Origin of the sequence: Streptosporangium sp. NPDC002544 (assembly GCF_040295965.1) — a bacterium.
Taxonomy (GTDB): Bacteria; Actinomycetota; Actinomycetes; order Streptosporangiales; family Streptosporangiaceae; genus Streptosporangium.
Map to the genome: position 1 here is coordinate 286,711 of NZ_JBEOWJ010000002.1, position 57,671 is coordinate 344,381.

A 57,671-nucleotide genomic window follows, 5' to 3' on the forward strand; every position below is an offset into this window, starting at 1 on the left:
CCGTCGCCGCTTCCAGTCGATCCAGTCGACCTTCCAGGTCCGCCCCGCCAGCAGCAGCAGGCGCGGCCCCTGCACCGAGGAGGTCAGCAGGCCGGGATCGGTACGGCCGATCTCGACGTTGCCGTGCAACACGGTGAACTCCGGCGGTGCGGTGAACACCGCAGTCAGCTCCATGAAGTGGCGGTGCCCAAAGCGCTGCTCGGCCTCCGGTCCGATGAGCAGCATGCCGCCGTCCCGTTCGAGAAACCCCTCGGTGACCAGGTGGTCGAGTACGGGCTGGGCATGACGGGATTCGAAGGGGGACAGACCGTTCCACCAGTCAGGCCAGAGCGAGTCGCCGATCCTTCCCTCCTGCAGGGTGAGTGCGAGGAGCTGCTGCGCGACGATGTGCCGAGGGTCCGGTGGCGGCTGCACGGGCTCGACATAGCCCGTGCCCCAGAGTCGCAGTAGTCCCGCCGAGGCGAGCAGGTCGTCCCGGCTCAGCGCCAGTAGCAGGCAGTTGCGGGTACCCGCCGAGCGCCGTCCGGTACGGCCAAGCCGCTGCAGGAACGAGGCGACCGACCAGGGGGCGTTGATCTGGATGACCCGGTCCAGGTCGCCGACGTCGACCCCCAGCTCCAGGGTGGAGGTGGAGACGATGACGCAGTCACGGGCCTGGGCGAAGGCCTCCTCGGCGCGGTGGCGTTCGTCGGCGGAGAGTGAGGCGTGGGACAGGAAGGTGGTCACGCCGTGGCCGCGGAGTGTCTCGCCCAGCTCCTCGACCATGCGCCGGGAGTCGCAGAAGACCAGCCGCTTCTCACCCGCGTGCAACGCGGCGATGACACGTGCCGCGTTCGCCACGGAGCCGACGTAGTCAAGCTCGATGTCGGGGGAACGGGAATCGGTGACCGTCTCGGGGGAGATCACCCGCGCGGGCCGGTTCGTACCGGTTCCCTGCAGCCAGGAGAGCAGCTCACCGGGGTTGCCGACGGTGGCCGAGAGACCGATCCGCTGGATTGGGCGTTCGGCCAGGTGGGTGAGACGTTCCAGGACGCAGAGCAGGTGCCAGCCCCGATCGTCCTTGGCGAAGGCGTGCACCTCGTCCACCACCACGGTCCGCAGGTCCCGCATGAAACGCCGGTGGTCCACCCGGGTCCCGATGAGCATCGCCTCCAGCGACTCCGGGGTGGTCAGCAGCACATCCGGCGGGTCACGCAGGATCGACTGCCGCCGCGAGGCGGAGACGTCGCCGTGCCAGAGTTCCACCCGCCTGCCCAGCCAGGTCGCGTACCTCTGCAACCTTGGCAGCAGGTTGTTGAGCAGCGCTTTCAGCGGGCACACGTAGATCACCGACAGGCCGCTCCAGCGCTGCTCCTCCATCATGGAGAGCAGCGGGAACACCACCGCCTCGGTCTTGCCCCCGGCGGTCGGGGCGACCAGCAGCGCGTCCAGTCCGTCCCCGATCGGGGTGAGGGCGTCGGCCTGCAGCGGCCGGAGCCGGGACCAGCCGAGGGTGTTGGTGACGTGGTGGGCCAGCGTCGGGTGCAGCGCGATCACAACAGGTCGAGTTCCACCTCGTCCGCCGACACGGCCCGGGGTACCCGGCGGGTCGCGTTGCGCTCGTCGTCGTTCAGTTCGGTGTCGAGGACGGTCAGCCGGTAGTGCCTGCGGGGGTCGAACTCCTCATGCTCGGCCACCCGGTGCAGCACGTCCGCGACGAGTTTGCGCAGGAACGTCCGCGGTGCCGTGCCCACCCCCAGGTGGCCCGCGACGGCGGTGGCCAGTTCCTTGACGTAGCCGTCGTCGACCAGCGACCTGATCCGCGCCTCGGCGGGATTTCCCTCGGCGTAGAGGTCGCGTACGGCGCAGCCGAGCTGGACGAGCTTGTCGGTGTCGAAGCCTGTGAGCCGGATCTGCACCGCGCGGGCCGTGTCGAACCGGGGGTCGGTGTCGAAGTCGGTGGCCAGCCGCTGAGCCAGCGGCGTGAGCCGCTGTACCCCCTGCTGCCCGTCGTAGAACGCGGGGGTGCCGGTGATGACGAGATAGAGCCCAGGGAACCGGCCCTTGTCGATCTCGTCGATGAGTTGCCGAAGCGTGTTGAGGCTCCGCTCCCGGATGTCGCTGCGCATCCGCTGCAGCGTCTCGATCTCGTCGAGCACCACGAGCAGTCCGGGATGGCCGCAGTCGCGCAGCACGGTCAGCAGGCCCTGCAGGAAGCCGAGCGCGTTCCCCGAGTCCAGGTCTCCCTTGATGCCCGCGTAGCGGCGGACCGCCGCCGCCACGTTCGGCTCGCCGCCTACCCAGGCCAGCAACCCGTCCGCGGTGGCCTGGTCCCCGGCGAGCCTGGCCCGGCGGTAGAAGCGCAGCGCGGTGGCGAAGGAGGGTGCGGTCTGGGCCGCCTTTTCGAGCCGGGACTCGATCAGCTCGTCGACCGCCGAGACCATCGCCCGCCGGTCGTCCTTGGCGATCCCCGCCGCGGCGCTCGCGTCGTCCTCCAGGGTCAGCAGCCAGGTGTCGACGATCTCGCGCAGCGCGCTCGGCGGGCTGCTGGCCGTGGAGAGGCCGCTGATCAGGGCGCGGTAGACGGTTTCCAGCTTGTGCAGGGGGGTCTGGGTGTCCGAGATCTGGATCTCGCTGGTGGCCATCCTCATCCGCTTCGCCCGTTCGGCGAGCCAGCGAGCGAAGAAGGTCTTGCCCGAGCCGTACTCGCCACGGATCGCCTTGAAACCGGCGCGCCCACTCGTCGTGTGGGTGAGCTCCTCGTCGAGCACCTTCTCGAACCGCTCCATGCCGACCGCGAAGAGGTCGAGTCCGTTCTGCGGTACGGTGCCGCGCCCCAGGGCGTCGATGATCTGCCGCCGCCTCGCCCGGCTGACCTTACGTGTCATGGTTCGACCTCCTCGTCGAGAAACTGTTCCTTCAGAAGCCCCAGGTTCAGGTCGACGGCCTGGTCTCCGTCCTTGAGCGTGAGGACGTCGAGGCTGTCGAGGTTGAGCAGCCGCTTCGCCGTGACCATCAGCAGCCGGGTCCTGTCCACCGGCTCGCCGATCAGCGCCGCCACCTCCGTCACGGCGAGGTGGCCGCCCCGTGCCTCCAGTGCGTCGAGCAGCAGGGCCACCTGGCCGGCGGAGATACCGCCGGGGGAGACGGGCTGGCTGGCGAACGCGTCGGACGCGGTGACCCGTTCGCCGAGCGTCAGGGAACGACTCGGCGAGCTGACCGGGATGCTCTTCGTCGGGGGAGACGACGCGGCCTGCGGACCGGATCTCACCGAGGGCGGAGAGGCCGGTATGGACTTCCGGGGAGGGGTTGACGATGTGCCCTGGGACGTGGCTCTCATCGGCGGACGGGAGACCGGTACGGAGTTCCGAGGAGGGGTTGACGGCGTGCCCTGGGACGCGGCTCTCATCGGCGGACGGGAGACTGGTACGGAGCCCCGAGGGGGGTGTGACGACGGTCCCGTCGCGGTGCCGCTCGCCGATGAGCCGATCGGCTCGGGGAGCCGTCGGGGCTGAGGCCGGTTCACGGCAATCCACTTACGGCCGATGAGCGCCTGGAGCCATTCCTTCGCCATCGGGCGAGACCCATGGGGACGCTGTGCCCGTGCGAACAGCTCGGCGACCGCTTCCGCCGTCTGCGGCTTCAACCCGGGAAGCAGCGTCAATGTCTTTCCGGGGCGAACATGGGCGTCACGAGCCAGGATCCGGCCCACGAGCAGGGCGAGCTTGTAGCGGTCGGTGTCCAGGTCGGGGCCGGTGGACGGCTGGAGAGGATCGTCCCAGTCGGGGGTGTGCGCCTGCCGCAGCACGGGCTCACCACCGTGGCGGCGGAAGCCGTCGCAGTCGAGGACGAACAACCGGTACGGCAGGGCCGGCCGCCAGAGCAGGTTACGGAATGAGATGTCACCGAGCACGAATCCATGGCCGTGCAGCAGGTCGATCAGGCGGGTGGCGGCAAGCGCGATCTCGACGCGGCCAGTGATGTCCGGCTGGTGCAGGCTCTGCCATGTGTGGTTGGGCAGGAACAGCAGATACTGCACCTCGATCAGTTTGGACGCGCCGTTGATGGGCCCGAGGAACTCCCCGGGGGCCTCCCGCATCAGGAATCCGGTGACCCGGTCTCCGTCACAGACCCGAGCCATCGGCCACGCGCACTGGTCGAACAGCAGTCGCCGCTCCGAGTCGGGAAGGGCGTGGCCGAAATCCACCAGGTCGGTGAGGGCCGCGTCGTTCACCGTCCCGGCCTGCGGCATGTACTCCTTGTAGACGAGCGGGCCGGCGCCGACCACCCGGGTGACCACGCCCTGGCCCCCCTCACCCAGGGGCTCCTGCTCCAGGGAGAGCGAGGTACGCTGCCGGTCGCGTGGATGGGAGACGAAGGTCACGTCAGACCCTCCACACGCAGATCGCCGTACGGTCGTCGTCGTAGCTCTTCGCACGGAAACTGAACTGCCAGAAGAACTCCGGCAGTGAGGGCGGCTCCGCTCGGCTCCACCAGAGCGACAACCGGTCGCCGACCTCCTTGTTCTGCGTCATCGGTTTGGCGAGCCCGTCCGTGCAGAGCAGCAGCATGTCGCCTGGCTCCAGGTCGTGGACCACGACCTCGACCTGCCCGGTGCCACCGGGAAGCGCGTGGGTGGCCGAGGAACTGATCTCCTGGGTCTCCTCCTCGGGAAAGCAGGAGACCCAGGCGCCCTTGCGTAGCAGCATCGCCGCACTGTCACCGATCCGGATGAGGCGGACCCGTGTCATCGAGGTCTCCTCACCGTGGTCGATGACCGCGGCCAGGAACGTGGTGCTCAGCGAGTCCGCTGGAAACCCGCCCTTGTCAGCCCAGCCATAAAGATCGTCGGCGATGTTCTCGGCGAAGTACTCGGCCGCGGTCGCGATATCGGCGTGTTCGAGAAAATCGGTGAGGTTGCCGTAGGCGGCCTTGCACGCGGCGGCGGATCCGAGGTGCGACATCTCCTTGCTACCGAGCCCGTCGGCGACGCAGGCCAGCAGCCTCGACTCGTCGACCTTCCAGAATCCCATCGAGTCCTGGCGCGGTGTGCCGTAGTAGCGGTGCGCGTCCCCCCGGACGGAGGCGGCACGCATCACCAGCCCGGGTAGCGTGGCACCGTCCAGCACGCTGTCCGGCGGACTCTCCCGCACGGTCGAGGGCGGGCCGGGAAGTGAGCCCAGCATGGGTCTACGGCCGATGACCGGTGGTTCGGGGATTCCGAGAACCGGCTCGTCCGTCGGATTCTGCTGCAGCCATCGCATGTCGATGTTCCCCTGTTTTCTTTTCTGGCCGCGTTCAGACCGGATCCGCAGCCAGCACGGTGTAGCCCTTGATCTGGTCGGGAACGACCAGTTGGGCGCCGCCGGACGAGTTGGACGACGATGCGATCGCCGAGTGGACCACGGAGTTCAGCAGCTGCTTGGCGAACTCGCGGAGCGCGTGGGTGGGAGCGACATCGGGGTCGGCGATGAAGGCCCGGAAGGTCGTCACCTGCTGCAGGGTCGCGAGCTCGGCCTCGCCGAAGCCGAAGGCCAGGATGGTCGGGCGTGCGGAGAAACCGGGATCGGTAAGCCGCTGGTGCTCGGCGTGCCAGTCGTCCGTGGGCTGGCCGTCGGTGAGGAAGAACACCGTTGGGCGGAAGGGCACATGCCCGGCCTGCTTGAGCTCTCTGATGTCCTGCTCGATCGTGGTGCGGAGCCGCGAGAACGCCGCTCCGTAGTTGGTCACCCCCTGGGGGGAGAGCTGCGGGATCGACTGGAGCTCGTTGAGATCGGCGAGGGGAAGGAGCACGTTGGCGGTCGTGCTGAATCCGATGACACCGAGCCGGATCTTGTCGGCGACCACCGGATTGCTGGCGATCTCGCGGTAGATCTCGGGCAGCTCCCGGTTGATGGCGTCGAGCGGCGCGCCCTGCATCGAGTAGGACTCGTCGCAGACCAGGTAGAAGGGGAGTACCTGCTCACTCATCTGATGATCCTCAGTTCTTGGGAGTGGAAGAGCAGCCGTTCGTGACGAAGTAGATCTCCATGGAGATCGAACCGCTGGCGGCGGCGAGGTCGTGGAAGTTGCGGGTCGCGGCCGTTCCGAAGATCTTCGGGTAGGCCGTGCCGAGGGCGGTGTTGACGCGGGTGGCGAGCCGTACGCCCTCTCCGGCGCCCCCGGCGCCGAAGGTCAGCACCATGCCGGCCTGCCGGCCGGCCAGGTGCTTCCTGTAACGCAGGAGCTTCTTCTTCACCTGACCGGTCAGTACCTTGTCACCGGCACCCGGGCTGACCTGGAACGAGACCTTGACCGGCTTCGCCTGGACGCCGCCGACGCGGTTCGCGCAGGGGGACGCGCTCGGGGTAGGGCTCTCGGTGCCTGCGCCGGCCACCGGCGTGACCGGCACGGGAGGTGGCGCCTGGGCACCGAGCATGATGACGGTCAGACCGAGCAACAGGTCGGCGAAGAGCCACCCGACCAGCAGAACCGGAGCGGAGGTCCTTCGCCTGGCGGTCCTCTTTCGCTTGCCGGTCACCACAGCGTCTCCTGGCCGCGACTCATGGCGCCGGAGGCGGAGGAGGTGAGAAGGTCGGACACCTGGTCCACCGAGACGCACAACTCACTGATCGCGTCCTTCAGCCCGGCGAACTCACCTTCGGAGAGCTCCCGCACCTTCGCCGGCAGATCGGCCAGCACCTCGGCGATCGCGGCCGGGAGCCGGTCGAGGGTGGCGCGGGTCTGCTCCAGGAGGGAGATCGTCCTGCCCGAGGTGTCGGAGACCATCTCGATCCGGGAGGCGTGCGCGCCGGCGGTGTCCGCCCAGTCGCCGAGGGCTTCGCGGATCCCCGTGGCCGTGCCGGTGAAGGAGTCGACGACCTGCCCGCCGATGAGGTCGACGGCCTTCGCCGTCGAGGAGCCGACCGAGTCGATCGAGTCGGCCGCGCGGTCGACGGCGTAGCCGATGCTCGCCGTCGCGCCGACCAGCTCGCCGGTGCGGGTGTCCAGCATCGCCTGCAGGGACTTCATGGACCGGGTGAGCTCTTCGGTGAACTCGCGTCGCAGATCGACAGTGGTCCGCGAGATGGTGGTGGACAGCTGGTCCCCGACGCGGGTGACCGCCTGGTCGGTCGTGGACCCGAGGGTGTCGATTGTCTCGGAGGCCTGTTGCACGGCCGCGGTCATGTTCTTGTGGGCGACGCCGGTTTTCTTCACATGCTCGCTGAGGGTTCCGGTAGCGGTCCGTACCTCGGCCGCGCCACTGGTCAGTGTCTCGACGGTCTGCTGGGCGGCCCTCCACGTTCGGGACAGCGCGTCGACCAGCTCGGCCTGCGCCTTGTGCGTCGCCGCACCGGCGAGGTTGATCTCGTTCACCGTCTTGGTCAGTTCGGTCCCGAACCGGGCCGGGGAGGAGAGCCGGACCTGGCCGAGCAGCAGGCTCGTACGGGTCAACGCCCGGCGGAGACGAGCCCGGAGAAGTGCCAGGTCCTCCTCGGAGGTGTCCTCTCGCTGCTCCACGCGGTTCCTTATGCCGTTCTCGATGATGGTCCAGAGAATGAGAAAGGCGATGGCGCCGAGCGTGTAGAAAGCGATGTTGCCGAACTTCAGGGAGTCGGGCAGATGGCCGTCGAAGCCCTGCTGCCACATCTCCAGGAAGGGCCGCCGGGCGGCCTCGGGGTTGGCAAGGAGGGCGTCCTCGTAAGCATCCGTGGCCATCATCAGGCCGAACCAGGTGATGAGGAGCGGGACGAAGATGAGGAGTGAGCTAAGAATTATGCTCGCCCAGCGAAACGACCACCACCCCTTCGTCTCCGCCGGTTCGCTGCTCGGGATGATGCTGTCCTCGGGGGAGAAGGCGGCGAACAGGTCGACCTCGCACCAGCGTTCGGCCTCGTCGGAGTCGGTGATCGCGAGCGCGAGGTCACGCAACTCCTCCTGGCGAGTTGCTAGGCGAGGATCGGCGGCGAGTTCATGCAGTTCGGCGGCGAGCTCGTGGTCCATCACGGGCAACCACCACCCTCTCACTAATAAATACGGACATAAGTCAATAAACATGACGCGCTGCCCAATTTATGCATTTGCATGATTATTGCGGCATGCGACACTTGCGTTAGCGGACGCACCAGAAGGCGGCTGGGTTTACTGCCGTCGTGGGAACGATGCAAGATCGTCGGCTTATGCTGAATATTCCTTGCCCGTGACAGTCGCAGTCCGGTGTCCGACGGCGTTGCCGAATCCTCCTTCGTCGGGTATGTGGCGAGAGGAAGCGTCCGCTCGGTAGTCCGTGGGTGGGCGGGTGTCGTGTCACCCTGCCGCAGCCTAGGTCACTTTCGGCAAAATGTGAACCGAGCACACAGATGCTTATTCTTGTAGACACGAAACACATAAGTGACGTACAGTCCAGTCCCAGCCCTTGACGGAACGGTCCCGGGGCGATCGACTTTGCAGGTCCTTTACTCCCGTCCACCCCCCGGACGGCCACGCCCCCTCGTGATCACGGCATGGCACCCCGGGTGGGGAAGCGGCGGGAGCGCCGCCGACGAGGAGTTAACAGTGACGAGCGCGACCCCCCTGAGCGCGACCCTCCCGAAGGAGAAGCCGGCCATCGGAGCCCTGGTGGAGATCCGAGGGCAGCGCTGGGTGGTCAGCGAGGTCGACGCTGGCGAGCCCAGCACCCTGGTCGGCCTGCAGAGCGTCGAGGACGGCCGGTACGGCGACCGGCTCGACGTCGTCTGGGAGATCGAGCCCGGCCGCCGGGTGCTGCCCAGCGGCTCGCTGCCCGATGTGACCCCCGAGGGCTTTGACCCGCCCGAGCGCCTGGCCGCCTTTCTCGACGCGATCCGCTGGTCCGCGGTGGCCAGTGCCGACGTCAAGACGCTCCAGGCGCCGTTCCGCTCCGGTGTCGCCATCGAGAACTACCAGCTGGAGCCGGTGGCCCGCGCCTTGGACGCGCCCCGGGTCAACCTGCTGCTCGCCGACGACGTCGGCCTCGGCAAGACCATTGAGGCCGGGCTCGTCGCCCAGGAACTGCTGCTCCGCAACCGCGCCCGTAGCGTCATGATCGTCTGCCCGGCGGGGCTGACCCTCAAGTGGCGCGACGAGATGGCGGAGAAGTTCGGCCTGGACTTCACCATCGTCGACACCGAGCGCTGTGCGGTGGTACGCCGCACCCACGGCAGCGCCGCCAACCCGTTCAAGGTCTACCCGCTGACCATCGTCAGCCTGCCCTGGCTACGCGGCCCCAAGGCGCAGCGCCTGCTGAACGAGGTGCTCGACTCCTCGGGACTGGAGCGCCGCTTCGACCTGCTCATCCTGGACGAGGCACACCACGTCGCCCCGGCCGCCCCCAAGCAGGTCTACGCGGTCGACTCCCAGCAGACCAAGCTGATCCGCCACCTCGCCCCGCACTTCACCCACCGGCTCTTCCTCTCGGCCACCCCGCACAACGGCTACCAGGCGAGCTTCACCGCGCTGCTGGAGATCCTCGACGACCAGCGCTTCGCCCGGGGCGTCGACCCCGACCAGGCCGCGGTCAAGGAGACGGTGGTACGCCGCCTCAAGCGGCACATCGTCAACGGCGACGGCAGCAAGCGCTTCCTGGAGCGCGCCGCGCAGGCCATCCCGGTGCACTACCCGGAGGACGAGCGCGAGGCCCACGAACTGCTCAAGGTGTTCGCGGAACTCCGCCGGTCGCGGCTCAACCGGAGCCGGAAGGGCCGCAAGGCCGCCGACCTGGTGACGCTGCTGCTCAAGAAGCGGCTCTTCTCCAGCCCGGCGGCCTTCGCCCACACCGTCGGCGTCTACCTCAGCACCGTCACCACCCGGCCGGTCGAGACGGACGATGACGATGACGCCCCCGAGTGGGTGCAGGACTTCTGGGAGGAGACGGCCGTCCTCGACGACGAGCCGCTGGCCGAGGCCGAGGACGACGCCATCGGCATGGCCGCGCCGCTCCAGGGCGCCGCCACCGAGGCCGAGGTCGAGCTGCTCAACCGGATGCGTACCTGGGCGCTCGACTACGCCGCCGCCCCCGACGCCAAGGCCCGCGAGCTGATCACCTACCTCAAGGCGGTCTGCCGCCCGGACCGGCACTGGACCAACGAGCGGGTCGTCGTCTTCACCGAGTACCGCGACACCCAGCGGTGGCTGACCGAGCTGCTCCGCCAGGAGGACCTGGCCGGGGACCGGCTCGCCATCCTGCACGGCGGGATCGCCGCCGACGAGCGCGAGCAGCTCCGGGTCGCCTTCCAGACCGACCCGGCCGAGCACCCGGTACGGATCCTGCTGGCCACCGACGCCGCCAGCGAGGGCATCGACCTGCAGAACCACTGCCACCGGCTGATCAACTACGACATCCCGTTCAACCCCAACAAGCTGGAGCAGCGGATCGGCCGGGTCGACCGGTGGGGCCAGAAGCACAACCCCGACATTCGCCACTTCGTCGGCACCGGCTGGGAGCGGGCCGTCGACTCCTTCGAGGCCGACCTGGAGTTCCTCTCCCGGGTCGCGCAGAAGGTCGCCCGGATGGAGGAGGACCTCGGCTCGGTCAACGCGGTGCTGGCCGACGCCGTACAGAAGCGGATGCTGGGCGGCATCCCCGACTACGACGTGGAACAGGCACCGCAGTCGCAGACCGTGCAGGCCGAGACCGACGTCGGCGAGCAGGTGCGCAGGCTCCGCGCCAATATCGACGACACGAAACGCGAGCTGGACCTCAACCCGGTCAAGGTGAAACGGGTGGTCGACACCGCGCTCGGCCTGGCCCGCCAGCAGCCGCTCCGTAGGCACGTCGACGACAAGCACCTCGCCGAGGGGCTGTACGACGTGCCGCCGCTCACCGGCTCCTGGGAACGCGCCACCGCCGGGCTCGCCGAGAAACTCCGCAGGAAGGACGAGGTGCCCAGGCAGCGCCCGGTCACCTTCGACGAGCAGGCCACCTTCGATCCGCAGGGCCGGGTACGTGACGACGTGGTCCTCGCCCACCTGAACCACCCACTCGTCGCGATGTCCACCCGGCTGCTCCGCGCCGCCGTCTCCAACCCGGAGATCGACCTGCACCGGGTGACCGCAGTGGTCAGCGACGACCCCGCGCTGGAGACCACGCTGGTCGGCGCCTTCTTCCGGTTCGTGCTGGTCGGCGGCGACGGTGTCCGGCTGCACGAGGAGGTGCTGCACGCCGGAGGCTGGATCCCGGAGAGCGGCCGGTTCCGGCGGCTGGACAGCGTGACCGCGCTCGGCACCCTCCTGGGCCGGGCCCTCGCCGATGGCACCCCCGCCTCCGCCCCGGTACGGCACCGGGTGGCCGCGCTCTGGCCGAAGGTCGGCGAGGCCGTCCTGCAGTCGATCGACTGGCGGGTCAACGGCAAGGACCAGAAACGCGACCAGCTGGAGCGCAAGCTCGTCCAGCGGATGGAGGCCGAGCAGGCCCGGCTGACCGCCAACCTGGCCCGCTTCGAGGGCACGCTCCGCGCCAAGCTCGCCGAGAACAGCGACGAGGACGCACTGTTCAGCCGGATCGAGGCGAGCCGGAACAAGGAAGAGCTCGACCAGTACCGCAGAGACCGCAGATCCTGGGAGGACCGCTTGTCCCGCCTTGCCGAGGAGCGCGACCGCGAGCTCGCCACCATCGCGGCCCGCTACCGCGACCCGCAGCCGCACCGGTTCCCGGTGGCCGTGGTCTTCGTCGTGCCGAAGCGGGAGGCCACCCGATGAGCCGGGGCAGGACGTTCGGCCGGGAGCGGGACGCGGTACGCCAGCACCAGGAGTGGCTGAGTCTTGTCGAGGTGTCGGGCCCGTTCCTCAGCGTGCCGGTGCTCCGCTCGGCCTGGCCGGAGCTCGACTCGCTGAACAGGACGGAGCTCGACCGGCTCCGTCTCGCGCACGCCACCTGGCTGGCCGGCCGCGACTCCAGGGACCGGGCCGCCGTTCGCCGGGCCTGGATCGGCTACGTGCTGCGCGAGCTGCTCGGCTGGGGCGACGCCGTGCGGATCGGCGGCATCGACGAGCTGACCGTCCAGGTCCCCGAGCACGACACCACCCTCACCCCGCACTTCGCGCTGACCGTCCCGGGCGCCGAGTCCGGCCCTGCACCGGATTCGGCCGCGATCGGCGGTACGCCGCGCCTGATCGCGGCCGGGGACGTACGGCTGCTCGGCATGATCAGCAACGACCACCCGATGGTCCGGATGCGCACCTCCAGCTGGGCCGCCACCCCCGTCGACCGGATGGCCCAGCTCTGCCGCCACCATGGCGTCGAGCTTGGCCTGGTCACCGATGGACGCTGGTGGACCCTGGTCTGGGCGCCGAAGGGCGGCGTCACCACCACCGCCGTCTTCGACGCGATCCCCTGGCCGGAGGCCGCCGAGCGCGACGTGCTCCGCGCCTTCGTCTCACTGCTCAACCTCGACCGCTTCTTCTCCGTACCCCAGGCGGAGCGGCTCCCCGCGCTGCTGGTCGCCAGCCTGGACAACCAGGAGGAGATCACCGAGGCCCTCGGCGTCCAGGTCCGTCAGGCCGTCGAGCTGCTGGTCACTGCGATCGGCCGGGCGGGCGTCGGTGACGAGGTCAAGGCGCACGAGGTCTACCGGGGCTCGGTGAGCGTGATGATGCGGCTCGTCTTCCTGCTCTTCGCCGAGGAACGCGGCCTGCTCCCCGCCGACAACGAGGTCTACGCCACCGCCTACTCGGCGAGCCGGCTCTGCGCCGAGCTGGAGCAGCGCGCCATCGAGGGCAGCGAGACCGAGCTGGAGAACACCAACGGCGCCTGGCACCGGCTGCTCGCCGTCTTCGAGGCCGTCTACCGGGGCGTCGACCACCCCCGGCTGACCATGCACCCGCACGACGGCTCGCTGTTCGACCCGGACGCCTTCTCCTGGCTGCCGCTGAGCATCGACGACCGGGCCGTACTGCACATGCTCAAGGCCGTGCAGTACGTCGAGGTCGGTACCGGCAAGAACCGCGAGCGCCGCAGGCTCAGCTTCCGCTCGCTGGACGTTGAGCAGATCGGCTACGTCTACGAGGGCCTACTCTCCTTCGAGGGCTTCCGCGCGGCGGACACCGTCGTCGGGCTGGTCGGCAAGCCGGGCAAGGAGGCCGAGGTGGAGCTCGGCGAGCTCGAAGCCCTGGCCGCCGACTTCGGTGGTACGACGGGCGAGGGCTTCGCCGCCAAGCTCGCCGAGCTGTACCGGGACTCCGGGCTTGGCACGGCGGGCGCCGTCGCCCGAAAACTGACCCCCTTGGACGCGGCCGGTGAACTGGAGGCGACCCGGAGACTGCTCGCGGCCACCGACGGCGACGCCGAGCTGGCCCGGCGGCTGCTGCCGTTCGCCGGGATCATCCGCGACGACCTGCGTGGCCTGCCGCTGGTCATCCTGCCCGGCACGCTGTACGTCACCGAGTCGGCACTGCGGAAGAACACCGGCACCCATTACACCCCGCGCAAGCTCGCCGAGCAGGTCGTGGAGGGGGCACTGGAGCCGCTGATCTACACCGTCGGCCCACTCCAGACCGCCGACCGGAACGAGTGGAAGCCGAAGACGGCCAAGGAGATCCTGCGGCTCAAGGTGGCCGACATCGCGGTGGGCTCGGCGGCCTTCCTGGTCGCCGCGGCCCGCTACCTCGGTGACGCCCTGGTCGAGGCCTGGTCCCGGGAGGGCGACGAGCGCGCGGTCACCTATCTTGAGGGCCTGACCGGCGACCGGGTACGCACCGTCGACGCCGAGGCCGACCCGCTGGTCATCGAGGCGCGTCGCCAGATCATCGAACACTGCCTGTACGGCGCGGACATCAACCCGATGGCCGTGGAGATGGCCAAGCTGTCGCTCTGGCTGGTCTCGATGGACCCGGCCCGGCCGTTCACCTTCGTGGACGACCGGCTGGTAGCCGGGGACTCGTTGCTGGGCATCACCTCGATCGAGCAGCTTGAGGTCATGCACATGGACCCGGCGAAGGGCCGGAAGATCCACCAGGACCTGTTCGGCTGGACGGACGGGGTGCGCGCACAGGTCGCCGAGCTGGCCGAGAGCCGGCGGAGGATCGCGGAGATCGAGCTGGGGGACGACCCACTGGCCGGGCTGGCCAGCAAACGGGCACGACTGGGGGAGATAGAGGCCGCTTCGGCGCAGTTGCGGTTGTTCGCGGACCTGACGGTGGGGGCGGCGCTGGCGCGGGAGATCTATGACGTCAACAGCCCGGACCGGGACCTGGACAGCGACCACGGCCGACACGGCTCGACCGAGAAGAGCCGGAGGATAAGCGCCGACGTCGCCTCGCTCCGGGCCGCCGAGTTGGCCGACGCGGTGAGCCGGAGAGCGGAGCGGGCCGAGCTGGTCGCCCGTGAACAGCGCCGCAGATGGCTGGCCACCGACCAGGTTGACGGCTCCTTCGACCGTCATCCGATCCACTGGCCGTTGGCCTTTCCCGAGGTCTTCACGAGTCATATCGTCGAGATTCTCGAAAACGGGAAAGCCCTGACTCGGCCGAAGCCGGATGGTCCCGGCTTTGACGCGATCATCGGAAACCCGCCTTTCCTGGGTGGTCAGAAGCTCACCGGGACGATGGGGGTCGCCTACCGGGAGTACCTGGTCGAGGCGATAGGCCGTGGAGCCCGGGGGAGCGCCGACCTGGTCGCCTATTTCCTGCTCCGGGCTCATGACCTGCTGAACAGGGGCGGGCAGGCCGGGCTTATCGCGACCAACACGCTGGCCCAGGGGGACACCCGTGAGGTAGGGCTCGACCAGCTCGTACAGGGCGGTGTGGCCATCCGCCAGGCGGTGAAGAGCAAGCCGTGGCCGTCGAGGAGCGCGGTGCTTGAGTACTGCGCGGTGTGGAGCAGTCGGGTTCAGCCCGGTGCCGGTGCCAAACGTTTCGCGGACGGCGTTGAGGTTCCGGCGATCACACCTTCGCTTGATCCCATGTCCCGGGTGACGGGCAATCCTCGACGGCTGCTGGCGAACACGGGGAGGTCGTTCCAGGGCTCGAACATTCTTGGCCTTGGTTTCACGATGGAACCGGACGCCGCGCGGGCGATGATCGAGAGGGACCCCCGCAACAGAGAGGTTCTCTTCCCATATCTCAACGGACAGGATCTGAACTCCCGCCCGGACGCCTCCGGCAGTCGCTGGGTCATCAATTTCCAGGACTGGAGTGAGGGTGCGGCCAAAATGTACGCGGAACCGTACGCCCAGGTTTTGGAGAAGGTGAAACCCGAGCGCGACGCGAACAAATACAGCAAGACGGCACGCGATCGATGGTGGCTGTTTGAGCGTGCACGGCCAGAACTTTATGGTGCTATCGCTGGGCTGCGGCAGGTGGTCGTGATCACGTTGGTGAGCAAGGTCGTGATGCCGGTGATGGTGCCGACCGGGCAGGTGTTTTCACACATGCTTGGTGTCTTCGCGACCGATGACACGGCGATGCTGGCGCTGCTGTCGAGCGCACCACATTACTGGTGGGCACGGGCGCGTGCGTCGTCGATGAAAGCGGATCTCCGCTACACGCCCTCAGATGTCTTTGAGACGCTGCCCCTCCCAGAGCTGACCGAGGTGATGAGGGATCTCGGCAACCGGCTCGACACCTTCCGGCGGGATCTCATGCTCTCCCGAAACGCCGGGCTGACCGCGACCTACAACCTCGTCAACGATCCCAAATGTGAAGACGAGGACATCGCCGAGCTTCGTGGTATCCACGAAGCCATCGACAAGGCGGTCTGCCGGGCCTATGGCTGGGACGACCTGATCCCCCAGCTCGACCACGGTCACCACAGCGTGGGCCGGGAGATCCGCTACACGGTCGGTCCCGGCGTGCAGCGGGAGCTGGTGGACCGGCTGCTGGAGCTCAACCATGCCCGCTACGCCGAAGAGGTCGCCCAGGGCCTGCACGACAAGGGCGCTAAGAAGAGCACCCGGAGCAAACCCAAGCCCAAGGCGAACACCGACCAGGAAGACCTGTTCTGACCGGGGCAAGGCGAGAGGACCTCGGCGCTCCCCTCGGAGGGCGGGCGCTTGACCTCCGGGCTTCCAAATATGGCTTAAAGTGCTTGCCTGATCACCGTTGGCGAGGCAAGCTGGGGAGTGCCACGCCCCCGGTGGGCGTTGGAAGTGAGGCCGGGACCACCGATGGAATCGGGTGCCCGGCCTTCGCGCCTTTTATGGCTCAACATGCTTGCCTGGTCATTCTTGGCGAGACGGGCTGTGCCGCACTCTCTGGGGTGCGGAAGTGAGGCCGGGCCTCCCGATGGAATCGGGCGTCCGGTCTTCGCGCTGTCCGGCCCCGAGTCGACGGCCGCGCGGGTACGCCTATTACTCCAAGCGAGTGGACGGGCATGGAAACGGGCCTGTTCGCCGACCTCGACCACGCCATCGGACACGCGCCGTTGGTCGAAGGTCCCGCCCACTGGGCGGGACCTCGCTTTTTGCGGCAGGCCGGCGGTCTCGGATCTTCTCCTCGCGGGACTCGGTCCTGTCGGTTTTGGAGTTCTTCGGGGTGGTCAGGGGAGGGGGGCGAAGTCGCCGTTTTTGATGCCGTTGATGAAGGTGGTCCACTCGGTGCGGTGGAAGATGAGGGTTCCGCCGTCGCGGTTTTTGGTATCGCGGACGGCGACGTCGTTGCCGACGAACGCCATCTCGACGCAGCTCGGGCCGTCGCCGCTGAGGCTGCTCTTGCGCCAGCGTGCACTGGATAGATCTGGCTGCATCTCGGTTCCTTCCGCTAGTGATCTCTGTGTAGAGACGTGAGTAGCGCGGCCGTATCGGCAGGACTGAGCGCTATCGCGCGGAGATACTCACACATCTGGTTATACCTCCGGATATCCGCTTCTTTCTCAAGAAAAAGGTCGCCAGCCATGCTGTCGATGTGGATCACGTCGGGGTCGTCTGGGCCGAACTTCAGGACGATGAAGCTGCCGGGCATTCCCGGATGGGCGCCGGCAGAGAACGGGATGACCTGGACGGTGATGTGTGGGCGCTGGGCTTGCTGGATGAGGTGTGCGAGCTGATCGCGCATGACCGCGTCGCTGCCGACCTTCCGGCACAGAGCGGCTTGGTCCAGGATCGCCCACAGGCGGAGCGGTTTGTCGCCCTCCAAGAGAAGTTGCCGCTGCATCCGTGCGGTAACGCGGTTCTCGTTTTCGTCATCGGGGGCGGTTGGCCGTACACCGCGGATCACCGCTCGCGCATAGTCCTCGGTCTGGAGCAGGCCAGGGACGAACAGCGACTCGTAGTTGATGGCCTGCCGAGCCTCGGCCTCCAGACCGATGTAGGCACTGTACTGGCCGAGAAGGTTTGCTTCGAGGTCGTTCAGCCAGCCGCGCTGCTTTGCCTCCTTCTGCAAGGACAGCAGGTCGGCGTGGGTGTCGCCGGTGACGCCGTAGATATCGAGTAAGGCTATGAGTGTCCTGAGTTGTGGCTTGGCCTGGGCGGTCTCGATTCGGTAGAGCGTGACGATGTTGACTTTGGTTTTCTCCGCGACATCCTCCTGAGAGAGCCCTGCGGCTTGACGGAGGCGGCGTAGCTCAGATGCCAGGCGGCGCAATCGCACCGTAGGGGGTTGGCGTTTGCTGGATGGCGTGGACGCGTTTCCGCCCATTCCTTACCTCTCTCACTTTTAGGGCGTATCTGGATCATGTATGAGATACAAATGTAGCCCTTGCGTTCACCCAGTGTGATGACTCATGCTCTGAGAGTTAGCTTTCCAGGCGGGTTCCCCGCTGGAAGGCGAAACGCATGATTTCCCTAGACGGCCGGGCGGACAATCTTTCCTCCCGAGGCGGCCCACCCTGTATCGGGTGTCCGTCCGGCCTCGGCGGTACGACCGGCGATACATCTGCGACGCTCCCCGGCCGTACTCCCGTAGGACCGGCACCGTGCCCCCGTCCCCCGTGGGGGAGAGCGGCGTCCCCGGCTGCGAACGGTGCCGGTCCTATGCCCGACATACCGACCAGGAGCGGGTGAAATGACCGGTGCCATCAGCAGCACGCAGTACCTCAAACTCTCCGTCTTCCCGACCTCGCCCTACTACGCCCGGGTCCACGTCCGGCGCGTACTGGAGAGCTGGCACCGGGATGACCTGATCGAGACCGCCCAGCTCATCGCCTCCGAGCTGGTCTCCAACGCGATCACCGCGCACGCCGCGTGCCCTGACGCCGCCAAGGCGATCCCGTACGCCGACCCGGACCAGATCTGGATGGACCTCTACCGGATGGGCGAGACCGTCGTACTCCGCGTCTGGGACGCCAGCCCGCTCACCCCGGTCGTCCGCGACCCCGACCCTGACGACGAGAACGGCCGCGGCCTCCACCTCGTCGACCTCCTCGCCACCGACTGGGGCTACTACCGCCCCACCCCTGGCGGCAAGATCGTCTGGTGCACCCTGGCACCCCCACCACCGCCCGGGGAGCGGATTGAGTGATCGTCGCACTCCCATCAAATAACGAAATGTAATCATGCCAACTCGGAAGGTTAGGAATCATGGGGTGTCGTGCCCCCTGTGCTTGCCGACCGCGTTGGCTACGTTGATGAGTCGATCCATGATCGGCCCGGTCTGTATCTTCTGGCGGTGGTGCTTGCCAAGCCTGATGCCTCCGCGCAGGTGGGTCGTGAACTCTCGGCGCTGATTCCGGCGGTACGCCGGGTGCACTGGCATGCCGAGGATGATCTGACCCGTACCGGTCTGGTGAAGACCGTCTCGACGATGCCGGTAAGCGCGAGGGTTTACGCCTGCATGTTCGACGCTCCCGGCCGCAAAGAGGCGACGCGTGCCAGGGGGCTCAGGTGGATGGCTACGGAGCTGGACGCCGGAGTCCGTCACCTGATTCTCGACCGCCGCCAAGAGGCGCAGAACGCGGTGGACAGGCGAGTTCTTGGCGGACTGGCAGGGCGACCGCCCCGATTCACCCTGGAGCATCGGAGTTCGGCCGACGAACCGCTGCTCTGGCTGGCGGACATCGTGGTGGGAGCGGCGGCAGCCCAGGTATTGGGCCGCACTTCCGTCTACGTGGAGATGCTGGGAGAGGTGCCGAGGTCGGTGAGTGTCGACAGGCCCGAAGGGGGTGATTAAAACGCGATGGCCGGGTGCCCGTCATGCGGCGGGAAGCCCGGCCTCACTTCGCGGTTCGTACCCGACCGCGCACTACTCATCGTAGTTGCGTCGTCGCTCCCGTCAATCGCTATCGGTGATCGAGTCCATGATGAAGGCCGGCGAGGTGGCTGCGTCGCTGGCTGAGGCCACTGACGCCGACCCTGCTGGAAAGATCGTCCGGTCCACCCTGACAGCCTCATCGTCGTCTCCCGAGGGGCAGGCCGGGTGAGCATCACCATGGTCCCGGCCTCCGCTCGGACACCGGGTCCCGAGGCCGGGTCCGCTGATCGTCAAAGAATTCCGTCTCTAGCCGGCCTCGCGTTCGGCCGCCTGGAGCCGCTGCCACTTCGCCATCGACTGCTTGATCTCCTCGCGTAGGAACGCGAAGAACCGGCGGGTCTCGTCCAGCCGCTGCCCGGCGAGGGAGTCGAGACCCAAGAGCGCGGTGCCCTCGTCGGCGCCGGCCTGCACCCGGACCAGCATCGGGTCGGACTGGCTGACGAAGTGACTCCAGGTGTGCTCGTGTATCCGGCAAAAGTCGTGCCGGGTACCGGGTTCGCGGCCGCGTTCGACCAGCCGTACCTGCACCAGGTATTTGACCGCCCCCGAGATAGCCGACGCGCCGACGCCCAGTTGCTCGGCGAGCTCGGCGGCCGACAGCTTGCCGGAGTCGGTAACCAGCAGCGCGGCGTACACGCGCGCGGCCATCCGGGGCATGCCGGCTTCGACCATGATCTGCGCGAAGCGTTCCCGGAAATCGGCGATGGCACCCTCGTTCGCTCGCGTCATCAAAGCTCCCTTAATCGTCGCGGACTCGCCAGTTTAAGATGATTCACAAACTTCACGAAATTCGTGAAATATGAGTAGTATCGTAGCTGTCATGAAGGACAGCGAACTCGTCGGAGTGCAGAAGACCCTCAGCCCCGTCCTCAGGGCCAAAGCACTGGACAACCGGCTGCCGGACCCGATCCTCGGCGACGAATACGCCGAACAGGCGATGCGCCGCCTCGATCCTGACTACGACAAACGCAGATTCGGCACCAGCCAGCTGGGCCTCGCCGCCGTGGTGCGCGCCAAGGCCCATGACGACTGGGCCCGAAGCTTCCTCGCCGATCACTCCGACGCGGTGGTGCTGCACCTGGGCTGCGGCCTCGACGCCCGGGTGTACCGGATCGACCCGCCCGCCACTGTCGACTGGTACGACTTGGACTACCCCTCCGTCATCGAACTACGGCAACAATTCCTGCCGCCGCGCGAGCACTACACCCTGATCGACTCCAGCGTCACCGACCTGGCCTGGCTGGAACGCGTCCCTCACGGCAGGCCGGTGCTGGTGATCGCCGAGGGACTGGTGCCCTACCTGACCGAGACTGACGTCAAGCGGCTGCTGACCAGCGTCGTCGATTCCTTCCCCGCCGGCCAAATACAGTTCGACACGGTGTCGGTCTGGGCGTGGCGCACCTCGAAATGGGACCCCACACTGCGCAAATACGGCACCCGGTTCCACTGCGGCTTCAACGACCCGGCCGCGCCGGCCGATTGGCACCCGCGGCTCGAATACGTCGACGAGGCGCCGATGAACGACTCACCGGTGCTGATGGCCAAGGCACCCGCGAACGTGCGCCGCATGTACCGCCTCATGAACCTACTGCCGGGCATGAAACGGTCCACCCGCATCGTGCGGTTCCGGTTCTAACGCGCCGACGGCCAGTGCAGGCTGGACAGCAGCGAGGTGAACGCGGGGATCTCGCTACTTCTGGTCGCGATCTGACACTGGTCGTCGTTGCGTGCGGTTGCGTCTCACCAGCTGAGAACGCTTTGACCCTGGACCAGAACAGCGCACGGCAGGGTTTCCTACCTCGCCGTGAGTCAGCAGCGCTTGTTCTGTGCTCGTTCGTACCGTCAGTAGTCGACATCGCCCGGGTCGCGCCTTTGTGAAGTTGTGTCCCCCCTCCATCGAATTGATTTTCGATGGAGTATCGGGTGTGTTCCGGTCTGTATGGAGGCGTTGTCCGAGTGCTCGCCAAGGATGGAGACACCGCATACTCAACCAGCGTTGTCGGCACACTCAACCGGGACATTGAATATGTAACCGGGGCAAAATTTGGCGATCGGCGATTCCGTTGAGTGGAAGATCCTGGTGCGAATAGCCGTAATGATACGTTAGGGTTGCGTTTAAATGCGCCACGCGAACTTTGTCTTTACTATTGACCTCTCGTGATTGCTATGTTATTTTATGTTCAATTTGCATATAGCTGCCACGGGAGTGGCGAGAAGAGGAGTGGTCGTGAAACTGACCATGCTCTGCAAAGATTCTAATTCCGGAGGGCAGGGTTGCCCAAGCGTCTACCTGGCGGACAGCGGCGAGATGGTCGTGCAGGGTGTTCAGGTGGACGAGGCAACAATGGGGGAGTTGGCGAACCTGCTGCCCGGTGAGACCGCTGTACGAATCGACCCCGAAGTCATCCTCGGTGCGATTCGGCGCTACCAGGCCGACCGGTGACGGCGGACTCGTGTCGGCCACAAAATTTCTATCACTGAGCGATCCCCGATTCAATAGCCTTTTTGTTGAATTTCGCCACACTGCCTATCGCCTGGAAACCCTGCAGACCTATGACGTCTCGTACGAGCAGGAGGCGTTCGATCGCTTTCTCGTCGGCGGGCCGCGTGGCCGGTTCTCGGGAATCGAAGACTGGGTTGACATGGTCAGGGCAGGGGTCGAGGAAGGAAAGCGATTCCATCGCGTTCATGTGTTGATGGAACCGCTGTCGGATTACATTCGCTTCGAATGCGCGTGGTCCTATCGGTATACGGTCGCGGCCGGCGAGGACGTCAGGGTAATCCCGGTCGATGAGCATGAATGGCCGGAGGGCCTGCCCAGAGTCGACTACTGGCTCTTCGACTCCGTCCGGCTGCTAATCATGAACTACACCCCGGAGGGGACCTTTCTCTCCGCTGAGTTGGTCGATGATCCACGAAGGATCGTGGAGGCGAACTACTGGCGTGACCAGGCCGTCGGGCTGTCCGTTCCGTTCTTGGAATATGCGGCAGGTTACGACGACCTGATGCTCGGGCGACGGAAATGTGAGTGCTCTCGACCGGGATGATTTTTCCTTCACTCCACGGGCGGCGCACACCGTATGCCGGAGATCCGTGGCTGGTCGTCTTCGGACAGTGGGAGTCGGGTTGAAGGACGGGCAGGCGCCAGGCACCACGCACAACGAGATCAGCGGTGAGTCGGGGGCGGCAGTACAGGCGGGGACCGTACACGGTGGCATCCATGTTGGTCCGGCGGTGCGGGGGATATTCCCCGGGCCTCGCCAACTGCCCATGGATGTCACCCAGTTCGTCAACCGAGAAGAACAGATGGCCAGGTTGGACGCCCTCCTGCCATGCGACTCACCGGAGAACGGCCGGCGGGCGGGCGCGTCGGCCGTCATCTCGGCGATCGCGGGGACACCGGGGATCGGTAAGACCGCCCTGGCGGTCCACTGGGCCCACCGCGTGCGCCACCACTACCCGGACGGAGACCTCTACATCAACATGAGGGGATACGGTCCGGGTCCCGCGGTGAGCGTCGGCCAGGCCCTCGACTCCTTTCTGCGTGCGCTGAACGTCACTCCGGACCGGATCCCCGCGGACTCCGAGGAGCGGGCGGCGACATACCGCTCCGTGTTGAACGGCAAGCGTGTTCTGGTGGTCATCGACAACGCGTTGTCCGTCGAGCAGGTGAGGAATCTCCTGCCCGGCTCTCCGACGTGTACAACACTCGTGACCAGTCGCAACACGCTACAAGGACTTGTTGTTCGAGAGGGTGCGGTACGTATGGTCATAGATGCTCTCTCGCCGGCTGAATCGCTGGAACTGCTCAGGAACATAGTGGGAGCAGAACGGATAGATGCGGAGCGGGGTGCCGCGGAGAAGCTGGCAGCACAGTGCGCCTATCTTCCATTGGCGTTGCGCATAATAGCCGAACGCATAACAAGTCATCCATACACCAGTATGTCGGAATTCGCGATGGAACTCGCGGACGAGCACGCCAGGCTAGACGCACTGGGGATCGAGGATGACGAGCTAAGTGATGTGCGGGCAGTGTTCTCGTGGTCGTACAAGGCGCTCAATCCGGACCTGGCGCGAATGTTCAGATTCCTTGGCCTGCACCCGGGTTCCGAATTCAGCGTTGCGGCCGCAGCAGCCCTGATCGGAGCGGATCAGAGGACCACGCGACGGCTGATAGACGCGCTTACGAGCAGTAACCTGGTGCAACTTGTGGCGCCGGAAAGGTATCTTCTGCATGATCTGTTACGGGTTTACGCCGTTGAGCGGGTGAATGCTGAAGAGACCGTTTCGGTGCGTATCGCAGCCATAAGAAGATGTCTTCTCTGGTATCTCGTGAGTGTCTACAACGGGCACAGGGTCATTCTGCCGGGATTTCACAGCGTTCCCATCGATATTGACGGCGTGCCGATCACCCATCTCCTGTTCGATGACGTCGACAGAGCCATGCAGTGGTTCGAGCGGGAGAGAGGTAACCTGCTCGACGCCCTGGCTATGGCCATGAAGACCGAACAGTTCGATATAGCGTGGAGATTTCCGGCAGTGATGTACGGCTTCTTCGAGCTCCGTTCGTACTGGTCGGACTGGCGTGAGATCCACACTGTCGGGGTGGAGGCCGCCAGGTCGATCGGTGACCGATATGGAGAGGCCTGTAACTATTTGGGGCTTGGTGATGCGAACTGGTTGCTCCGACGCCTCGATGAAGCACTCGTGTGCTACCAGAACAGCGCTGAGGCAGGACGTGAGGTGGGAGACGGCTGGGTTGAGGGCTTCTCACTGCGGCAGATAGGGGCCGTTCTCCAGGAGACCCGGCAACTGGACCGGGCGATAGAGGTGACCCAGGAGGCGATCAACGTTTTTCAGGCGATCGGGGAGAAAAGAGGGGAGGGGATGGCCTGGCTCAGCCTTGGAAAATGTTACGGGTCACTCGGAATGCATACCGAAGCGGCCGACTACTGTCGTGTGGCGCTCGGTCTGTTCACAGAGATCGAGGACGGATGGAGCCTCGCCTGGGGCAGGTGTGCTTTCGGGCTGGCCCTGAAGGAGTCGGGCTCGTACGAGGAGTCGCGGGACAGTTATCAGCTCGCGCTGGCAACGTTCGGCACCTTCGAGGACAGGCTCAACGAGTCACGGGCCCTGATCGGTATCGGAGAGGCGTACCAGGGCATGGGGCAGCGGGGAGAGGCCCGAGCTTATTTCAGAAGAGCGGCTGCACTCCTGGAGAATCTGGGCGATTCGGATGCCGCTGACCTCTGGGCGAGGATCGGCCCGCTGAACGACTCCGGCTCATGACAGGGCCGGCTGTCTCCCTCCGCGCCGGCGGCAGAGAACTGGCTGTTTCCTGTCACGCCTCCATCCGAAGGCTGCATGATGAGATCTTCCTCCGGCCACCCTTCGTCTTCGGGGAGCGGGCGTCGCAGGAGCACGAGGACATGCTGACCATGATCCGGGAAGACCTCACCTTCGGGATCTCCATCGCGCTGTCCGGTGCGGATGTCGTGGGTTTCACATACGGACATCGTCTGCCGACAGATCACCGGTGGTGGGAGAGCTTCACGACTCCGGTGCCCTTCGAGGTCACACAGGAGTGGGACGGGCGGACCTTCGCGCTGATCGACATCGGGGTGAGCGAACGGTGGCGGGGGAGAGGCGTCGGCCGTCGCCTGGTCGACTCGCTGCTCGGCCCCAGACAGGAATCCCGCGCGGTGCTTTCGGTGCAGCCGGACGCGACCCAGGCGCACGCTTTCTATGCGGCTTCGGGCTGGCAGCTGATCGGCAGAAAAGGCCCGATACCAGGGGTTGTGCCGCCGTTCTGGGATATCTACCGCCTTGATCTGGCGACCGACTAAGCTTGTCCGGTTTCTCCGCCGGTTGTATAGCTTTCGTCAGGTCTGATCGCTTGGTGGTTCCCCGGCCGGTTTCCGGTATGTCCCTTCCGTGGCATCGGTCGGCGAGGAGCCAAGGGTGATGGGTCCGGTGAAGTCGAGCCCCTGGAAGACGGGGCCGTGCACGGTGCCGCTGACGTTGTTCGTCACGGTGTCGCCGCTCGGAGTGGATACCGGGCCGGCGTTCTCCGACGACGTTTCGGGAACGCGCCGGGCGAGTGTAAGCGCGTAGACGGAAAGCCCGACACCGATGACGCCGGCCAGGCTGCCCACCACGCTGGCCAGCTTGTCCGCCTCGTCAAGCCCGACCACCGCGAAATAGCCGCCGAGCCCGGCAACGACCAGGCCGACTGCGAAAGCCACCGTCCAGGTCAGCGCACGGTGCCGTCCTGTCATGTCACAGGCCTCGTCTCTCGCGTAGTGGTCGAGCGATGAAAGCCGCCGAACCCAGGATCTTCACCGGGGAAGAGCCCGTCAACCCCGCCCGCGGGGGTGGGGATGTGGTGGCGAAACGCAGAGTTCTGTGCCGAAACCGAGATATGCACGTGACGGCGACCTCTGGAGAGTGTCACTAGTTGTCCGTTATCACAATTTCTGTCTGCTTTTTGTGGGAGCCACGCCAAAGGGCAAGCCAAATCTGTTCTAATGAACGGCTAAAGAATGAGCTCTGCGAGAGGTATCGGCGGGCGTGATAAACGACCAGGAAGACCTTTTTCCGGATTTAGGCGACAAACAGCAAGGGCTCGATCTTGCAGTCGGAAATGCGGATAAACCGGCCCAAAAGGAACAGGTGCCTCCTGGTCTGGACACCCCGCAGGCGTTCGAGCAGGGCACGTCCTTCCAGGTGCGTGACGCGTTCGAAAAGCTCGTCCGGCTGGACCTGCTCGGGCCGTGGGGTGGCGAGACCGAGGAACTGCCGCGCGGGACGTCCGGGCCGCGGGAGCGCTACCTCGTCGGCATGCTCGGTCCGAAACCTTCGCACCGGTCGGCCCGGGAGGACGCGGGTGAGCAGCCGGAGACCGAGATCGGGGTCGGCGGCGACGGCGCCGAGGGGGAGCTGCCGGAGGTGCTCACCCCGCAGAACCTCGGCCGGATCTGGGCCTCGTCCATGGGACTGTCCTTTGCGGTACCCGACGACATCGACGCGCTCGCCGTCACCGCCTCCTGGGGGCGTTACACCAAGGCCGAGACGATGGTCGAGGATGCCAAGGGCAGGGAGCGCACCGCCTCGACCTGGACGCGCAAGCAGGTCGACCACGCCAGAACGGTTCGGCTGGACGGGGAACCGTCGCAGCGGATCGCGCTCACCATGGAACGTGCCGAGGATCCGGGTGTGCTGCTGGCGGTGGCGGTCCGGCCGCAGGGCGACGGCCGCCGGGTCGTCGAACTGACGCTGATCAACCAGCAGATCGAGCCGGAGCGCGCCGCCGACGTCGCCTGGCTGTTCCAGGTCGAGCTGACCGTGGCCGCCCCCGGCGCCGGTGTCCTCGCCGCCACAGGCACCAACGACGTTGATCCCACCGCCGCCTGTGTCTTCCTGCCGATCGACGACCCGGTGGACGACCTGGAGGCGGTCGGCGACGACCTGGAGGAGCGGCACCTGCGGCTGCTCTACCGGCACGAGCGCCGCTACGCCTCCGGCCGCAACGTCGCCGTACACGCCGAGGTCGCCGAGGGGGAGCGGTGCGCGCGGGAGCTGCGTACCACCTGGTTGCCCGCCTACGACGTGCCCGCCACCGTCGCGCCGGTCGGCAAGGGGACGGCGCTGGCCGAGGTCGAACTGTCCATGGATGCCCTGGCCACGGCCTCACCGGAGGAGCTCGCGGCCGGGCTGCGTCCGCTCGTCGACGGATACGCCACCTGGCTGAACGGGCAGAAGAACCGGATCCCGGATCTGCCCGAGCCGCTCCGCGAGGCCGCCGGGAACGCGGTGTACAAGGCGGAGCAGGCCGCGAAACGGATCCGCGACGGCATCGAGCTGCTCACCGACCCCGACCGGGAACGCCACCACCAGGCGCTGGCCGCGTTCCGGTTCGCCAACGTCGCGATGGCCGCGCAGCGCCGCCGTACCGCGGTCGGCAAGCTCCGCGACGAGCTGGGGCTGAGCTATCCGCAGGCCATGGCCAAGGTGGCGGAGCAGGGGAGGGACGCCGCGTCGTGGCGGCCGTTCCAGCTCGCGTTCGTGCTGCTCAACCTGCCGTCGCTGACCGACCCCGAGCACGCCGAGCGGGCCGCCGACGCCTCGGCCACCGTCGACCTGCTGTTCTTTCCGACCGGTGGCGGCAAGACCGAGGCGTACCTCGGCCTGACCGCCTACACGTTCGCGATCCGCCGCCTGCAGGGCACGCTCGGCTCCGGTGCCGACGCCCGCGATGGCAGGTCCGGTGTGTCGGTGCTGATGCGCTACACCCTGCGGCTGCTCACCGCGCAGCAGTTCCAGCGGGCCGCCGCCCTGGTCTGCGCCGCTGAGGTGCAGCGCAGGGAGGACCCGGCGACCTGGGGCGAGGAGCCGTTCCGGATCGGCCTGTGGGTGGGCGGCGCGGTCTCGCCGAACTGGTTCAAGGAGGCGGCCGAGCAGATCCACGAGGCCAGGGAGGCGCCGGCCGGCCGCAGGACCAACGTGCTGCAGACGCTGACCTGTCCGTGGTGCGGGGAAAAGCTGACCGGGGATCGCAACCTCTTCACCGACGATGACCGCAGGAGGGTGCTGCTCTACTGTGGCCGGGGCCGCGAGGGCGAGGCCGACCCCTGCCCGTTCTCCCGGATCGGCGAGGATCTGATGCTCGCCTCCCAGTTCGACGACACGGAGGAGATCGCCGCGCGCCGGGACGGGCTGCCGATTCTCACCGTCGACGAGGAGATCTACCGGCTGGTGCCCAGCCTGGTCATCGCCACCGTCGACAAGCTGGCGCAGCTTCCCTGGCGGGGGTTCGCCGGTCACCTGTTCGGCCGGGTCAGCCAGCGGTGCCCCCGGCACGGCTACCGCCACACCGACCTGGACGAGCAGATCGACTGCGGCGGCAGGCACCACGCCAAGGGGAAACTGCCCAAGGTGGTCAGCCGCCCGGTCATCCGGCTCCGCCCGCCGGACCTGATCATCCAGGACGAGCTGCACCTGATCTCCGGCGCACTCGGCACCACGGTCGGCCTGTTCGAGGCGGCGGTGGACGAGCTCTGCACGTGGAGCCCCCGCCCCGGGAACCTGACCGGGCCGAAGATCATCGCTTCCACCGCGACCACCAAGCGGGCCGAACGCCAGGTGCTCGGGATCTTCGGCCGCCGGCTCGCGGTGTTCCCGCCGCAGGTCATCGATGTTGCCGACACCTTCTTCTCCCGGCAGGTGCCGCTCACCGAGAAGACGCCGGGTCGTCGCTACCTCGGGGTCTGCGCGCACGGGACGCGGCTCAAGTCCGCCGAGATCAGGTTGGCCGAGATCCTGTTCCTGGCCGGGCAGACCATGTTCGACCGGTACGGCGAGCTCGCCGATCCGTACATGACCGTCGTCAGCTACTTCAACGCCACCCGAGAGCTGGCCGGTATGCGCCGCTATCTGGACGACGACGTGACCACGCGGATCCGGACGCACGGCAGGCGCAAAGGGCTCGCCAACCGGCTCTCCTCCCCGGCGGACCTGCTCACCGTGGTGGAGCTGACCTCCCGGATCTCCTCGGGCGACATCAGTGAGGTGCTCAAGCGACTGGAGGTCGGCTTCGACCAGGAGACGGACACCTCGGGGCGCCGGTACGCGATCCGCGCGGAGTGGGCCGACGTGCTGAAGGAGAAGAACAGGGAGAAACGCCGGAACGCCCATCCGCTGGCCGAGCGTCAGCGGCGGCGTGGCACGGGCCGCCAGCCGGTGGACGCGGTGCTCGCCACCTCCATGCTCCAGGTCGGCGTGGACGTCTCCCGGTTCGGGCTGATGGTGGTCACCGGGCAGCCCAAGAACACCGCCGAGTACATCCAGGCGTCCTCTCGCGTCGGCCGAGACGCCGAACGTCCCGGCCTGGTGATCACGCTCTACAACTGGTCGCGCCCCCGCGACCTGGCGCACTACGAGGACTTCGAGCACTACCACGCCACGTTCTACCGCCAGGTCGAGGCGCTGTCGGTCACCCCGTACACCCGCCGGGCGCTGGACCGGGGCACCGCGGCCATGTTCGTCGCCGCGGTGCGCAACGCCGAGGAGTCGTACTCGCGCAACCGGGACGCCGAGGAGGTGCCGCTGTCCGGGCCGCTCGTCGGCCGGATCGCCGACCGGCTGCTGACCCGGGCTGAGGCGGCGGGTGACGTCCGCGCCCGCGACTACCTGGCTGAACGGATCAAAGTGGTGACCGATGCCTGGGAGCAGGCCAAGGGCAGCGCGGCCCGGCTCGGCTACGAACAGCGCAAGAACACCAAGCAGGAGATCGTGCTCGGCCTGCTGAACCGGGCCGGCAACGGCCGGTGGGACGCGCTGACCGTCGGCAACTCGATGCGCGAGACGGAGAACGAGCTCAACCTGCTCTTACCGGGTAGCGGCGACATCTTCGCGGTGCCGTACGGGGCACCGGCCTGGACGTTCCAGCCGTCGGACGCTGACGGCACGGGCGTGGAGGTCCCCGAGGGGGACGAGATGGGCGTGTCCCAGCTGAACGGGAAGGGCAAGTAATGGCCGACTCCGCACCGTACCTGCGCCGGGTGGGGGCCGTGCGCCCCAGCCACCTGATGTTCACCTCCGGCGTCGGCTCCATCGTCGACCTGCCGAACTTCTCGGTGCTGGTCAGAGGGTTGGACGACTGGCGGTACGACAGGCTCGGCGACAACCCGCAGGTCATCACCGAACCCCGGCTGCTCGCCGCCGTGCAGGCGATCCTCGGCAAGACCGTCGGAGAGCTCAAGCCCGCTCCCTGGCTGCCCGGAACCGACACCAAACCCAAGGGAGAGGCCGCCAGGGTCGGTGTGCCGGTCATGCCGTTCCCGAGCTGGATGCGCTGCACCGCCTGCAACCTGCTGGCGCCGATCGACACCCAGGCGTTCGGCTTCAGGAACGACAAGCCGAGCAAGCCGCACGAGGCCAGGTTCTTCCACGAGTGCGGACGCGGTAACAAGGAGCGCCTGGTGGTCGGCGCCCGTTTCGTGCTGGCCTGTACGGCCGGGCACCTGGACGACTTCCCCTACCTGGAGTTCGTGCACCGAGGCCAGAAGTGCGCCAAGGCGCCCAAGCCCAACCTGCGGATGGAGGACTTCGGCGGCAATATCGGGGCCAACGTGCGGATCACCTGCCAGCGCTGCGGCGAGGACCGTAACATCCGCGAGGCCATGGGGCGTAAGGGCAGGGCCGAACTGCCGGGCTGCCGGGGCCGGCACCCGCACCTGGGCACGTTCGCTGAGAACGGCTGCGAGCGGCAGCCGCACCTCATCGTGGTGGGTGCCTCCAACCAGTGGTTCGCGCAGCCCCTCTCCGCGCTCGCCGTACCCAAGCCGGGCGCGGACGAGCTGGACGCCAGGGTCGAGCAGTTCTGGGAGAGCCTCCAGCATGTCCCCGGGGTGGAGATCCTGGAGTACATGCGACGCGTGGCGCCGCTCTCCCACGAGTTGGCGAAGTGGCCCGACAACGAGGAGGTCTGGGCGGCCATTGAGCGACACCGCGACAAGCTGGAGGCAGCGAGCGGTGAGGTACAGGGCCGGCTGGACCTGCTCACCCCCGAATGGCAGGTCTTCTCCGCCCCCACGCTTCCCGAGCCGACCGACGACTTCACCCTGCACCGGCACCCGGACGGCGTGCCCAGCCTGCTGAAGGGCTACTTCGCCGACGTCATCCAGGCCGAGCGGCTGCGCGAGGTCCGCGCGATGATCGGTTTCACCCGGCTGGACGCCCCCGACTTCGAGGACCCCGACCTGGTGACCCGGGCGCCGCTGGCCCGTTTCAAGCCCAGTTGGGTGCCCGCGAGCGAGGTCCGCGGTGAAGGCATCTTCCTGAAGCTGCCCGAGGACCTGCTGACGGCGTGGGAGGGGCGGGTACGCGCCTCCTCCTACACGGATGAGCACAGCGGCCAGACGCGGTCGGTTCCGCACGAGCACCGGGAGGCGTACGGGCGGTTCCGTGACCACCGCTACTCCGACCGGATCCCGTTGGGGTTCGACAGGTACCGGGGCTGGCCGGACCTGCGCTACTACGCCCTGCACACGCTCTCGCACCTGCTGATCCGTACGATCGCGCTGGAGTGCGGCTACAACTCGGCCAGCCTGTCCGAGCGGATCTACGCCGGCACCGAGGACGACCCGCGCAGCGGGATCCTGATCTACACGGCGGTGCCGGACGCCGAGGGCACCCTGGGCGGCCTGGTCTCGCTCGCCGAACCCGAGGAACTGGTCCGGCTGACCCGCCGCGCGCTGTCGGAGGCCAGGCACTGCTCCTCCGACCCGCTCTGCGCCGAGCGGCTGCCCCGTGCACCCGAGGACTTCCTGCACGGCGCCGCCTGCCACGTCTGCCTCTTCGTCTCCGAGACGACCTGTGAACGCGGCAACCGCTTCCTGGACCGCAGGTTCATCGTGCCCATCGGCGACCCCGACCTGGCCCTCTACCCCGAGATCCCGTGACGCCGGACTCGCCCTACGCCCAGGTGGCGGCCGATGCCGCCGCCCGGCTCGGACCGGTACGAGTTCGCACGCTGGCCGAGCGGATCTCGGGGGACGGACCACGCTCGGCGATCCCCTCGGCCGTCCCGGCCCCAGGATTCGCCGAGGTGGCGCGGGCCGTACTGGCGGCGCAGGAAGCCGAGGGGATACCGGACGGGGAAGCCGCGGCGTACCTGCGGGGTGTCGCCGACGGGTACGCGCGGCACGCCGCCGCCCACCGGGTCGAAGCGGTGTGGAGCGGGCCGGGCACCCATTCGGTGCCGGTCCGGGCCACCGCGCAGGTCCTGGTGGACGTGGTGGGCGAGGCGTCGCACGAGCTGTTCCTGATGACCTACTCCGCGAAGCCGTACCAGCCGCTGCTGGACGCCCTGGCCGAGGCGGTGCGGCGCGGAGTCTCGGTGATGGCCGTCGTCGAGACCCTGCGGGGTGCGGGCTCGGCACTGGGCGGTGCCGAGCCCGCGGCGGCGTTCGCGTCGGTCCCCGGGGTCGAGCTGTGGCACTGGCCGACAGTCAGGCGGGACGGGCAGGGGGCGAAGATGCATGCCAAACTCGCCGTCGCCGACCGGCGGGTGTTGCTCGTGTCGAGCGCCAACCTCACCCAGTCCGGGGTCGCCAGGAACATCGAGGCCGGGCTGCTGGTGTACGGCGGCTCGGCACCGTTGCGGGCCGCCGAGCACATCGCCGAACTACGTGCCAGGGGTGTGCTGGAGCGGCTGAGGTGAGCTGGAACTCCGTGGGCTCGCCGGGGAACAGGTACGTTCTCCGGAAACCCCTTGGTGATTGTCGGGAAATACCAGGAGTCTCCGTGGAAGGTGGGCTGTGGTGGGCAGGCGGACAATTGTCGGAGACCGCTACGAACTGGACCCGACCTCCCGCCGGGCGGGCGGTATGGGAGAGGTCTGGTTCGGCTACGACAAACGCCTGGACCGGCCGGTCGCGGTCAAGTTCATCCGGATCGACCGGCAGGCCGACGGCAGACCCGACGACGAACTCACCAAACGCTTCGTGCGTGAGTCACGGATCACCGCCAGGCTGGAACATCCCGGAGTGCCCACCGTCTACGACTGCGGATCGCACGGCGACGAGCTGTACCTGGTCATGCAGCTCGTCGACGGCTGTCCGGTCTCCTCGCTGCTCGATGAGACCGAGGTACCCATCGGCTGGGCGGTGGCGATCGCCGCCCAGGTGTGCTCGGTGCTGGCCGTGGCCCACGTCAACTCGCTGGTCCACCGTGACCTCAAGCCGAGCAACCTGATGCTCTGCCCCGACGGAACGGTGAAGGTGCTGGACTTCGGCATCGTCGCCGCGCTCGGGTCCAACGCCGCCACGAAGCTCACCGCGACGGGCATCGTGGTGGGCAGCCCCGACTACATGGCGCCGGAACAGGCGATGGGCGAGGCCACCAGCCAGCGGAGTGACCTGTACTCCCTCGGCGTGGTCCTGGACGAGATGCTCAGCGGGAAGAACCAGTTCGCCGGTCCCACGGCGCTGGCTTCGATGCGCAACCACACCGATGTTCCTCCCCGGCCGCTGCGTACCAGGAGACGAGAGGTGCCGGAAGGGCTGGAGCGGCTCGTCCTGTGGCTGCTCGCGAAGAAGCCGGAGAAGCGGCCTCACAGTGCCGACGTGGTCTACCGGCGGCTGATGGACTTCTGCCGCGACCTGCCGGCCTTCCCCGGTTATGTGAACCTCGGCGCCCCCCACCCGGTGCGGATGTACGCGGCCGTCGTGGGCCGGATCGCCTCCGATGTGCCCGTGGCGGAATCCGTCGTCTCCACCGTTGATCGGGCACCGGCCGGGAAGCCGCTGCCCGCGCCTTCACAGCCCGTGGCAGCGCGGGGATCGGCCGGGACGGCCCGGTCTGAGCGGCCAGGAGACGCCGAGGTTCCCCAACACGGCGGCGGCGATGTGTTGTCGGCCGAACAGCGTGATGCCAGGCAGGAGGCCATCGCGTCCGCCAGAAAAGACGCCGAGGCGCTCAAGGCCGAGTCGAGGTTCACCCAGGCCGCGGAGGTGCTGGCGGAGGCGGTGGAACCGGCCGTCCGTGCCCTCGGGCCCAAGGACTCCGGTGTGATCGACCTGCGAATCGAACTGGCCGACGCGCTGTTCCTCGGCGGGGACTACCGGCGGGCCGCTCCCGAGTTCAGCAGGCTGGTGGCCGACCTCGCTGACCGGGAAGGGCCCGAGCACGATCTCGTACTGCGCTGCCGCCTGATGGAGGCGAACTGCCACGCGGCGGTCGGCGAGACGAGCCTGGCCCTGGCCCAGCTCAGCGGGATCCTGGATGACGAGAGACGATTCGGCGTCGACGAGGAACGGATCCTGGAGTTGCGGCGCCAGATCGGGCTTCTTGAACTCGGTTCCGGAAGGAGGTCGCGGGCGAAGGTCACGCTGAGCGACCTGCTGCGGGATCTCGAAGGTAGATACGGCTCCCGCCACCCCACCGTCGACAAGGTCCGGGAAATCCTGGAAAGCCTTGATAGCCGATAACCAGGGCGAGCATTCTTGTAGGTCGCTTCCACACATGAGAACCCCCCCGGAGGACACGGCGTGCCGAAGCTCGGAATCGACAAGGACTTTCTCCGTGACTTCGGAAAGCTCGAACGATCCGTCCAGGACCGCGTCACGGAGATCTTCGCCAAATTCGAGCAGGCCACCCATGCCGGACTGCATCTGGAGAAGCCGAACAACGCGCGTGACCCTCGGTTCCGGACCATTCGTATCGACAAGTTCTGGCGCGGGGTCGTGCTCGCTCCCGAGACCGGTGACTCGTTCACGCTGCTGAAAGTGCTGCCGCATGACGACGCCTACACCTGGGCACAGCGCCGTAAGGCATCGGTGAACACGGCGACCGGCCGCATCGAGATCAGGGACGGCGCGGCCATCGACGCCACCCTTCCCGAACTGGCCAGGATGGCGGATCGGGCGCCGCGGCGGCTGTTCGACGACGCGAACGACGCCGACCTCAGGCGACTCGGTGTCGACGAGCAGACCCTGGCCTTCGCCAGGGCGCTGACCGACGCGGTGCAACTGGAGGCCGCCAGGTCCTTCCTGCCGCAGAACCAGTGGGACGCCCTCTACGGGCTGGCCGCCGGCATGACCCCCGAACAGGTGTGGGCCGAACTCGGCGTCACCGCCGGGCGTGAGCCGTATGACACCGAGGACATCACGGCGGCCGTCGAGCGCACCCCCGAGCAGGTCGTGCTCGTCGACGGCCCGGATGAGCTGATGGAGGTGTTCCGCCACCCGTTCGCGCTCTGGAAGGTCTATCTCCATCCGGCGCAGCACCGGGTGGCGTACGCGGCCTTCGGCGGACCGGCCCGCGTCACCGGCGGCCCCGGTACCGGCAAGACGGTCGTCGCCCTGCACCGCGCCTGCCATCTCGCGCGCCAGGGCGCCGGCCCGGTGCTGGTGACCACCTTCACCTCGACGCTGTCCGCCTCGCTGGAGGCCGGGGTGCGACTGCTGACCGACTCACCCGAGGTCCGCGACCGCATCGACGTGCGGCACGTCGACCAGCTGTCCTACCAGGTCTTCGCCGAACGGCACGGCCGCGTCGCCATCCTCAGGGACAAGGAGGAGAAGGATATCTGGCGGCGGATCGTCAAGCAGCTCGACGCACCCTTCACCGAGACGTTCCTCGCCGAGGAGTGGCGGCACGTGGTGCTCGCCCAGCAGGTGACCAGCGCCGCCGAATACCTGAAGGCCAAACGGGAGGGGCGGGGCCGAGGGCTGGGCTCCCGGCAGAAGGCTCAGGTGTGGCAGGCGGTGTGGGAGTTCGAGGAGGAACTGCGACGGCGGCGCGTCTGGACATACGAGACGATCTGCGTCGAGGCCACCCGGTTGCTCCGCGAGCGGCCGGAGCGGCCGTACCGGCACATCGTCGTCGACGAGGCGCAGGACCTGCACCCCGTCCAGTGGCGGCTGCTCCGCGCGGCCGTGTCCGAGGGGCCCGACGACCTGTTCATCGCGGGCGACACCCATCAGCGGATCTACCAGAGCCGGGTCTCGCTGCGGGAGCTCGGCATCGGGGTCACGGGCCGTTCCACCCGGCTGACCATCAACTACCGGACGACCGCCGAGATCCTCGCCTGGAGCCTGGGCATGCTGCGCGGCGAGCGGATCGACGACATGGACGGTGGTCTGGACGCCGGCCTGGACATGGTGGCCGGCTACCGGTCACAGGTGCACGGCCGGCCGCCGGAGCTCCGCGGTTTCCGCACCCAGAAGGACGAGTTGGACGCGCTCGCGGGCAAGGTCGGGGAATGGCTGGACGCGGGTGTGGCACCGGGGGAGATCGGCGTCGCGGCCCGGTCCAACATGCTCTCCGACTCGGCGATCACCGTGCTGGAGCGAGCCGGAATCCCGGCGCGGTCGCTGGCCAAGGCCCCGGACGCCGAGGACGCGGTCCGGTCCGGGACCATGCACCGGATGAAGGGGCTGGAGTTCCGCTGCGTGGCGATCATCGGTCTCTCGGAACACCAGGTGCCGTCGTCGAGCGCGGTCACCTCGGTGCAGGAGGATCCCCTGACGCACGCGCAGGATCTGCAACGTGAGCGCTGCCTGGTGTTCGTCGCGTGCACCCGGGCGCGAGAGCAGCTCCACCTCTCCTGGCACGGAACGGCCAGCCCGTTCCTGGCCGGTTTCGCCACGTGACTTTCAGTAAAAGATCAAGTGCAAGCCGTACGGCGACAGTTTAAGATCATCGGTTTCTCACGCTGAAGGCGGGACATGGCCAAGCTCTCGGTACTCCTCCACCAGATCGACAACGGCACCGTGCTCCTGCCGGAGTTCCAGCGGGGATACGTCTGGAACCGCGACCAGGTCCGCGGGCTGATGCGCTCGCTGTATCGCGGATACCCGGTCGGCGGCCTGCTGCTGTGGGAGACCGAGCCGGACCAGACCTCGGTACGCGGCGGCGCGACCGACGGCGGCGTACGGCTGCTGCTGCTCGACGGTCAGCAGCGCATCACCTCCCTGTACGGGGTGATCCGAGGCCAGGCACCCGCCTTCTTCGAGGGAGACGCCTCGGCGTTCACCGGTCTCCGCTTCAACGTCGAGGACGAGAACTTCGAGTTCTACGGTCCGGCGAAGATGCGTGACGACATCAGATGGGTGGACGTGACCCGGCTGTTCACCGATGGGCTGGAGCCGTTCATCAAGGACTTCAGCTCCGTTCCGGAGTTCACCACCTACCTTGAGCGGCTCAACCGGCTGCGGCAGCTTCTCGACCGGGAGTTCCACGAGGAGAAGATCACCGGGGCCGACAAGGACGTGGAAGTCGTCGTCGACATCTTCAACCGGGTGAACTCCGGCGGCACCGCGCTGTCCAAGGGCGATCTCGCGCTGGCGAAGATCTGCGCGCACTGGTCTCCCGCCCGGCAGGTCATGCGCGACCAGCTGAAGCGCTGGGAGAGCGCGGGATTTGACTTCTCCCTGGACTGGCTGCTGCGCAACACCACGGCCGTGGCGACCGGACGGGCGGTGTTCACCGCGCTCGACGCCGTGTCGGCCACCGACTTCGAGACCGCCCTGACCAGGTCCGTCGGATACGTCGGCAACTTCCTCGAAGCCGCCTCCGGGCGGCTCGGCCTGGACCACGACCAGGTGCTCATGGGCCGCTACGCGATCCCCGTCATCTCCCGGCTGCTCCATCTCAGCCCGGGCGGCCGGTTCGCCGACGCCGTCCATCGGGACAAGGTGCTGTTCTGGTACGTGCACTCCGCGCTCTGGGGTCGCTTCGCCGGATCGACCGAGACGGTGCTCGCCCAGGACTACGAGGTCGTCAGGGAGTCCGGCATCGACGGGCTGATCGCGTCCCTGGAACGCTGGCGCGGCGGAAACCTGGAGATCCAGGCCCATGACTTCGACGGCTCCACCAAGGGTTCGCGCTTCTATCCGCTCCTCTACATGCTCACCCGGGTCAAGGGCGCCCGCGACCTCGGCAGCGGACTGGAACTGCGTGCCGAGATGCTGGGCAAGCTCACCTCGCTGCAGGTGCACCACATCTTTCCCAAGGCAGTGCTCTACCGGGCCGGCTACGACCGGTCGCAGGTCAACGCCGTCGCGAACTTCTGCTTCCTGACCCAGGACACCAACCTCATGATTGGAAAGCGTTCTCCCCAGGAGTACTTCGCGGAGGCGGAGGAGAAGCACCCCGGTGTGCTCGCCTCGCAGTGGATCCCGGCCGACCCCGACCTGTGGCGGCCCGAGCGCTATCCGGACTTCCTCGCGGCCCGGCGTGAACTGCTGGCGCAGGCCGTGCAGTCCTTCCTGACCGAACTCCGTAACGGGGCCTCCGCGGTGGCGGCCACCGATCTGCGGCCGGTGACGGTGGTCGCGGACGAGCAGGACGACGTCCGTTCGGCCCAGGTCAAGGCCATGGCCGAGGAACTAGTGCGACTGGGGTACGCCGAACCGGCGCTCGACAGCGAGATCGCCGACCCCGTCACCGGTCGCGCGCTGGCCGTCGCCGAGGCCTTCTGGCCGGACGGGCTGCAGGCGGGGCAGGGCAGGCCCGTGATCCTGGAGCTCGACCCGGACGTCGCGGATCTGCCCCGGCTGGAAGAGCTGGGGTATGAGGTGTTCACCTCGGTCGACGCCCTGCTCGGTTACGTGACCCGTCGCAACGAGAGCGCCTCCGGGTCCTCGGCGGAGGAGCCTGTCGTCGGGGACGAACCGGAGACCGGGACGGCGGTGGACGTCGAGTTCAACGAGGCGATGCGCTCCGTCTACGACAGGGCGCGCGCCGAGGCGAACTACCACGCCACGTACTTCCTGAGCATGCTCGCCGAGCACGGCAGCCTCGCCACGGCCCGCAAGCTCCTACACGCGCCGGCGGTGTCCGACGGCTTCGCCGCCCTCTGGGAGCGCGGGCGCCTCGACCTGACCGTAGAGGCGCTGGTCGTCCAGCCGCGCTTCGCGGACCTCTTCACCCCGGCCGAGATCGAGATCGCCCACCACCGCCTAGGCCAGTTCGGCTACCACTGAACGCCCGGAACGGCGCCTTCGGCGGCCCCTGCCGCCGAAGGCGCCGGTAGTGGGGGTTCATGGTTTCCCCAGCCTCGCTACTGGAGGTCGCACCGATCGGCAGCGATATGGCAGGAGCGGCTGAACCCCACCAGGCAGCGTGCGGCAAGCTGAACCCGCACGATCTATGGCCAACCGGTACCCGTCGGTTCTGGAGGGATCTCGTTCTCCGTAGGCTCCGGGGGAGGGGGCTCTCGATCGGTTCGGGTGGCGGCTCCGTCTCGGGAGGGTCGGCGGGGAGCGAGGTCAAGCGCACGCGATGCACGCCCAAAGGGAGCCCGCAAGCATGGGCCTGCGGTCACTCCCCGGCTGCTTCGAGGAAGATCTGCGCCAGTTCTCGCGGCTGGGAGAACATCGGCCAGTGGCCGGTGTTCATCTCGACCAGCTGCCAGTGCTTGCTGGTCAGCAGCTTGGCCACGTCGTCGCTGGGCTGGGCTCCGGCGAGCAGGCATTGGATGTACGTCGCCGGGAGTTCGTCAAGTGGCCGTGCCAGCACGGCGGGCTCGGTCAGCGTGGCGCCCGGGTGCGGCGTCGAGCCACCCAAGATCCGTGCGATCTGCTCATCGGTGAGGCCCTGGCCGTCGTAGTGGGCTGCGGGCACGAGCGGCCAAAATCCTCCGTTCTCGGCGATCGATGCCTTCACCATCGCCCCACCGTCCGGCCAGGCGGAGACGAACGCCTCGCCATCGGCCGGAACGCTGGAATCGACGAAGACCACGTGGGCCAGCCGGTCACCGATCCGCTCCGCAGCCTGACCGACCGGGATGCCTGAGTAGCTGTGACCCACCAGGACAACGTCGCGCAGATCCTGGCCTTCGACCTCGTCAACTATGTCCTGGACGTGGGTCTGCTGCCCAGCCTGCATACCTCGCTTGTCGGCAAGACCGGACAGCGTCAACGGGTGAGCGCCCTGGCCGGCTGCGCGCAGATAGGGCACCACCTCGTCCCACGCCCACGCCCCGAGCCGCGCGCCTGCAACCAGTACGAAATTCGCCATGGCTGCACCGTAACGGTGCAGCCTGACAACCGCCCGCCCTGAAGACACTTTCGATACGCGCCCTAGGGGCGAGGCCGGTCCAGGTCGAACGCCACGTCGGCCAGGCGGATTGTGCGCACCCTCGGGTCCTTGAGCAACTCCCGCAGCTCGCGGACCGAGCTGAGCTGGTCCACATAGCCGTAGGCGAGCCCGGCCTCGGCCGCCTTGCGCAGCCGGTTCAGGGACAGGTCGAAGGAGCGCAGGTTGGCGTTGTCGTGGTCACGCAGCAGGCCGATCCAGTTGCGGAACTGCGGCAGGCTGCCACCGCACATTTCATCGGTCATGTCGCCGCCCTTGCCGTGGTCCAGCGCGTCGGTCCAGTAGTCGAAGCCCCAGGTGATCGGGAGGGAGCCGGGTCTGCGCTCGTACACGACCCGTTCGGCGCAGGAGCGGTACTGCTTTACGAACGCCTTCAGGTCGGCCTCGCCGAGCGGCTGTTCGAACTCCACCACCGCCAGCGCGCTGAGGTCGGCGGGCAGTCGGGCGAGCACCGCGCGCACCTCGTCCTTGGCCGTCAGCGTGGTGCCGACGTTGAACAGGGACTGGGAAAGCCTGGTGTTGGCGGTGTGGCCCAGCGGCAGGCGTCGCACGCGGCCGAAGAAGTCCTGACTGATCGTGTACGACTCGCTCCCGACCGGCCAGGCTCCGGCAGGCCCCATGGGACGCGCGGTCACCTCGAACGACATCGATACGGGTGTGGTCTGGCAGCAGGAGTCGATCGTCGCCATATAGGCCGGGCTGTAGATCTTGAAGGCGGTGCCGAGCACGGCCTGCATGCGGCGTTCCCGGTCGCCGCGGGTCTGCACCAGGGACGAGCCCTCGGTCGCGGCCACCGCGAGCAGCGCCAGCACGGCCAGGACGATGGCGACCGTCCTGAACAGCCCCCGCCGGACCGCACGCCGGGTGCGCTTGGGGTCGAAGTCCGGCAGGTCTGGCATCTCAGGCATGTTCATTGGTTCTCCCCGTAAAGGTCGGCGAAGGCGGCCCTCGCCCGCCACACCGCAGTTTTGATCGAGTTGTGCGACCTGCCGGTCATCGCGGCCACCTCCACCATCGAGAAGCCCTCGAAGTAGACCAGCGTGAGTAGCCGGCACTGCTGCTCTGGCAGCCGCTCCAGCGCGTCGCGCACGTCCAGCGATTCCACGTGAAGCGGCGGCACGCCCAGCTCGTCGGGGTTCGGGAGGGCCAGCTCGCGGTGGCTCCTGCGTACGTGATCCACCAGGGCGTTACGCGCGATCGTGAGCAGCCACGCCGCCGCGTTCTCCCCCCGCCAGCCGAGCAGTGCCCTGGTCGCCTTGATGAACGTCTCCTGCGCCAGGTCCTCGGCGAGATGCGGATCACGGGTCCTGCGCAGGAGGAACCCGCACACGAGCGGCCAGTGCTCGCGGTACAGCTCCTCGATGATGTCGCCCCCCGAACGGTTTCGATTGTCACGTCACATGCAGACGCCACCGCGGCGGGAATGGTCACACGGCTTGCCGGTTAATGTGCCGGAAGCATGACATCGCAGCCGAGTCAGGGCCGGGCCACGCTCAATCCTGCCGGGCGATGCCGTCGTAGAAGGGACGCAGCCCCATGGCGACATCGGCGCGGGTGAAGGGGTAGCGGCCCGGGGAGTCGGCCCTCCACTCGGGTCGACGCCACCAGAGGCAAAGTAGCTGTGAGTGATCGGCTACATGCGGCGGGAAGCCCTGCCTCGCTTCGCGGTTCGTACTCGACCGCGCACTACCCATCGTGGTTGGAGCGTCGCTTCTGTTGATTGTTATTGGATATCGCGCCAGTCGGCAGCCACATGGCAGAAGCGATTCAACCTCGCCGAGGGCGCGGATGTTCTACGCGGTCCCTACGGCTTCAGCGGTCTCGTTCCGGTAGCCGCAACCACAGATCCGGCGGACCGACGACGGCTCGCGCGTCGGGCGGTCGCAGTCCCGCCGCGGCGCAGCAATAGGCCTCGGCCTGGCCCTGGTAGAGGTACTCGGCGAGAATCTCGTCGGCCGTCAGGTGGCCCCCGGCGTCGCCGCCGCCGGGATGCGTGTCCGAGTCCTCAAGGACGCCGTCGCGGCTCACGGTCCCTTGGCTGCCGCTCTTGGGGTTGGCGAACATGCTGTGGCAGACCGTTCCCACGGACAGCGGCAGGGTCACTTCGGGGGTGGAGGGGACGTATCCCCATGGCTGGGTGACGACGCATCCGCCGGGAACGTCGGTGACCCCGACGATCCCCAGGTTGCCATCGGGGTCGGACCACGGATCATCCAGGGCCGCCTCGATGTCGGCGTCATCAGCCGGTCGGGCCTCCAGTCGCCGGGCGGCCTCGGCCGCGCTGATGTTCGCCACGCACGCCACGCTGAAGCCTTCCTCGTCGAATTCCCCCAGCGCGGCGATCAGGCGTCGCGCCTCCGCGACCGTCGCGGCCTCGGCGGGGGACAGACCAGGGTGTCCCGCAGGGATCGGGAACAGGTCGGGCGCCGGACCGGCGAGGGCGAGCCGTCCAGGAGACCATCCGGCCATCATGGGCCGCCACGGGTCCGCTCCGGCGGCGACCAGGGCGCGGGCGTTGTCCAGGCGGTGGGCGAAGACGGCCACCCACAGGGCGGTCCGGTCGTCGTACTCGGCGTCGACGTCGTCGACGCGGCGGGCCAGCTCGGTCACCGACTCAGGCGTTCCCCATTCGGCCGCGAGGTGCAACGGCTTTCCGTCGTAACCGCCGAAGGCGTAGACGCCCGAGTTCGGGTCGGCACCCGCTCCCAGCCTGGCGCGGATCAAATCGAGATCAGCCCAGCCACGCGCGCTGACGCCAAACCATCCTGCTGGCCCAAAACCGGTCATAACACTCCTCGGATCGGCGTTCAATGGGCAGGGCGATTATGCCGTATCCGAACTGGCAGCTGATTCGCCTCGGCCCTCTGCCGAGCGGGCAGAGGGCCGAGGCGAGGTTCAACTCCTGGTTCTCACCAGAAACGGGTCTCCGTCGTCGGCTCTATTCCTCGAATAGAAGAGGTTGAAGCGAGGCCCGCCCGTGCTTCCTGTTCTGCGGGCCACTGACGGGCTTGACAGAATAGCGGCCATTAGCCGACCTGGTCCGTGCTGGCGAAGGGGAACTTGTCACACTGCGGACCGGTCGTAGTGTAGTGCTGCTTCCCTTGCACCCCACCTGGGTGCGGCCTCCGAGAAGCCCCGATCGCCCAGGCTGTTTTCGTCGAGATCGTCTCAGTGGTCCAGCCAGAATTGGAGCTTGAGCAGAGTGAAGCCGATGATATTCGGCGTGAACTCTTCGTGGCCGAGAGCCTTGCGGTGGACTCTGACCTGCCAGGTGCTGTTCTCCCTGCCGAGGTCGAATTCTGCGCCGTAGGATACGCTCCCGGAATGTTGGTCAACGGCTTCAATCTTTCCGGAGGTCAGGTGCACGCTTCCGGACCAGGTCCTGTCCCAGGTGTCGAGAGCAGGTGGCGGCCCGTCCCAGAGTTCGTATTTGATCAGACATCTTTCACTGTTGATCTCATCGATCGCGATCCCGTCGTCGCCGGTGCCGATCCAGCCTTCCGCATCGGTGGGGATCTCATTGAGAACCCAGTCCTTCCCGACGGCTGCGACGCCGGACAGATAGTTTGGTATCTCGCGTCGATCGAGGAGTTCGGTGATGATGTTTGCCACGACTTTCCTGACATTCCTTAGGTCGGGATGAGAGCGAGAGGTGGGGCCTGCCCGAGTGCTGACTGACGACCAGGCAGGCCCTTTGGTGAGGCTACTGGATATCAATCCAGAACGGGTCATTGTTCAGGATTCGATTGTTCTGGTACCACGCATTCAGCACGGTTCCATGCATCCCATTTTCGCTTTTTATTATCGGCCAAACCGAGAAATTGTGCGGAGGAGTGGCGCGTGCTGCACCTTGCAGGGTCGACGCGAACGGGAACTCATCGCAATCATACCCCTCTTCCATCTTGAGTTCGTTCTTGCAGATGATTTTAGCGGTAGTACGAATCCCGTCCTTGGTCGGTTCGTATCCGTTGCGCGTCAGTAGATCCTCCTCCCTCCAACTTCCGCCCGGGATCTTCTTCGGCTGGGTCAGGTCCGGATAGGATTTTCCTCCTGGTGTTGGATATGTCTCTGTCCCGGGAGTGAGTGCGCGCTTAATGTGATCATACATGTTCGGGAATTGTATGACGTCTCCCGCTTTTGTGACGGCAAAGTCGTTCCTGGTCATCGTGAACGACGGAACACCTGCCCTGTGAACGCATCCGCCGTACGGATACCATTTGATCTGAGGGGATGTGTCGCAGCGGAATGTTCCTGAGCCATAGATCGGCGTACTGGAAAGCGAGCCGTCAAGCGGGTGCTTGACGACCAGTGCATAATTGACCGTGCAGTCGCTTATCTGATGATATCCTTCCCCCTGGCTTGCGGAGAAGAAATCACTTCTATGCCATTCGGCTCGCGAGCTTGCATTTTTCCATTGGGATACAGGATAGTACTCGGTCATTCCGGTTGCGGAGTTGTGGGAGCAGTCGGCGCTCCTCTTCGAGCTCCAGCGGGTGGTGAAGGCGAGTTGGGGATTCTTGTCGCCCTCGATCTTGTCGATGGAGATGTACTTGCGGACCGTGAATTGGCGGTGGTCCCGCGTCCCCTGGAGGTACGTGAGCTGGCGCCCCCACACCCTGCCGATCCTCACAGGCAGGAAGGGGATGCTTTCATCCCAGATGACCATCAGGAAGCCTGAGGATCCACAGTAGGAGTAGGGGGTCGGTGCGAGATACGAACCGCCGACGATCGCCACGTTGTAACACTGCTGGAATTCCAGCGTCGGCGTGAGGCCGGCCGTCCCGCTGGGGAGCTGTCGCTTGACGACCGCCGGGTCAGGGGCTGCCGCTACGGCGGCGGTTCGGAGCCCTGCCTCGGAGGTGTCGACGATGAGGTCATGCCAGTCGGTCCAGGTGCCCTCGCTGCCTGCGCCGGTGACGCGGGCTCGCCATCTCACCTTCTGACCGGCCTGCAGCCGGTCCTTGGGGACCTGCAGCGCCACCCGGGAATCACCAGGCTTCGCGGTGGCCTGGCCTGACCAGATCAGCCGCTTACTCTTGGTGGTCTTGTAGGACTTGGCGGGCTTGTGTGCGACTTCCACTTCCACTTTCGCCTCACCGTCGCGCCCAGCGGAGAGCCAGGTGGTCAGGCGGGGGGTGAGGGTGGAGGCGACGGTGACGCCGTCCACGGTGTGACTGCCGTTCACCACCAGCTTCTCGATCGCGGGGGTGGGGTCGGCAGCGGCGCTCCTGCGCAGCTGTTGCGCTGCCCCACTCGTTGTCGCGGTGGCGCCGATAGGGGTGTTCATATCGGTTTGGATCTGAGTGGAGCTTTGCGCGATGTTGTAGATGCGCACCTCGTCGATCAGGCCGCTGAAGAACTCGCCCCACGCGTTGTTACCGCCGATGTGGACGTCGCCGCCGTCATCGTAGAAGTCGCCGGTAACGGCCAGCTGGCCTGCCTGCATGCCGTTCACATACAGCTTGGCAGTGGCGCCGTTGTAAGTGAGTGCCAGGTGGCTCCAGGTGTTGGCCGGCAGCGCCGTGGTGCCCTTGGGACTACGCTGTTCGCCTTCGGTGGTGAGCAGCCAGCCTGCGGGGACGTTGCTGTCGGAGGCGTACAGGCCGTACGGCGCGCCGTCTCCGGAGGAGAGATCTTTCATGACGACCGTACGCCAGTCGGTCAGCGTAGTGGGCTTCACCCAGGCTGACAGGGTCATGCCGCTGGTCAGGCGCAGTGAGGGAGCGTCGCCGATGGTGACCATGCTGGTGGTGCCGTTGAACGACAGCGCCTTGCCGAACTTACCGGCAGAGTCCCAGCTCGTGTCACCCGCAGTGCCGGTGTTGTTCTGCCCCGAGGAGTCCGAGACCGTTGTGCCGGCCCCCTGTTCCATGCCGTAGGCCGCCACCAGCCCAGGCACGGGGGCGGGAGGGGTCGTGGGTGTCGGGGTCGGGGTGGGACCGGAAGCCCCGATGGGGGTGTTCATGTCGGTTTGGATCTGGGCGGCGCTCTGCGCGATGTTGTAGATGCGCACCTCGTCGATCAGGCCGCTGAAGAACTCACCCCAGATGTTGTTCCCGCCGATGCTCACGGCTCCGCCGTCATCATCGAGGTCGCCGCTGAGCGGAACTTCGGTGACTTGGTCTCCGTTGACGAACAACCGGGCGGTCGTGCCATCGTAGGTGACTGCCAGATGGCTCCAGGTATTCGCGGCCAATAGCGTGGCTCCGCGGACCCGTGATGGCTGGCCACCGATCTGCAACCACCCTAAGGGATCGGCCCCGTTGGAGGCGTACAGCACGTACGAAGCACCCTGACCGGAGGCGAGCTCCTTCCCGACCACGGTGCGCCAACCGGTCACGCTGGTGGGTTTCACCCAGGCCGACAGGGTCATGCCGCTGGACAGGCGCAGCGAGGGAGCGTCGCCGATGGTGACCATACTGGTGGTGCCATTGAACGACAGCGCCTCACCGAACTTACCGGCAGGGTCCCAGCCTGTATCAGCCGCAGTGCCGGTGTTGTTCTGCCCGGATGAGTCAGCCACGCTCGTGCCCGTGCCCTCGTTCATGCCGTAGGCCGCCACCAGCCCCGGCACCGGAGGAGGCGTGTCCGTGCCCGTGGTGAACGACCAGGTGTAGGGAGCCATGACATTGCCCGAAACATCCTTGGCGTTACTGACCTCGACCCGATACGCAGTCTGGGCGGCGAGCCGGGATGCCGGTGTGAAGGTCCATTCGACGTTGCCGTTGCCGGCTTCTATCGTTCCCTGCACGAGCGCGTCCGTCGGATCCTTGACCGTGAGCTGCACCTCGGACACTGTCTCGCTGAATGTCACCTTTACCGCGGTGTTCACCGACACGTTCGTGGCGTCCCGGCCAGGCTCGGCTCCGGTCACGGTGGGCGCGTCGTTGTCGGGCCCGCCAGTGGTGAACGACCACGAGTGGGCCGCCATCTGATTGCCGGCGTAGTCCTTGGCCGCACTGACTTCAGCGGTATAGACGGTCGCGCCGGTTAGAGGTGCGCTCGTCGTGAAGGTCAGCGTCGTGTCCGCCGCGTCCATGGCCGCGTTCCCGGCCACCTCGGCGCCCTGCGCGTCCTTCACCACGATCTGGGCGTCGGTCACCGGCTCGTCGAATACCGTCTTGATCACACTGTCGGTCGGGACGCTGGTCTGGCCGTTCGAGGGAGTCGTATTTGAGACCTTCGGTGGTGTGGTGTCCTCAACAGGAAGGGGATTGGGGTCGGGCGGTGTTTCACCCGACGGCGGATCATCGTCGCCGTGGAGTCCGTCCACCAGCTCCTGATCAGTGAGGTCATCCGGATAGTGCGCGTCCAGGAGGCGGGTCTTGGCCGACCTGCCTTTCGCTATCGCGTCGGCCATCGCCTCCTCCGGCGACAGGGCTTTCGGTGGGGGAAGCTGATCATGGTAGACGTTGCCAGACTCCACCCATGCCTTGTCCTCCTCATACGTGGTGTCAGGCGGCGTGGGGCCGTCATAGGAGCGGGGTACCACGAGATACTTTGGGGGTGCCGGGGTGTACTGAACGAACAGGACGGGACCGCGGGGATAGCCTGAGCCCCAGTATCCGTACTCCGAAGAGCGGTACCAGTGATGTACCCCGAGTTCCGCGGAGGCCCTCCGTGTCAAGCCAGGGCCCGCCTTCGGAGGGCTGGGAGGGGGCACCTCCAAGGCGACTCCAAGGCGGGCCCCGGAGAATGCCGGGCCTATGAGGGTTCCCGTCATACTCCAGCACAGCATGGTGGAATGCGGTGCCGCGTGCCTCGCGATGGTCCTCGCCGCGCATGGACGACGCGTCCCCGCCCATGTCCTCGCCGAGGAGATGGGCATCGGCCGGGACGGGGTCAGCGCGCTGACCCTGGTCCGCGTCGCTCGCGCGCACGGGCTGACCACGCGGGCGATCTCCGTCTCCGCGTCGCGGATGTCCGAGCTTCCGCTGCCCGCGGTGGTCCACTGGCGGCACAGCCACTTCATCGCGGTCGAGCGGGTCACCCGAGGCCGGGTCGGCGTCATCGACCCCGCGCTGGGTCGGCTGGGGCTCAGCCCGGAAGACTTCGCCCAGAACTACAGCGGGATAGCCCTCACCTTCGGCCCGGGGCCTGACTTTCGCAAGGGTCACATCGGCGACCGGAGCTGGTGGTCCCGGTACGTCCGGGCGGGTCTGGCTCGCCGACGTGGCCTGCTGGCGCTGCTGGTGCTGCTCAGCCTGGTGCTGCAGGCCCTCGGTCTGGTGCTGCCCGCGGCGACCGAGCTGGTCGTGGACCGGGTGCTCGGCGCGGGGGAGGTGGACCTGCTGACCCTGCTAGGGCTTGGCATGGCGGTGACGGTCGCCGTCCAGCTCGCGGTCGGCGGGGCGCGCGCCTGGTCACTGGTCTTGCTGCGGACCCGCGCGGACACCGAACTCCTGGACGACCTGGCCCGGCGCCTGCTCGCGGTGCCCTTCCGCTTCTTCGCCCACCGAGGGTCCGCCGACCTGGTCTCGCGGATCGCCGGGGTGAGCCTGCTACGTGAGATCCTCACCACTCAGGCGCTGACCGCCCTGCTGGATGGGCCCCTCGCTGTCGGCTACCTTGTGGTGATCACCGCGCGGTCGCCGTTGCTGGGTGCGGTCCTCCTGGCTTTCGCGGCGGCGCAGATCCTCCTGCTGACCGTGACCCGTCGCCGCGTCACCGATCTGGCCCATCGCGAGATGGAGGCCCGCAACGACGCCCAGGGACAGTTGATCGAGAGCATTCGCGGCATCGAGACGATCAAGGCGTCGGGGGCCGAACCACGCATCCTCGACCGCTGGACGCGGCTGCTCGCGGTACAGATGGGTCAGGTGAGGCGCAGCGGGATGGCGCAGGGCCTGCAGGACTCCGCCCTCACGGCGCTGCGGTTCGGCACCCCCCTGGCGCTGCTCTGGGCGGGCGCCTGGCAGGTCGTGGACCATCAGCTCAGCATGGGCGCCATGCTCGGCCTGCAGGCCCTGGCCGCCGCGACCCTGGCCCCCCTGGCGTCCTTGACCGGCAGCCTGCACGGCGTACAGCTCGCTCGTGTGCACGCCGAGCGGTTGGCCGATATCTGGAGCACCCGGCCCGAGCCCACTGCCGGGGAAGACGTCTCCCCGGCCGCCGGGCCTCCCGGTGCCGGCCGTACCGGCCCGGCGGAGATCGAGCTGCGCGGGGTCGGATTCCGGTACGCGCCCGAGAGCCCCTGGATTCTGCGTGACGTCGGCCTGAGAATCGCGCCCGGGCGGAAAGTCGCCCTGGTCGGCCGGTCGGGCTCCGGCAAGAGCACGCTCGCCCGGGTGCTGCTGGGTCTGCTCGTGCCGGTCGAGGGTGAGGTTCGCTACGACGGGGTTCCCACGCCCCGGCTGAACCCGGGCCGGCTGAGGCGCCGGTTCGGCGTGGTGACCCAGGAGCCGACACTGTTCACCGGGTCGATTCTGGACAACATCACCCTGGGTGATCCCGACGCGTCCCTCGAAAGGGTGCACGAGGCGGCACGGCTCGCCTGCGTCCACGACGACATCGGCGCCATGCCCATGGGGTACCACACCCACCTGACGGAGGGGGGTGGCGTTTCCGGAGGACAGCGGCAGCGCATCGCGCTCGCCAGGGCACTGCTGACCCGGCCCGAAATCCTGCTGCTCGACGAGGCCACCAGCCATCTCGACACCGACACCGAGGCGTCCATCGACGCCAATCTCGGCCTGCTGCCCCAGACGCGCATTGTGATCGCCCACCGGCTGAGCACTGTCCGCGACGCGGACCTGATCGTCGTGCTCGAGGGCGGCCGGATCGTCGAGACCGGCACTCACGAGGCCCTGCTGCGGCGTCGAGGGCTCTACGCCCGTCTCGCCAGGACACAGCTCCAAGGTGACCCCGGCGACGCCGTCACCCTCCACTAGTGGTTTCCAAGGCGGTTCTGGCAGCGTCACGGTCCCAAAAGCTCCTCGTATCGGAAAGGAGGGAATCTCATGAGCAGCACACGGACGCAGCTCGGCGACATCGCCCCGGTGGGCGACGAGCTGGACGAGAGCGCGCTGCACGGCATCAGTGGCGGTCTGCCGAGGACGGTACCGTCCTACATCGACCCGCCGGGAACGTGCTCGTACGACGTCACGTATGGCATGGAGGCCTGATGTCCTCCGTGGAGAGTTAGGAGAAACACGTCATGAGTTCCACGGCGAGAACCGAGCTGTGCGACATCGCCCCGGTGGGCGACGAGCTGGACGAGAGCACGTTGAGCGGGATCAGCGGCGGCCAGGCCCCCGAGAGGACCGGTAGCTACACAGGAAACGCCTGCGTCTACGACGACATCTCGATCTAATGATCAAGGCGCGGGGGAGGCCGTCACGGCTTCCCCCGCGCTGCTCCGTCCCCACGTTCATCAAAGGAAGCCCGTGTCCACCCCGCACGTTCTTGTTCTGACCGGTGACGGAGACCGGCACGCCGAGCGGGTCGGTGATCTGCTCGTCGAGCGCGGTGCCCGTGTCACGGTCTTCGACCACCGGTACTATCCGGCGAAGGCGCACGTGGAGCTGGCCTACACCGGCCGGGGACTGGCCCGGCGACTGCTGCACACCGAGACCGGCACGCTGGATCTGAGCGCGCTGACCGCCCTGTGGTGGCGGCGCCCGCTGCCTCCGGCACCGCATCCCGAGCTGACCGACCCCGCCGTCGCCGAGTACACCGCGCAGGAGAGCCTGAGCCTGGTCTCCGATCTGTGGGAGCACCTGCCGTGCCGCAAGGTGCCCGCGGCCGAATCGGTGTTCCGGCCGGCCGGACGCAAGTCCTCCCAGCTGCTCCTGGCGGCCGAACTGGGTTTCACGATCCCGGAGACCCTCATCACCACACAGGCCGAGCAGCTGTGGGACTTCCACGCCCGCCACGACGGAAAAATCGTCACCAAGCCGTTTTACGCGCCCTGGGTGGAGAACCTCCGCAACGGCGACACGGTGTCCAGGTTCTGCGAGCCGGTGTCCCCGCGTGATCTGGCCTACGCCGACGCGCTGCGGTTCTGCCCGATCATCGTGCAGGAGCAGATCCCCAAGCGCGTGGAGCTGCGCGTCACCGTGGTGGGGCGGCAGATCTTCGCCGTCGAGATCCACTCGCAGGCCTCCAACCGGTCGCGGCTGGACTGGCGCCGGTACAACCTCGACGTCACCCCGCACCGCGTCCACCGGCTGCCCGACGAGGTCGCCGCCCGCTGCCTGTCCATGATGAAGCGCCTGGGCCTGCTGTTCGGGGCGTTCGATCTGATCCTCACTCCCGAGGGCGAGTACGTGTTCCTGGAGATCAACCCCCTCGGCCAGTGGCTGTGGATCGAGGACCTGACCGGTCTTCCGATCAGCCAGGCCGTCTGCGACCTGCTGCTGGAAGGACCCGGAGCATGACCTCGGAGACCGTGACGGCCGACCTCCTCGGCCGAGCCCTGAGATGGCTGCGTGAGCTCGGCGGCACCGGCCCCGACGAGGCGCGCAAGGGGCTGGAGGAGTTGCGGGCGCACCATCCGGGCGTGGGCATGCGGCTGGTGTGGCAGCGCGAGGCCGCCACCGGCGACTACCACTACGACCTGCTCCTGCCCGCCGCGGACGGCACCGTCTCCCTGGCCTTCGCCCCCGACCGGGGGATCCCGTGGCCGCTACGCGGCAGCCAGCGCTCCGGCGAGCAGGTGGTCCTTCGTGTCAACGGCACCGAGATGACCATCGAACAGACCATCTCAACGCTCGACGTGCTGTGGAACGACACCGGCCTGCTCACCCGCCTGGTCAACGCATGTCTGATCGAGCAGGCGGTGGCCACCGCCGGTGACGACGAGCTGTCGGACGCGGAGCTTCAGGTCGCCATGGACGCTTTTCGCCGTGCCCGGGGGCTGCTCACCGCCTCTGCGGTCGAGGCGTGGATGGCGGAGCGCGGCCTCACCCACGCGCGCCTGGAGCAGATCGTCACGGTCGAGGCGAGCGTGGCGGCACTGCGCCGGCGAGTGGTCGGTGAGCGGGTGGACGGCTTCTTCGCCGAGCACCGTGACAGCCTGGATCGCCTGCGCGTGCTCAGGATGCGCTATGGCGCCCTGCCCGACGCCGAGGCCGCGGCGGCCCGGCTTCGCGGGTGGGCGAGCGGCGCCGGGATCGAGGACCTGAGGACCGCCGCGGTCGGCCTGGCGACGGAGGCGGCGCTCGCCGGCCTGGCCACCTGCCGGATCGAGGGCAACCATCGGGAGGACCTCGGCATCCCGCATGGGCCGGACGCGTGCGACGCTGCTCCGGGGGCGGTCCTGGGGCCCGATCGGCTCGACGACGGCGGGTTCGGTGTCACCGTCGTGCTCGTCGTGGAGCCGGCGGCTCTGGACGAGAGTGCGAGGAAGGTCGTCGAGCAGCGGATCTTCGACGAGTGGCTGCGGGAGCAGCGCCGGCATGCCCATGTGGAGTGGTTCTGGGGAAGCACGGCGCGCACCGACAAGCTCACCGCGGGTCTGAAGGCCTGAGGGGCGCGGGGCGGCACGCCTGCCGGGACGCCGCCCCGCCGGCCCGGTCCGGGGCACCCGGCGCATCCGGTCGGAGACCCCGGCTCGCTCGCCGATGTGGCGCCCGGCCGACACGCAGGACCCGGTCGCGCGGACAGACCGCGCCGGGGCCGTCACCGGTCGGCCGGACGCCCGGCGTGACGGCCCCAGGGTCCGTGCTCACCGGTGCGGGGTGTTCCCCAGCGCCGCGTTGACGGATTCGGTGCGGGTCGCCGTTCCCCAGAGCCACTCGATGGTGGCCTCCCGGCGCTGGTCGGCCAGCCATTCGCCGAAGAGCCACTCCTCGATCAGGGCGCGAGTGGCGTCGTCGAGCACCGCGGGCCGGACCTGGAGCACGTACACGACGGCGAAGCCGCTTTCGACGGGGAACGGGCCGAGCACGTCTCCGGCCCGGGTCGCGGTGGCGGGCAGGTCGCGGCGGCGCACGCCCTCCGTACGGGATACGGCGGCGTCCGCGAGCACCTCCTGGGTAGCCAGGGTGACGGGATCGGCGCCGGAGCGCAGCCGCAGGGCCGCGGCCTCCGCGGGACCCGAGTCGGCGTATTGCAGCCGCAGGACGTGCAGCCTGTCGAACTCGTCACGGCGGGTGCCGAAGACGTCCTCCACGCGCCCGGCGACGATCCGCCGGCGCAGGTGCCTGACCGCGGCCTGCCTGGCGACCAGGTGCTCCAGGCCGGCGAGGGTGAGCCCGCGTTGTGCCATCCACTCCTGAGCGGCCTGGACGGTCAGCAGGCCTCGGGCGCGGCGGAAGGCGTCCATCGCCTGCTGGAGCTCGGCGTCGTCGAGCTCCAGCGGCCCCATGGAGATCTCCTCCTCCACCAGGCGGGCGTTGACCAGGCGTTCGGCCAGCCGGACGTCGTCCCACAGGACGTCCAGGACGGAGATCGCCTGTTCCATCTCAAGGTCCGTGCCGTTGATCCGGACGACGACCTGCTCCCCTGAGGGCTGGCTGCCGCGCAGCGGCCAGGGAAGGGCCCGGTCCGGTGCGAGGGCCAGCGAGATCGTGCCGTCGGCTGTCTTGATCAACAGGTCGTAGTGGTAGGACTCGTCGGCGGCCTCGCGTCGCCACAACAGCCTCATCGGCACGTCCGGGTACCGGTCGTGAATGGCGGCCAGGCGCTTTCTGGCCTCGTCGGGGCGGAGGATGGCCGCCTCCCGGAGGCAGGCGAGGGCGTCGGGAAACAGGGCCGCGGGTAGCCGGCCGGACGGGATGGGCATGATCAGGCTCCTTCGAGCAGGACGTCGCAGACGGCCTCGCTTATCGGCAGGCCGGTGAGGTGCTCGATCCACAGCCACTGGCCGTTGGGATTGATCTCCAGGAAGACGCAGCGGCCGTCGGGGGTGAGGATCAGGTCGATCGCCCCGTATCGCAGGCCCAGGCGGTCCGTCAGGGCCAGGCAGCGGGCGGCGACCTCGTCGGGCAGACGGTGGACCAGATGTGGGGTGACCTGGGTGTCGTACCGCCGCCAGTCCAGGCGGGCGTGGTTGGAGACCTGTGAATGGATCTCGGCGGCGAAGATCTGCCGCCCCACCACGGTGACGCGCAGCTCCACGCGCTTGGGGATCTGCTCCTGCACGATGATCGGGCAGAACCGCAGCGCGTCAGCGTAGGCCACGTCGCGGGTGGTGACCGGCTCGCAGGCCCGGGACACCATGAAACCGTCCCCGACGCCGGTCACCCACGGGAGGCCCAGAGGCTTGGTGACGATGCGGCCGTCGTGGCGGTCGTGGAAGTCGAGGAACGTCTCGGCGTTCGTGGTGATCGCGGTCTCCGGGATCGGGAAACCGAGCTCGGCGGCGAGGGCGAGCTGGTGGAGCTTGTGCCCGGCCCGGCGGAAGACCGACTCTCGCGCGGGAAGCTGTGGGCATCCAAGGTGCTCCCAGAGGTTGCTGAGGAGGCTCTGGCACTCCTTGACGGTGTAGTCGGCGATCGCCCTGTCGGTGAGGGCGGGGTCGGGTACAAGAGGCATCGGACGGCGCCACCACAGGGCTGTCAAGGCGTCCAGATCGAGGGTCTCGTCGGCGGTATGCAGGCGCCTGCGGACCGTGCCGTCCACATAGACCACGTCGACCCGGGCCGTTGTCTGAAAGTGCTCGGGGTTGAAGACGGTGGTCCGCGCCCCGCGTTCGGCGAGGAGGTCGCACACGCGCGCGGCGTGCGGATCCCCCTCGCGATCGTATGTGAGGACAAGAACATGCGGGGGTGACAAGGGATTCCTTCGTCAGGGGGCTTCGGGGAGGGAGGCGTGGGAGCGTGATCACGGTTACCGGGCGTGAGACGCGCAATGCGGAAGCACTCCATCGAACGCCTCCGCGAATGCCGGACCGCTCCCGGACGTCCGGGCTAGGTCGTGTCCCTTGGATCTGACGTGTCGCCCATGGTGGGTCCTCCTTTGAAAAGTTCTGAAATTCTGCTGGACCACACGGTGCGGCAACGGCCTTGGAACACGCTAGGAACCCTCGTGGGCTCCGGCCCGAGCCGGGTTCCCCGGAAGGGCGGGGCGCGGGTATGCCCGGGGGACGTCTCCGTGGATCTCGAGCGAGTCCGGCCGTGTCCGTGGGGGCGAGCAGGGCGCGGGCCGGGGTCGAACGGCGGGCGGGGCCTGGTAGCGAATCTCGCCTGCTGTACTTCCGAGGCGCGGCGCCGCAGTCGGGCAAGTATGTGCTCGATCACTTCGACGACGTCATGAGCCACCGCGCTGTACTCGCGGTTACTTCAGAGCACAGGGGCGTTGAAGGCCGCGATGACCCAGGCGGTGAGGTCCGGAGTCCTCCAGCGGGAGCACCGTTCGAATGGCTAGCTCGCGGTCTTTGCGTGTGGTGGCCATGTCGTCGCCGAGCGCCACGACTCTTTCCTGTGCATCAGTAACGTCACCTCGCCGTCATTCCACCTGTCTGCGTGGTCGAGGTCATCACCACGGAAATCCGGCCCCAGACCTGTCGCTGCGATGTCCCCGTTGCGCGGCTTCAGCGCCTGGCCCCAGAGCGTGGCCGCCTCTAGATAGACATAGTGGTGTTCGGCCTGTTCCGCGGCCAGGGCGCTGTAGTGCGCAGCCTTGCCGGGTACGGCGCCATACGCGAAGTGATGGGCGAGCGCGGCCACTTCCGTAGGCCGCACGTGCTCCATCGCGGCGCCCACCCGTGCGTGAGTGCGCGACCGGCGCAGCCGGGACATGCCCTCGTACAGGAGGTCCCGGACCAAGGCATGGGCGAAGCGCAGACGGCCGGCCCTCGGCTCCACCACCAGTCCGGCGGCAAGCGCCGCATCGACCGCGTCGACCACGGCGTCCTCACCGCCGTCGTGCACCTCCGTCAGAATGTCCACGTCGATCTCCCTGCCGATCACCGCCGCCTCGCGGAGCACGGTCTGGACACTTGCCGGAATGCGCGCCAGACGGTGGCACAGTACGTCGTGAACCCCCTTGGGAACCTCCGATGTGGCTGCGGCCTCGCCTGCCATGCTGATCATCCTTGCGATCTCGCGGACGAAGAACGGGTTGCCGCCGGTGCGCTCGAACACCGTGGCAACGGTCTCCGAGGAAACCTCACTCCCGCACACGTCCCTGAGCAGTTTGCCGGTCATGGTGGTATCCAGGCCAGGCAACGTGATCCGTAACGGCTCCAACCTGGCCAGGGCCGCCAAGAGGCCGGAGAGATCCTTTTCGCCGTCGTCCTCGCGGTAGGTCACCAGAATCGAGGTACGGGTCTCACGAAGCTCGGCGGCCAGGTGCAGCAGTGTCCCGATCGTCTCGTCGTCAGCCCGGTGGAGGTCCTCCAGCACGATGACCAGCGGTGCCGTTCGGGACGCCTCGGCCAGACACAAGGCAAGAGCCTTACGCAGCGGGAACCGTCCAGCGGTGAGCTCTTCGTCGGCACCGAGACCGCAGGCCTCGATCAGAGCCGCCGGCAGTCGTACGCGCCCCCCCTCATCGGGAGCGACCTGCTCGACCACGGAGCGGCAGATCTCCGCCCACGGCCAGCCGGCCGGCGTCCCTTCGATCTCCGGGCAGCGACCGGCCACGACCCGCCGGCCCTGTCCGGTGAGGCGTATGCCGACCTCTTCCACGAGTGCGGACTTGCCCATGCCGGCTTCACCGCAGACCAGCGCCAGCCGCATCCGGTCGTCCATCAGTGCGGCGATCTGCTCCTCCCTGCCGTACAGCCGCTTCTGCGGCACTCCGCTCTCTTCCGAAGGCCAGGCCTCATCCGGCCATCCGGCCGGCCCGCCCTGGTAAGCGTGCGCCCCGAGGTCTTCGAGTTCCGGCGTCTGGGCCAGAATGTCGGCCTCGAGCCGCTGCAGTGCCTGGCTGGGGTCGATGCCGAGTTCTTCGGCGAGGATTCGGCGAGCCTCCCGGAGCGCCATCAAGGCGTCGCCTTGACGGCCGACGCGGTAGAGCGCCAGCGCGAGCAGCCGCCACCCCTCCTCTCTGAGCGGGTGCGCGGCGACGTGCGTCCGCAGGTCGGCCACTACGGCGGCGGCCATTCCCTGCCGCATGATCGAGGCCGCGCGCTGCTCGATCGCTGTGGCGTGCAGTTCGTCGAGCCGGGCTATCTCGGCCATCGCCCACTCCGCGGTGGCGAACTCCTGATAGGCAGAGCCCTGCCACAGGGCGAGCGCCTCGTCGAAGGCACCCGCCGCCGCGACCGCGTCGTCCGCGCCGAGGAACATGACTCCTTGCTGTACCAGTTCCTCGAAACGCCAAGCGTCCACGTCCGCGGTCCGCAACATGTAACCGGGAGACACCGTGACCAGCAACCGAGCGGTCGGCTGCGCGTCGCGCCCGGCTTCCAGCGCCCGGCGCAGGTTGGAGATGTAGGCGTGGATCGTCGCGAGCGCGCTCGGCGGCGGCTGCCCCTGCCACAGATCATCGATGATGCGTTCCGTCGGCACCACCCGCCCACGAGCCACCATGAGCCGAGCCAGTACGGAACGCTGTCGCGGACCTCCGAGCGGGACCCGCTCCCCGTTCATCACGGCCTCGAACGAGCCGAGCGCGCGGAACTCGACCGTAGCTGCCAGGTGTGGAAGTTCAACTGCCAAAGTTCTGCCTCTCAAGAGTCCATGGCGAACAGGCCGGACTGACATGTCAAGGAGTCTCCACACGGTGACCGGTCACGCGTTTAAGGCTCCAATTCCGGTAGATCAGGGCCGAGAACCCGGAACTCGACGCTTCTCCCCGCCTCGGGCGCGTCCCCAGTCCTGCCATCGGAGTCCCCCGCACTGTTCCGCACCGGCTGCCTCCTTATGAAGAGAGGGTTCGGGTCACCCTCCCAATCCTTGTCCACTGCCTGGCTTTGGCTCGTCACTCGTGAGGGTGATACGGCATCCGCCAGAAGCGGGGGATCCTCCTCCCCCGAAATGTGGACCTTGAGTGCCGGATCTCGGGGTTCTACCGGTGGCGTGCCGCCGCGGCGGCACGGGCGGCCCGCGCTGCGGCCGATGCCGAGCCGGCGAGGCGGATCA

40 protein-coding genes (1 of these 40 running past the window's edge) are annotated in these 57,671 nt (G+C 67.6%); 20 read left to right on the forward strand and 20 right to left on the reverse strand.

The window, feature by feature from the left end:
- The 7 genes in view from ABT061_RS04165 to ABT061_RS04195 are tightly spaced (at most 34 nt apart) and all read right to left on the reverse strand, a layout consistent with a single transcriptional unit that may run on beyond the window.
- A protein-coding gene (locus tag ABT061_RS04165; RefSeq protein WP_350912449.1) for a DEAD/DEAH box helicase crosses the window boundary here: on the reverse strand, positions 1-1,536 show its 5' portion. The gene continues 546 nt to the left of window position 1, outside the view; only the first 1,536 of its 2,082 coding nucleotides appear in the window; it begins with the start codon at positions 1,534-1,536; its stop codon lies beyond the left edge, outside the window.
- Complete coding sequence (gene brxD / locus ABT061_RS04170) at positions 1,533-2,867, reverse strand: BREX system ATP-binding protein BrxD (protein ID WP_350912451.1); 1,335 nt, start codon at positions 2,865-2,867, stop codon at positions 1,533-1,535. Before brxD ends, ABT061_RS04165 begins: the two co-directional genes overlap by 4 nt.
- Complete coding sequence (locus ABT061_RS04175; protein ID WP_350912453.1) at positions 2,864-4,363, reverse strand: hypothetical protein; 1,500 nt, start codon at positions 4,361-4,363, stop codon at positions 2,864-2,866. Before ABT061_RS04175 ends, brxD begins: the two co-directional genes overlap by 4 nt.
- 1 nt (position 4,364) lies before the next feature.
- The gene (locus ABT061_RS04180) at positions 4,365-5,243 is read right to left on the reverse strand and encodes a protein phosphatase 2C domain-containing protein (protein WP_350912455.1); all 879 of its coding nucleotides are present in this window, start codon (positions 5,241-5,243) and stop codon (positions 4,365-4,367) included.
- A 34-nt stretch (positions 5,244-5,277) separates the two neighbouring features.
- Positions 5,278-5,949: a vWA domain-containing protein gene (locus ABT061_RS04185; protein ID WP_350912457.1), complete on the reverse strand. Its 672-nt coding sequence runs from the start codon at positions 5,947-5,949 to the stop codon at positions 5,278-5,280.
- A 10-nt stretch (positions 5,950-5,959) separates the two neighbouring features.
- Positions 5,960-6,499: a hypothetical protein gene (locus ABT061_RS04190; RefSeq protein WP_350912459.1), complete on the reverse strand. Its 540-nt coding sequence runs from the start codon at positions 6,497-6,499 to the stop codon at positions 5,960-5,962.
- Positions 6,496-7,965 (reverse strand): hypothetical protein, encoded by a 1,470-nt coding sequence (locus tag ABT061_RS04195; RefSeq protein WP_350912461.1) that lies wholly within the window; start codon positions 7,963-7,965, stop codon positions 6,496-6,498. Before ABT061_RS04195 ends, ABT061_RS04190 begins: the two co-directional genes overlap by 4 nt.
- A gap of 549 nt (positions 7,966-8,514) precedes the next feature.
- On the opposite strand from ABT061_RS04195, the gene drmD reads away from it, so the two are divergent.
- Together drmD and ABT061_RS04205 are read left to right on the forward strand one after the other, a co-directional pair.
- On the forward strand, positions 8,515-11,673 hold the full coding sequence (gene drmD, locus ABT061_RS04200; protein ID WP_350912463.1) for a DISARM system SNF2-like helicase DrmD: 3,159 nt from the start codon (positions 8,515-8,517) through the stop codon (positions 11,671-11,673).
- The gene (locus ABT061_RS04205; RefSeq protein WP_350912465.1) at positions 11,670-15,914 is read left to right on the forward strand and encodes an Eco57I restriction-modification methylase domain-containing protein; all 4,245 of its coding nucleotides are present in this window, start codon (positions 11,670-11,672) and stop codon (positions 15,912-15,914) included. Before drmD ends, ABT061_RS04205 begins: the two co-directional genes overlap by 4 nt.
- A 533-nt stretch (positions 15,915-16,447) precedes the next feature.
- Here ABT061_RS04205 and ABT061_RS04210 read toward each other — a convergent pair.
- Positions 16,448-16,654, reverse strand: a complete 207-nt coding sequence (locus tag ABT061_RS04210) for a DUF397 domain-containing protein (RefSeq protein WP_350912467.1) — start codon at positions 16,652-16,654, stop codon at positions 16,448-16,450.
- Between the two features lie 14 nt (positions 16,655-16,668).
- A complete protein-coding gene (locus ABT061_RS04215) occupies positions 16,669-17,496 on the reverse strand; it encodes a helix-turn-helix domain-containing protein (protein WP_350912469.1) in 828 nt (275 codons plus the stop codon).
- A gap of 414 nt (positions 17,497-17,910) precedes the next feature.
- Here ABT061_RS04215 and ABT061_RS04220 point away from each other — a divergent pair, with 414 nt between their 5' ends.
- Both ABT061_RS04220 and ABT061_RS04225 read left to right on the forward strand, forming a co-directional pair.
- Positions 17,911-18,366, forward strand: coding sequence for an ATP-binding protein (locus tag ABT061_RS04220; RefSeq protein ID WP_350912471.1), 456 nt, complete (start codon positions 17,911-17,913; stop codon positions 18,364-18,366).
- Between the two features lie 78 nt (positions 18,367-18,444).
- Positions 18,445-19,014: a hypothetical protein gene (locus ABT061_RS04225; RefSeq protein ID WP_350912473.1), complete on the forward strand. Its 570-nt coding sequence runs from the start codon at positions 18,445-18,447 to the stop codon at positions 19,012-19,014.
- Between the two features lie 327 nt (positions 19,015-19,341).
- Here ABT061_RS04225 and ABT061_RS04230 read toward each other — a convergent pair whose 3' ends face one another.
- Positions 19,342-19,824 (reverse strand): GbsR/MarR family transcriptional regulator, encoded by a 483-nt coding sequence (locus ABT061_RS04230; protein WP_350912475.1) that lies wholly within the window; start codon positions 19,822-19,824, stop codon positions 19,342-19,344.
- Between the two features lie 91 nt (positions 19,825-19,915).
- Here ABT061_RS04230 and ABT061_RS04235 point away from each other — a divergent pair, with 91 nt between their 5' ends.
- The 5 genes from ABT061_RS04235 to ABT061_RS04255 all read left to right on the forward strand — a co-directional run bounded on the left by ABT061_RS04235 (position 19,916) and on the right by ABT061_RS04255 (position 24,941).
- The gene (locus ABT061_RS04235) at positions 19,916-20,731 is read left to right on the forward strand and encodes a class I SAM-dependent methyltransferase (RefSeq protein WP_350912477.1); all 816 of its coding nucleotides are present in this window, start codon (positions 19,916-19,918) and stop codon (positions 20,729-20,731) included.
- Positions 20,732-21,322: 591 nt separating this feature from the next.
- Positions 21,323-21,538 (forward strand): hypothetical protein, encoded by a 216-nt coding sequence (locus tag ABT061_RS04240; RefSeq protein ID WP_326643550.1) that lies wholly within the window; start codon positions 21,323-21,325, stop codon positions 21,536-21,538.
- A gap of 10 nt (positions 21,539-21,548) precedes the next feature.
- Positions 21,549-22,142 carry a DUF6879 family protein gene (locus ABT061_RS04245; protein ID WP_350912479.1) on the forward strand — a complete coding sequence of 198 codons (594 nt, stop codon included), beginning with the start codon at positions 21,549-21,551 and terminating at the stop codon, positions 22,140-22,142.
- 223 nt (positions 22,143-22,365) lie between these two features.
- The gene (locus ABT061_RS04250) at positions 22,366-24,384 is read left to right on the forward strand and encodes an ATP-binding protein (protein WP_350912481.1); all 2,019 of its coding nucleotides are present in this window, start codon (positions 22,366-22,368) and stop codon (positions 24,382-24,384) included.
- Positions 24,381-24,941, forward strand: a complete 561-nt coding sequence (locus ABT061_RS04255; protein ID WP_350912483.1) for a GNAT family N-acetyltransferase — start codon at positions 24,381-24,383, stop codon at positions 24,939-24,941. Before ABT061_RS04250 ends, ABT061_RS04255 begins: the two co-directional genes overlap by 4 nt.
- A 36-nt stretch (positions 24,942-24,977) precedes the next feature.
- Here the strand turns inward: ABT061_RS04255 and ABT061_RS04260 are convergent, their stop codons facing one another.
- A complete protein-coding gene (locus ABT061_RS04260; protein ID WP_350912485.1) occupies positions 24,978-25,373 on the reverse strand; it encodes a hypothetical protein in 396 nt (131 codons plus the stop codon).
- A 394-nt stretch (positions 25,374-25,767) separates the two neighbouring features.
- Here ABT061_RS04260 and drmA point away from each other — a divergent pair, with 394 nt between their 5' ends.
- The 6 genes from drmA to ABT061_RS04290 all read left to right on the forward strand — a co-directional run bounded on the left by drmA (position 25,768) and on the right by ABT061_RS04290 (position 38,585).
- Entirely contained in the window at positions 25,768-29,625 is a 3,858-nt protein-coding gene (gene drmA / locus ABT061_RS04265; RefSeq protein WP_350912487.1) for a DISARM system helicase DrmA, read from the forward strand.
- Positions 29,625-31,556, forward strand: coding sequence for a DrmB family protein (drmB, locus tag ABT061_RS04270; RefSeq protein WP_350912489.1), 1,932 nt, complete (start codon positions 29,625-29,627; stop codon positions 31,554-31,556). The genes drmA and drmB overlap by 1 nt, the downstream gene beginning before the upstream one ends.
- Positions 31,553-32,317, forward strand: coding sequence for a DISARM system phospholipase D-like protein DrmC (gene drmC, locus ABT061_RS04275; protein ID WP_350912491.1), 765 nt, complete (start codon positions 31,553-31,555; stop codon positions 32,315-32,317). Before drmB ends, drmC begins: the two co-directional genes overlap by 4 nt.
- A 100-nt stretch (positions 32,318-32,417) precedes the next feature.
- Positions 32,418-34,085 (forward strand): serine/threonine-protein kinase, encoded by a 1,668-nt coding sequence (locus ABT061_RS04280; protein ID WP_350912493.1) that lies wholly within the window; start codon positions 32,418-32,420, stop codon positions 34,083-34,085.
- Positions 34,086-34,145: 60 nt separating this feature from the next.
- The gene (locus ABT061_RS04285; RefSeq protein ID WP_350912495.1) at positions 34,146-36,251 is read left to right on the forward strand and encodes a UvrD-helicase domain-containing protein; all 2,106 of its coding nucleotides are present in this window, start codon (positions 34,146-34,148) and stop codon (positions 36,249-36,251) included.
- A gap of 75 nt (positions 36,252-36,326) precedes the next feature.
- The gene (locus ABT061_RS04290) at positions 36,327-38,585 is read left to right on the forward strand and encodes a GmrSD restriction endonuclease domain-containing protein (RefSeq protein WP_350912497.1); all 2,259 of its coding nucleotides are present in this window, start codon (positions 36,327-36,329) and stop codon (positions 38,583-38,585) included.
- Between the two features lie 337 nt (positions 38,586-38,922).
- Here the strand turns inward: ABT061_RS04290 and ABT061_RS04295 are convergent, their stop codons facing one another.
- The 6 genes from ABT061_RS04295 to ABT061_RS04320 all read right to left on the reverse strand — a co-directional run bounded on the left by ABT061_RS04295 (position 38,923) and on the right by ABT061_RS04320 (position 47,125).
- A complete protein-coding gene (locus ABT061_RS04295; RefSeq protein ID WP_350912499.1) occupies positions 38,923-39,621 on the reverse strand; it encodes an alpha/beta fold hydrolase in 699 nt (232 codons plus the stop codon).
- 62 nt (positions 39,622-39,683) lie between these two features.
- The gene (locus tag ABT061_RS04300) at positions 39,684-40,607 is read right to left on the reverse strand and encodes a hypothetical protein (RefSeq protein ID WP_350912501.1); all 924 of its coding nucleotides are present in this window, start codon (positions 40,605-40,607) and stop codon (positions 39,684-39,686) included.
- Positions 40,608-40,609: 2 nt separating this feature from the next.
- Positions 40,610-41,065 carry an RNA polymerase sigma factor gene (locus tag ABT061_RS04305; protein ID WP_350912724.1) on the reverse strand — a complete coding sequence of 152 codons (456 nt, stop codon included), beginning with the start codon at positions 41,063-41,065 and terminating at the stop codon, positions 40,610-40,612.
- 446 nt (positions 41,066-41,511) lie between these two features.
- Positions 41,512-42,423, reverse strand: a complete 912-nt coding sequence (locus tag ABT061_RS04310) for an ankyrin repeat domain-containing protein (protein ID WP_350912503.1) — start codon at positions 42,421-42,423, stop codon at positions 41,512-41,514.
- Between the two features lie 444 nt (positions 42,424-42,867).
- Positions 42,868-43,311, reverse strand: coding sequence for a hypothetical protein (locus ABT061_RS04315; protein ID WP_350912505.1), 444 nt, complete (start codon positions 43,309-43,311; stop codon positions 42,868-42,870).
- Positions 43,312-43,402: 91 nt separating this feature from the next.
- Positions 43,403-47,125, reverse strand: a complete 3,723-nt coding sequence (locus ABT061_RS04320) for a LamG-like jellyroll fold domain-containing protein (protein WP_350912507.1) — start codon at positions 47,123-47,125, stop codon at positions 43,403-43,405.
- Positions 47,126-47,405: 280 nt separating this feature from the next.
- Here ABT061_RS04320 and ABT061_RS04325 point away from each other — a divergent pair, with 280 nt between their 5' ends.
- From ABT061_RS04325 to ABT061_RS04345, 5 genes are all read left to right on the forward strand, one after another.
- The gene (locus ABT061_RS04325; RefSeq protein WP_350912509.1) at positions 47,406-49,589 is read left to right on the forward strand and encodes a peptidase domain-containing ABC transporter; all 2,184 of its coding nucleotides are present in this window, start codon (positions 47,406-47,408) and stop codon (positions 49,587-49,589) included.
- Positions 49,590-49,658: 69 nt separating this feature from the next.
- The gene (locus tag ABT061_RS04330; RefSeq protein ID WP_350912511.1) at positions 49,659-49,823 is read left to right on the forward strand and encodes a hypothetical protein; all 165 of its coding nucleotides are present in this window, start codon (positions 49,659-49,661) and stop codon (positions 49,821-49,823) included.
- A 32-nt stretch (positions 49,824-49,855) separates the two neighbouring features.
- Positions 49,856-50,011, forward strand: coding sequence for a hypothetical protein (locus ABT061_RS04335; RefSeq protein WP_350912513.1), 156 nt, complete (start codon positions 49,856-49,858; stop codon positions 50,009-50,011).
- Positions 50,012-50,084: 73 nt separating this feature from the next.
- Entirely contained in the window at positions 50,085-51,077 is a 993-nt protein-coding gene (locus ABT061_RS04340) for an MvdC/MvdD family ATP grasp protein (protein WP_350912515.1), read from the forward strand.
- Positions 51,074-52,168 (forward strand): TIGR04500 family putative peptide maturation system protein, encoded by a 1,095-nt coding sequence (locus ABT061_RS04345; RefSeq protein ID WP_350912517.1) that lies wholly within the window; start codon positions 51,074-51,076, stop codon positions 52,166-52,168. Before ABT061_RS04340 ends, ABT061_RS04345 begins: the two co-directional genes overlap by 4 nt.
- A 198-nt stretch (positions 52,169-52,366) precedes the next feature.
- Here the strand turns inward: ABT061_RS04345 and ABT061_RS04350 are convergent, their stop codons facing one another.
- From ABT061_RS04350 to ABT061_RS04360, 3 genes are all read right to left on the reverse strand, one after another.
- On the reverse strand, positions 52,367-53,425 hold the full coding sequence (locus ABT061_RS04350; protein WP_350912519.1) for a TIGR04500 family putative peptide maturation system protein: 1,059 nt from the start codon (positions 53,423-53,425) through the stop codon (positions 52,367-52,369).
- Positions 53,426-53,427: 2 nt separating this feature from the next.
- Positions 53,428-54,417: an MvdC/MvdD family ATP grasp protein gene (locus tag ABT061_RS04355; protein WP_350912521.1), complete on the reverse strand. Its 990-nt coding sequence runs from the start codon at positions 54,415-54,417 to the stop codon at positions 53,428-53,430.
- A 587-nt stretch (positions 54,418-55,004) separates the two neighbouring features.
- On the reverse strand, positions 55,005-57,293 hold the full coding sequence (locus ABT061_RS04360) for an ATP-binding protein (RefSeq protein ID WP_350912523.1): 2,289 nt from the start codon (positions 57,291-57,293) through the stop codon (positions 55,005-55,007).
- Positions 57,294-57,671 lie beyond the last annotated feature (378 nt).

Excerpts from the sequence above, each read along its gene's own strand:
- ABT061_RS04220 (WP_350912471.1), top strand. The coding sequence starts at position 17,911 with ATGACCGGTGCCATCAGCAGCACGCAGTACCTCAAACTCTCCGTCTTC.
- ABT061_RS04180 (WP_350912455.1), bottom strand. The coding sequence starts at position 5,243 with ATGCGATGGCTGCAGCAGAATCCGACGGACGAGCCGGTTCTCGGAATC.
- ABT061_RS04295 (WP_350912499.1), bottom strand. The coding sequence starts at position 39,621 with ATGGCGAATTTCGTACTGGTTGCAGGCGCGCGGCTCGGGGCGTGGGCG.
- ABT061_RS04185 (WP_350912457.1), bottom strand. The coding sequence starts at position 5,949 with ATGAGTGAGCAGGTACTCCCCTTCTACCTGGTCTGCGACGAGTCCTAC.
- drmB (WP_350912489.1), top strand. The coding sequence starts at position 29,625 with ATGGCCGACTCCGCACCGTACCTGCGCCGGGTGGGGGCCGTGCGCCCC.
- ABT061_RS04260 (WP_350912485.1), bottom strand. The coding sequence starts at position 25,373 with ATGACAGGACGGCACCGTGCGCTGACCTGGACGGTGGCTTTCGCAGTC.
- ABT061_RS04360 (WP_350912523.1), bottom strand. The coding sequence starts at position 57,293 with ATGTCAGTCCGGCCTGTTCGCCATGGACTCTTGAGAGGCAGAACTTTG.
- ABT061_RS04210 (WP_350912467.1), bottom strand. The coding sequence starts at position 16,654 with ATGCAGCCAGATCTATCCAGTGCACGCTGGCGCAAGAGCAGCCTCAGC.
- ABT061_RS04335 (WP_350912513.1), top strand. The coding sequence starts at position 49,856 with ATGAGTTCCACGGCGAGAACCGAGCTGTGCGACATCGCCCCGGTGGGC.
- ABT061_RS04345 (WP_350912517.1), top strand. The coding sequence starts at position 51,074 with ATGACCTCGGAGACCGTGACGGCCGACCTCCTCGGCCGAGCCCTGAGA.
- ABT061_RS04300 (WP_350912501.1), bottom strand. The coding sequence starts at position 40,607 with ATGCCTGAGATGCCAGACCTGCCGGACTTCGACCCCAAGCGCACCCGG.
- ABT061_RS04235 (WP_350912477.1), top strand. The coding sequence starts at position 19,916 with ATGAAGGACAGCGAACTCGTCGGAGTGCAGAAGACCCTCAGCCCCGTC.
- ABT061_RS04350 (WP_350912519.1), bottom strand. The coding sequence starts at position 53,425 with ATGCCCATCCCGTCCGGCCGGCTACCCGCGGCCCTGTTTCCCGACGCC.
- ABT061_RS04325 (WP_350912509.1), top strand. The coding sequence starts at position 47,406 with ATGAGGGTTCCCGTCATACTCCAGCACAGCATGGTGGAATGCGGTGCC.
- ABT061_RS04205 (WP_350912465.1), top strand. The coding sequence starts at position 11,670 with ATGAGCCGGGGCAGGACGTTCGGCCGGGAGCGGGACGCGGTACGCCAG.
- ABT061_RS04250 (WP_350912481.1), top strand. The coding sequence starts at position 22,366 with ATGGATGTCACCCAGTTCGTCAACCGAGAAGAACAGATGGCCAGGTTG.
- brxD (WP_350912451.1), bottom strand. The coding sequence starts at position 2,867 with ATGACACGTAAGGTCAGCCGGGCGAGGCGGCGGCAGATCATCGACGCC.
- ABT061_RS04255 (WP_350912483.1), top strand. The coding sequence starts at position 24,381 with ATGACAGGGCCGGCTGTCTCCCTCCGCGCCGGCGGCAGAGAACTGGCT.
- ABT061_RS04330 (WP_350912511.1), top strand. The coding sequence starts at position 49,659 with ATGAGCAGCACACGGACGCAGCTCGGCGACATCGCCCCGGTGGGCGAC.
- ABT061_RS04230 (WP_350912475.1), bottom strand. The coding sequence starts at position 19,824 with ATGACGCGAGCGAACGAGGGTGCCATCGCCGATTTCCGGGAACGCTTC.
- ABT061_RS04290 (WP_350912497.1), top strand. The coding sequence starts at position 36,327 with ATGGCCAAGCTCTCGGTACTCCTCCACCAGATCGACAACGGCACCGTG.